This is a genomic window from Dictyobacter alpinus (genome assembly GCF_003967575.1).
In the GTDB taxonomy this organism is placed as follows: domain Bacteria; phylum Chloroflexota; class Ktedonobacteria; order Ktedonobacterales; family Ktedonobacteraceae; genus Dictyobacter; species Dictyobacter alpinus.
Genome location: NZ_BIFT01000002.1, coordinates 634385 through 691455, shown reverse-complemented (window position 1 = coordinate 691455; position 57071 = coordinate 634385). Strand labels below are relative to the sequence as shown.

The 57071-nt window shown below is 52.4% G+C and carries 55 protein-coding genes and 1 pseudogene (2 of these 56 running past the window's edge); 24 read left to right on the top strand and 32 right to left on the bottom strand.

Going from position 1 to position 57071, the window contains the following annotated elements; all coding sequences use genetic code 11:
* Both EL633_RS25145 and EL633_RS25140 read right to left on the bottom strand, forming a co-directional pair.
* Nucleotides 1-532: the 5' portion of a DUF2309 domain-containing protein gene (locus tag EL633_RS25145; protein WP_161982422.1), read on the bottom strand. It extends 2225 nt beyond the left edge of the window; only the first 532 of its 2757 coding nucleotides appear in the window; it begins with the start codon at nt 530-532; its stop codon lies beyond the left edge, outside the window.
* A 40-nt stretch (nt 533-572) separates the two neighbouring features.
* Nucleotides 573-2138 carry a proton-conducting transporter transmembrane domain-containing protein gene (locus EL633_RS25140; protein WP_161982421.1) on the bottom strand — a complete coding sequence of 522 codons (1566 nt, stop codon included), beginning with the start codon at nt 2136-2138 and terminating at the stop codon, nt 573-575.
* 220 nt (nt 2139-2358) lie between these two features.
* Here EL633_RS25140 and EL633_RS25135 point away from each other — a divergent pair, with 220 nt between their 5' ends.
* The 3 genes from EL633_RS25135 to EL633_RS25125 all read left to right on the top strand — a co-directional run bounded on the left by EL633_RS25135 (nt 2359) and on the right by EL633_RS25125 (nt 4750).
* Nucleotides 2359-2658 (top strand): helix-turn-helix transcriptional regulator, encoded by a 300-nt coding sequence (locus EL633_RS25135; protein WP_126630028.1) that lies wholly within the window; start codon nt 2359-2361, stop codon nt 2656-2658.
* 267 nt (nt 2659-2925) lie between these two features.
* A complete protein-coding gene (locus EL633_RS25130; RefSeq protein ID WP_126630027.1) occupies nt 2926-3834 on the top strand; it encodes a DUF6671 family protein in 909 nt (302 codons plus the stop codon).
* 133 nt (nt 3835-3967) lie between these two features.
* On the top strand, nt 3968-4750 hold the full coding sequence (locus EL633_RS25125) for a DUF899 family protein (protein WP_126630026.1): 783 nt from the start codon (nt 3968-3970) through the stop codon (nt 4748-4750).
* A 189-nt stretch (nt 4751-4939) separates the two neighbouring features.
* Here EL633_RS25125 and EL633_RS25120 read toward each other — a convergent pair whose 3' ends face one another.
* Nucleotides 4940-5467: a DinB family protein gene (locus tag EL633_RS25120; RefSeq protein ID WP_161982420.1), complete on the bottom strand. Its 528-nt coding sequence runs from the start codon at nt 5465-5467 to the stop codon at nt 4940-4942.
* Nucleotides 5468-6028: 561 nt separating this feature from the next.
* On the opposite strand from EL633_RS25120, the gene EL633_RS25115 reads away from it, so the two are divergent.
* Complete coding sequence (locus tag EL633_RS25115) at nt 6029-7288, top strand: MFS transporter (protein ID WP_126630024.1); 1260 nt, start codon at nt 6029-6031, stop codon at nt 7286-7288.
* 2 nt (nt 7289-7290) lie between these two features.
* On the opposite strand, the gene EL633_RS25110 is transcribed toward EL633_RS25115, so the two are convergent.
* A complete protein-coding gene (locus EL633_RS25110; RefSeq protein ID WP_246039335.1) occupies nt 7291-8088 on the bottom strand; it encodes a class I SAM-dependent methyltransferase in 798 nt (265 codons plus the stop codon).
* 793 nt (nt 8089-8881) lie between these two features.
* Between EL633_RS25110 and EL633_RS25105 the strand changes: the two genes are divergently transcribed.
* Nucleotides 8882-9388 carry a DinB family protein gene (locus EL633_RS25105; protein WP_126630022.1) on the top strand — a complete coding sequence of 169 codons (507 nt, stop codon included), beginning with the start codon at nt 8882-8884 and terminating at the stop codon, nt 9386-9388.
* Nucleotides 9389-9438: 50 nt separating this feature from the next.
* On the opposite strand, the gene EL633_RS25100 is transcribed toward EL633_RS25105, so the two are convergent.
* The 3 genes from EL633_RS25100 to EL633_RS25090 form a co-directional block, all read right to left on the bottom strand.
* Nucleotides 9439-10560 carry a trans-sulfuration enzyme family protein gene (locus EL633_RS25100; RefSeq protein WP_126630021.1) on the bottom strand — a complete coding sequence of 374 codons (1122 nt, stop codon included), beginning with the start codon at nt 10558-10560 and terminating at the stop codon, nt 9439-9441.
* Nucleotides 10561-10605: 45 nt separating this feature from the next.
* On the bottom strand, nt 10606-11067 hold the full coding sequence (locus EL633_RS25095) for a DUF1579 family protein (protein WP_126630020.1): 462 nt from the start codon (nt 11065-11067) through the stop codon (nt 10606-10608).
* A gap of 729 nt (nt 11068-11796) precedes the next feature.
* Nucleotides 11797-12444: a malectin domain-containing carbohydrate-binding protein gene (locus EL633_RS25090; RefSeq protein ID WP_126630019.1), complete on the bottom strand. Its 648-nt coding sequence runs from the start codon at nt 12442-12444 to the stop codon at nt 11797-11799.
* Nucleotides 12445-12971: 527 nt separating this feature from the next.
* Between EL633_RS25090 and EL633_RS25085 the strand changes: the two genes are divergently transcribed.
* From EL633_RS25085 to EL633_RS25070, 5 genes are all read left to right on the top strand, one after another.
* Nucleotides 12972-13559: a class I SAM-dependent methyltransferase gene (locus EL633_RS25085; protein ID WP_126630018.1), complete on the top strand. Its 588-nt coding sequence runs from the start codon at nt 12972-12974 to the stop codon at nt 13557-13559.
* Between the two features lie 183 nt (nt 13560-13742).
* A complete protein-coding gene (locus EL633_RS37900) occupies nt 13743-13871 on the top strand; it encodes a hypothetical protein (protein WP_281275931.1) in 129 nt (42 codons plus the stop codon).
* A 171-nt stretch (nt 13872-14042) separates the two neighbouring features.
* Complete coding sequence (locus EL633_RS25080) at nt 14043-14633, top strand: GNAT family N-acetyltransferase (protein ID WP_126630017.1); 591 nt, start codon at nt 14043-14045, stop codon at nt 14631-14633.
* Nucleotides 14634-14961: 328 nt separating this feature from the next.
* Nucleotides 14962-15273, top strand: a complete 312-nt coding sequence (locus tag EL633_RS25075) for a hypothetical protein (RefSeq protein WP_126630016.1) — start codon at nt 14962-14964, stop codon at nt 15271-15273.
* 517 nt (nt 15274-15790) lie between these two features.
* Nucleotides 15791-16006, top strand: a complete 216-nt coding sequence (locus EL633_RS25070; RefSeq protein WP_126630015.1) for a hypothetical protein — start codon at nt 15791-15793, stop codon at nt 16004-16006.
* 169 nt (nt 16007-16175) lie between these two features.
* Here EL633_RS25070 and EL633_RS25065 read toward each other — a convergent pair whose 3' ends face one another.
* The 12 genes from EL633_RS25065 to EL633_RS25010 all read right to left on the bottom strand — a co-directional run bounded on the left by EL633_RS25065 (nt 16176) and on the right by EL633_RS25010 (nt 28020).
* Nucleotides 16176-17018 (bottom strand): class II fructose-bisphosphate aldolase, encoded by an 843-nt coding sequence (locus EL633_RS25065; protein ID WP_126630014.1) that lies wholly within the window; start codon nt 17016-17018, stop codon nt 16176-16178.
* Entirely contained in the window at nt 17018-18994 is a 1977-nt protein-coding gene (locus EL633_RS25060) for a D-apionate lactonase family protein (RefSeq protein WP_126630013.1), read from the bottom strand. Before EL633_RS25060 ends, EL633_RS25065 begins: the two co-directional genes overlap by 1 nt.
* On the bottom strand, nt 18982-19821 hold the full coding sequence (locus tag EL633_RS25055; RefSeq protein WP_126630012.1) for a fumarylacetoacetate hydrolase family protein: 840 nt from the start codon (nt 19819-19821) through the stop codon (nt 18982-18984). The genes EL633_RS25060 and EL633_RS25055 overlap by 13 nt, the downstream gene beginning before the upstream one ends.
* A 6-nt stretch (nt 19822-19827) precedes the next feature.
* Nucleotides 19828-20622, bottom strand: coding sequence for an MBL fold metallo-hydrolase (locus EL633_RS25050; RefSeq protein ID WP_126630011.1), 795 nt, complete (start codon nt 20620-20622; stop codon nt 19828-19830).
* On the bottom strand, nt 20619-21542 hold the full coding sequence (locus EL633_RS25045) for a ketopantoate reductase family protein (protein WP_126630010.1): 924 nt from the start codon (nt 21540-21542) through the stop codon (nt 20619-20621). Before EL633_RS25045 ends, EL633_RS25050 begins: the two co-directional genes overlap by 4 nt.
* 40 nt (nt 21543-21582) lie before the next feature.
* Nucleotides 21583-22593, bottom strand: a complete 1011-nt coding sequence (locus EL633_RS25040; protein ID WP_126630009.1) for a zinc-binding alcohol dehydrogenase family protein — start codon at nt 22591-22593, stop codon at nt 21583-21585.
* Between the two features lie 80 nt (nt 22594-22673).
* A complete protein-coding gene (locus EL633_RS25035) occupies nt 22674-24713 on the bottom strand; it encodes a four-carbon acid sugar kinase family protein (protein WP_126630008.1) in 2040 nt (679 codons plus the stop codon).
* Between the two features lie 298 nt (nt 24714-25011).
* Nucleotides 25012-25428 carry a VOC family protein gene (locus EL633_RS25030; RefSeq protein WP_126630007.1) on the bottom strand — a complete coding sequence of 139 codons (417 nt, stop codon included), beginning with the start codon at nt 25426-25428 and terminating at the stop codon, nt 25012-25014.
* A gap of 226 nt (nt 25429-25654) precedes the next feature.
* Nucleotides 25655-26392: an SDR family NAD(P)-dependent oxidoreductase gene (locus tag EL633_RS25025; protein WP_126630006.1), complete on the bottom strand. Its 738-nt coding sequence runs from the start codon at nt 26390-26392 to the stop codon at nt 25655-25657.
* Nucleotides 26393-26644: 252 nt separating this feature from the next.
* Nucleotides 26645-27127, bottom strand: a complete 483-nt coding sequence (locus EL633_RS25020; protein WP_126630005.1) for a GNAT family N-acetyltransferase — start codon at nt 27125-27127, stop codon at nt 26645-26647.
* A 166-nt stretch (nt 27128-27293) separates the two neighbouring features.
* Nucleotides 27294-27800: a hypothetical protein gene (locus EL633_RS25015; protein ID WP_126630004.1), complete on the bottom strand. Its 507-nt coding sequence runs from the start codon at nt 27798-27800 to the stop codon at nt 27294-27296.
* Nucleotides 27801-27834: 34 nt separating this feature from the next.
* Entirely contained in the window at nt 27835-28020 is a 186-nt protein-coding gene (locus EL633_RS25010; protein WP_126630003.1) for a hypothetical protein, read from the bottom strand.
* 696 nt (nt 28021-28716) lie between these two features.
* Between EL633_RS25010 and EL633_RS25005 the strand changes: the two genes are divergently transcribed.
* Nucleotides 28717-29277: a cupin domain-containing protein gene (locus EL633_RS25005; protein WP_126630002.1), complete on the top strand. Its 561-nt coding sequence runs from the start codon at nt 28717-28719 to the stop codon at nt 29275-29277.
* A 117-nt stretch (nt 29278-29394) separates the two neighbouring features.
* Here EL633_RS25005 and EL633_RS25000 read toward each other — a convergent pair whose 3' ends face one another.
* Nucleotides 29395-31404: a helix-turn-helix domain-containing protein gene (locus tag EL633_RS25000; protein ID WP_126630001.1), complete on the bottom strand. Its 2010-nt coding sequence runs from the start codon at nt 31402-31404 to the stop codon at nt 29395-29397.
* Between the two features lie 171 nt (nt 31405-31575).
* On the opposite strand from EL633_RS25000, the gene EL633_RS36755 reads away from it, so the two are divergent.
* Entirely contained in the window at nt 31576-31713 is a 138-nt protein-coding gene (locus tag EL633_RS36755) for a hypothetical protein (RefSeq protein WP_161982419.1), read from the top strand.
* A gap of 235 nt (nt 31714-31948) precedes the next feature.
* On the opposite strand, the gene EL633_RS24995 is transcribed toward EL633_RS36755, so the two are convergent.
* The gene (locus EL633_RS24995; RefSeq protein ID WP_126630000.1) at nt 31949-32128 is read right to left on the bottom strand and encodes a hypothetical protein; all 180 of its coding nucleotides are present in this window, start codon (nt 32126-32128) and stop codon (nt 31949-31951) included.
* Between EL633_RS24995 and EL633_RS24990 the strand changes: the two genes are divergently transcribed.
* From EL633_RS24990 to EL633_RS24980, 3 genes are all read left to right on the top strand, one after another.
* A complete protein-coding gene (locus EL633_RS24990) occupies nt 32127-32363 on the top strand; it encodes a CGNR zinc finger domain-containing protein (RefSeq protein WP_126629999.1) in 237 nt (78 codons plus the stop codon). The two genes, EL633_RS24995 and EL633_RS24990, sit on opposite strands and share 2 nt — an antisense overlap.
* A 240-nt stretch (nt 32364-32603) precedes the next feature.
* Nucleotides 32604-32939 carry a VOC family protein gene (locus EL633_RS24985; RefSeq protein ID WP_126629998.1) on the top strand — a complete coding sequence of 112 codons (336 nt, stop codon included), beginning with the start codon at nt 32604-32606 and terminating at the stop codon, nt 32937-32939.
* 41 nt (nt 32940-32980) lie between these two features.
* Nucleotides 32981-33745 (top strand): GNAT family N-acetyltransferase, encoded by a 765-nt coding sequence (locus tag EL633_RS24980; RefSeq protein WP_126631882.1) that lies wholly within the window; start codon nt 32981-32983, stop codon nt 33743-33745.
* A 415-nt stretch (nt 33746-34160) separates the two neighbouring features.
* Here the strand turns inward: EL633_RS24980 and EL633_RS36750 are convergent, their stop codons facing one another.
* The 4 genes from EL633_RS36750 to EL633_RS24965 form a co-directional block, all read right to left on the bottom strand.
* Complete coding sequence (locus tag EL633_RS36750) at nt 34161-34334, bottom strand: hypothetical protein (protein WP_161982418.1); 174 nt, start codon at nt 34332-34334, stop codon at nt 34161-34163.
* Between the two features lie 359 nt (nt 34335-34693).
* The gene (locus tag EL633_RS24975; protein ID WP_126629997.1) at nt 34694-36790 is read right to left on the bottom strand and encodes a xanthine dehydrogenase family protein molybdopterin-binding subunit; all 2097 of its coding nucleotides are present in this window, start codon (nt 36788-36790) and stop codon (nt 34694-34696) included.
* Nucleotides 36791-36798: 8 nt separating this feature from the next.
* A complete protein-coding gene (locus EL633_RS24970) occupies nt 36799-37785 on the bottom strand; it encodes an FAD binding domain-containing protein (RefSeq protein WP_126629996.1) in 987 nt (328 codons plus the stop codon).
* Nucleotides 37782-38288, bottom strand: coding sequence for a 2Fe-2S iron-sulfur cluster-binding protein (locus EL633_RS24965; RefSeq protein ID WP_126629995.1), 507 nt, complete (start codon nt 38286-38288; stop codon nt 37782-37784). Before EL633_RS24965 ends, EL633_RS24970 begins: the two co-directional genes overlap by 4 nt.
* Before the next feature lie 501 nt (nt 38289-38789).
* Here EL633_RS24965 and EL633_RS24960 point away from each other — a divergent pair.
* Nucleotides 38790-39344: pseudogene (locus tag EL633_RS24960) on the top strand (FTR1 family iron permease); the annotation flags it as partial.
* Nucleotides 39345-39552: 208 nt separating this feature from the next.
* Here EL633_RS24960 and EL633_RS24955 read toward each other — a convergent pair.
* Entirely contained in the window at nt 39553-39762 is a 210-nt protein-coding gene (locus EL633_RS24955; protein WP_126629993.1) for a hypothetical protein, read from the bottom strand.
* Between EL633_RS24955 and EL633_RS36745 the strand changes: the two genes are divergently transcribed.
* From EL633_RS36745 to EL633_RS24935, 5 genes are all read left to right on the top strand, one after another.
* Entirely contained in the window at nt 39763-39939 is a 177-nt protein-coding gene (locus tag EL633_RS36745) for a hypothetical protein (RefSeq protein WP_161982417.1), read from the top strand.
* 70 nt (nt 39940-40009) lie between these two features.
* Nucleotides 40010-40927 (top strand): LLM class flavin-dependent oxidoreductase, encoded by a 918-nt coding sequence (locus EL633_RS24950; protein WP_161982416.1) that lies wholly within the window; start codon nt 40010-40012, stop codon nt 40925-40927.
* Nucleotides 40928-41044: 117 nt separating this feature from the next.
* Nucleotides 41045-43759, top strand: coding sequence for a winged helix-turn-helix domain-containing protein (locus EL633_RS24945; protein WP_218027574.1), 2715 nt, complete (start codon nt 41045-41047; stop codon nt 43757-43759).
* A 204-nt stretch (nt 43760-43963) separates the two neighbouring features.
* Entirely contained in the window at nt 43964-44221 is a 258-nt protein-coding gene (locus tag EL633_RS24940) for a DUF8691 family protein (protein WP_126629991.1), read from the top strand.
* Between the two features lie 152 nt (nt 44222-44373).
* Nucleotides 44374-45162, top strand: coding sequence for a DUF4386 domain-containing protein (locus EL633_RS24935; protein WP_246039251.1), 789 nt, complete (start codon nt 44374-44376; stop codon nt 45160-45162).
* On the opposite strand, the gene EL633_RS36740 is transcribed toward EL633_RS24935, so the two are convergent.
* Nucleotides 45131-45274, bottom strand: coding sequence for a hypothetical protein (locus EL633_RS36740; RefSeq protein ID WP_161982415.1), 144 nt, complete (start codon nt 45272-45274; stop codon nt 45131-45133). The genes EL633_RS24935 and EL633_RS36740 overlap by 32 nt on opposite strands.
* A 433-nt stretch (nt 45275-45707) precedes the next feature.
* Here EL633_RS36740 and EL633_RS24930 point away from each other — a divergent pair, with 433 nt between their 5' ends.
* The 3 genes from EL633_RS24930 (at nt 45708) to EL633_RS24920 (ending at nt 48364) form a co-directional block, all read left to right on the top strand.
* Entirely contained in the window at nt 45708-47078 is a 1371-nt protein-coding gene (locus tag EL633_RS24930; protein ID WP_126629990.1) for a TrpB-like pyridoxal phosphate-dependent enzyme, read from the top strand.
* A gap of 31 nt (nt 47079-47109) precedes the next feature.
* A complete protein-coding gene (locus tag EL633_RS24925) occupies nt 47110-47319 on the top strand; it encodes a hypothetical protein (protein WP_126629989.1) in 210 nt (69 codons plus the stop codon).
* A gap of 64 nt (nt 47320-47383) precedes the next feature.
* The gene (locus EL633_RS24920) at nt 47384-48364 is read left to right on the top strand and encodes an MBL fold metallo-hydrolase (RefSeq protein ID WP_126629988.1); all 981 of its coding nucleotides are present in this window, start codon (nt 47384-47386) and stop codon (nt 48362-48364) included.
* A gap of 126 nt (nt 48365-48490) precedes the next feature.
* Here EL633_RS24920 and EL633_RS24915 read toward each other — a convergent pair whose 3' ends face one another.
* From EL633_RS24915 to EL633_RS24895, 5 genes are all read right to left on the bottom strand, one after another.
* Complete coding sequence (locus tag EL633_RS24915) at nt 48491-51442, bottom strand: helix-turn-helix transcriptional regulator (protein ID WP_126629987.1); 2952 nt, start codon at nt 51440-51442, stop codon at nt 48491-48493.
* 363 nt (nt 51443-51805) lie between these two features.
* On the bottom strand, nt 51806-53404 hold the full coding sequence (locus EL633_RS24910) for a CocE/NonD family hydrolase (protein WP_218027573.1): 1599 nt from the start codon (nt 53402-53404) through the stop codon (nt 51806-51808).
* Nucleotides 53405-53427: 23 nt separating this feature from the next.
* A complete protein-coding gene (locus EL633_RS24905) occupies nt 53428-53934 on the bottom strand; it encodes a hypothetical protein (RefSeq protein ID WP_126629986.1) in 507 nt (168 codons plus the stop codon).
* A 157-nt stretch (nt 53935-54091) separates the two neighbouring features.
* Nucleotides 54092-54598 carry a VOC family protein gene (locus EL633_RS24900; RefSeq protein WP_126629985.1) on the bottom strand — a complete coding sequence of 169 codons (507 nt, stop codon included), beginning with the start codon at nt 54596-54598 and terminating at the stop codon, nt 54092-54094.
* Between the two features lie 225 nt (nt 54599-54823).
* Nucleotides 54824-57071, bottom strand: partial view of a LuxR C-terminal-related transcriptional regulator gene (locus tag EL633_RS24895; protein ID WP_126629984.1) — the 3' portion only. The gene runs 572 nt beyond the window's last position; 2248 of the gene's 2820 nt are visible here — the last part of the coding sequence; its start codon lies beyond the right edge, outside the window; its stop codon occupies nt 54824-54826.

Genomic DNA, 57071 nt, shown 5'->3' with positions numbered 1-57071 from the left:
CCATGGTCGTGACCTCGGCTGAGACAGGGATGCTCTCCTTGCCTTCTCCACTCCGTCCTGCTTCCGCGAACGCTGCAGGCGCTGCTTGCAGATGACGCCTGATCACCTCCCACCGTTCAGGCTGTCTTGCCTTTACCTGCTCATGTGTCTCTTCCTGACACAGCCAGGCCGTGTAGACCGGTTGGAGAAGCCAGGTCCGGGTCCCCAGCTCAATGCTTGCGGGCAGCGCAAGCATTTTTTGCAAATCGCCAATGGCGGTGCTTACATCCTGCTCACTGATACGCTGCTGGGTGAAAAAGGTACGATACATTTTCAGGGGCAGAAAACCATTGCCTCTGCCCAGGGCGCGCGCGTCCCGCATGGCCTGATGAAAGGGGAGATGTTCCAGGTTGGCCAGGGCGTTATTGGCGATAAATGCATCCAGTGGCCAGTAAGGCGCGATGATCTGGCTCGCTTCGCGGATAGAACGTCGCACATCTCCCTGCATATCCATCTGGATGGGACGCATACTCTCTGTATAGGTTGTTTCCATAAAGCTCCTCCTGTGAGCTACGCTTGCTTCTCGCAGACACTTATGCCATCTTGCGCATGCCACGGTACAGGGCAAACACATAGAGTCTCTTAAGGAAGGTGTTCATCCATCGTGATTGGTGTAGCGCTGGCAGGATGATTGAGATCAAACCGGCGAATAAGAGGATGATGCTCCCACTTGTGAAGAGCAAGCTGTTGTGTGTCCATGGATAGGCGGCAACGGCTGGCGCGAAAAATCCTTCGATGCGGTGGATCGCGAGAGTGTAGATGAAGATGATGCCGAGTACGCCGATGGTCGCAGGCAGGATGTGCCGTGGGACAGGGAAGGAGATACGTAACGCTCTGGCGAGGGCATGGGCGATCGTTATCCAGGCAAACAGCAGGATACCGTTGCCAGGCTTGAGTGGTGGATCAATGACGATCTGGATCAGGATAAAGGCTAACGCGACAAGCAGACCGCTTATGAGCAGGACACGCGCCGAGGTGAGCGGTGTGGCGGATGCGGGAGGAGAGAAGAGACGGTTCCTGTTTTTCTGCTGAATTACTGACCCCGAATTGAGAAAGGCGTATGCTTTGAAAAAGCCATGGACGATAATGTGCAGCAGGGCCAGGGCGAACAGGCCCAGACCACATTCCAGGATCATGAACCCCATCTGTCCCATGGTTGAATAGACGAGCATACCTTTGACATCGTTGCGGGTGAGCATGACCATGGTTCCATACAAGGCGGTCAGGCTGCCGATGATGATGGCGCATCCCATCGTGAATGGGGTAGCAACGATGAGCGCGCTCAAACGGATCAAGAGGAAACCGCCGGCGTTGATTAGACCGGCATGCATTAACGCTGAGACGGGTGTGGGCGCTTCCACGGAGGATGGTAGCCAGCTATGAAATGGCAGTTGCGCTGATTTGGCCATGACCGCTACCAGAAGGAAGGCGGTGAGAAAGGTTCCCTGAACCCCCCGAACGTGCTCCATGCTGGTGGAAAGGATGGCTTGAATGCTCAACGTCCCAAATACGTGCCATGTCAGGATAAGCGCACCCAGCAGTGCGATGTCTCCAATCAGGTCAATGCGCAATTTCATCCATGCCGCACGCCAGGAAAACGGGCGATGCTGGTAGTGGGCGAGCAAAAAGGTGAGCGTTAAGCCTTTGAGCATCCAGAAGAGTCCAAGCATCAATAGATTGTTGGCGAGAATGACCATAATCACTTCGAGGGTTACCAGACTCAGCAGGAAAAAGTAGCGGGGAAAGTAACGCTCCTCTTGCATCGCCCTCAACGAATAGAGATGGACAATTCCACTGACCGTGATGACCAGGAGAAGCATGCTCACACTGATACGATCCAGGAGAAAGCCCACGGAAACAATCTGCGTGGCTGCCAGTGGCACCCGTAGCAGGGAGAAATCGCATGGACCGTGCACGACCACCAGGATAAAAAGGCTGAGCGCACATATCCATACCACCCCAAAATGTATCTGCACATAGCGTACCATACACATGGTAGATGAGCGGTGGAGGAATACAGGAATCCCCAGCAACAGAACCATCATGAGTGTAATAAACACCACTGACAGGCGGATCCCGTTCTCTAAAGCAGTGACCATACCGTTCCTTTCGTTCCAAAAAGATGCTATGATTACCATGTAAAGTTAGTTACGAAAAACAAAACACGAATTATAATTCATGTATTATGATGCGGTAAAGAGGGCACGTTTGTCAAGGGTTTTGTCTCGTCGCTAAAAAACTGGTAGGTTGGCATGACCCATTGTGGAGGGAGCGTGCTCGCACCACACATAATTGCTTATCAAAAGGAGAAATGCTGTTATGCGTCCCAAATGGACATTTTTAACCAATCACGCCCAGGTCTTTTTGTGCGTGACCCAGAATGCTCGCCTGACCGCCAGAGAGATTGCTGCGACGGTCGGTATTACCGAGCGTGCGGTGCAACGCATCTTAAGTGATCTTGAACAGGATGGCTATGTACAGGCTTTTCGTGAAGGCAGAAGTAATCGTTACGCAACCGACCTGGACAAGCCACTACGCCACCCGGCCCAACATGGTCAGCGCGTTGGCGATTTGTTAGAACAGATCATGCACGAAACCTCTCACAATACTCATTCTTAGGGCGCAGAGCTGGTTCCAATCCAGATGACGAATATAATGCAAGTAAGTTCGATCGGCGTTGATGGAGCAGGTCCAATCTCTATCCGTATCCGAGCTTTCCTTTTCTACAGCAGCGTGGTTGCATCGGATGGCTATATATGCTATTATTTTCACGATATATTATTCGTGTCTTGAGGCCATGGCATGTTGTTTACTCGGGTGAACTACGCTCATCGTGAGTGAGCGACGTTGACGATGGCTTTTCAATCAAGAGAGGAAAAAATGTAGATGCAACAAGCGGGATCAGCTCGTTCTGAGAAAAGGAATGCCGCCGGATCGCGTACGACTCATCCCTATGTGGGCAGGAGTGTCTCGCTGGCGACCAAACATGGGAAAGAAGAGCAGATCGCGCCTGCCTTCTCGCAGAGGCTACAGATGCGAGTGGAGGTGCCGGTGGGCATCGACACGGATGTGCTGGGTACCTTTACTGGCGAGATTTCACGCACCGGCTCGCCTACGGAGACGGCCTATGCCAAGGCTCGTCTGGGCATGCAGCTTAGTGGATCTCCATTGGGTCTGGCCAATGAAGGAAGCTTTGGCCCACATCCTGCTCTCCCGCTGCTGCTGGCCGATACGGAACTCATGGTCTTCATCGATGATGAACGTGGCATTCAGGTGCAGGAAATGCTGGTTAGTGAGGACGTGGTGGCCGCGCAATGTACGGCACGAACGTTCGCTGCCGTCGAAACATTTCTGGCGCGTGCTCGTTTCCCATCCCATGCACTCATTGTGCGTCCCGAGGGCGTGCTCCAACCCGATCTGCTCTTCAAAGCGGTCATTGATCCACAACGCTTGCAGGAACTCATTACGCTGTGCGCGGCCGCATCGCCTGTGGGGCTGGCTCATATCGAGAGCGATTTGCGCGCTCATATGAATCCAACCCGTCGCCGCGTGCTGAGCCAGCTAGCCGAGCAATTGGCGCAGCGCCTGGCGTGCCTCTGTCCACACTGCGCGACACCGGGCTGGGGCGTCGTTGATCACGAGTTGGGATTGCCCTGTGGCTGGTGTGGTCAACCAACCGAACTGCTACGCGCCGTGATTTTCGGTTGCCCCGCCTGCTCTTACCGGGAACACCATGGCCGTCCAGACGGATTGCAGCACGCCGATGCAGGCCAGTGCCCTTTCTGTAATCCCTAACCTTCAGAGGATATGAGCAAGATCGAAGAAGTTTTTTCCTTTCTCGGCTTGTAGAATAGAGAGACGTGCACATGGCAAGAAAATCTATCTATTCCATCAGTCATCTTGAACACAAAAGGGAAAGGAAACACGTATGAGCACACCTGATCAACCCAATTTCGCCAGAGGCTTTGATGCCTCTGCAAGCCCTGCTGTAGTCGATCGGACCACCTGGCAGGCGGAGCTGGACAAGCTCCTGGTGCGGGAAAAGGCGCACACCCGCGAAGGAGATGCCATCGCGGCGGCCCGAAGACTGCTGCCGATGGTGGAGGTTGACTCCTCTATCCGGCTTCTTGGCCCACATGGACCCGTCACGCTCCTGGAGGTTTTCGAGGGACGCCAGCAACTGATCGTCTACTATCATATGTGGCATTCTGGTCAGCCAGCCAGTGGTCAATGTGAGGGTTGCACCTTCTTCAACGGTCAGGTTCGTGAGCAATCCTACCTGCATTCTCGCGATGTTACCTATGCCACCTTCTGTGAGGGCCCGTACGAGGAAAGTATTCGCTACCGCGACTTCATGGGATGGGACGTCCCATGGTACTCTGTGCATGATTCTGCCGACACCCTGCTTGCCGGTCGTGGATTTGGCATGCTGATTTGCTACCTGCGGCACGGCGACCGCGTGTTCGAGACCTATTGGACCACCGATCGCGGCGTCGAGGTGATGGCTCCCAGCTATGGGCTGTTAGACATGACTGTGTACGGTCGGCAGGAAGCCTGGGAAAAATCGCCTGCTGGTTGGTCACAACGATGGAAAAATAATGGCGACCAGTTCCGTACGGATGGGCGCCCCACCGCCCAGTGGTCCCGGCTGGCGGCTGGACGCTCTGACGACCTGGGCACCAGTGGTCCACACGGTGACCCAAATCAGTAGTGACCTTTTAATGGCGGCGATCTTGTAGTGCGGCGTCCGATTCACGGTGGCCATCTTGTAGTGCGGCGTCCGATTCACGGTGGCCATGCCTGAGTGGTCGCCCGTCGGATGCCGACACTGCAGGTGTGCTGGTGAGGGAAAAACAGCTCTCTTGCGTCGCACGGGGCCAGGGATGAGGACCAACGAACTTTACCAGGTATAGAAACTGTCCACTCCATAGGCTCCCAATGCTAGAGAAAGCTCGCCTCCATGATGGATCTCCTGTTCCATGACATGCCAGACAATCCACTGGCGGGTATGCGATGGCTCTTCTTCTTGCCCATGGTTTCGTCGCCATGCCTGCTGAGAGGCAGGAGGAGCAATAAGCTGCTCCAGGTCCGCAGGAGTCCAGCGGTCCAGGGCGCGAGAGATCACGTGCCAGGTCTCCTCAAACATCGTGACCAGTTCAGCGACCGCAGGCATAGCTGACTCATCGCTAGACGCCCAGCGGTCTATAGCGGCCATCGCAGCATTTTCTTCCCCCATCCACGCAAAGAACCAGTTGACGCGGGTACCGATCATACGAGCGAGAAGCTCCCCGATGGACACGCCATGCGGTGCCACTGAGCGGGCAAGTTGTTCGGAGGAAAGGGATGCGATCGTTTTGACCATGGCATGTTGATAGTTCTCCCAACCTGGCTTGTAAAACGTGGCGAGGGGATATACCTGTTCTGTCATAGCTGTCTGCTCCTTGCTTCTGATTACGTGCTCCCATGAGGTGGAGCGTGAGTAGCATAGCATAGCGATATGAGTAAAACATCTTCTATCTTGCTCTTCTGGTCACGCAGGATCGATGCCGCGCATTTTGAAACACGGTCTCGTATAGTATTTCTTTTAGACACTCTGCGTATCATTAAATGTTGACTTTTCACCCATTGTCTGATACAGTGTAAAACATGCGTACATAGAAATGAACCTATAAATTGAGATTTTGTCCAGCCAACGAACAAAAATACCTGTTTGGCTGTGGACAATTTATGTAGAATTGAAGCTTGCAATACTCAATGCCTGTGGAGCGTCCATAAGACCTGGTGTGGTGAAGACCCAATTGGGCAAGACTCAGCGAAGCAGGAAACCCAAGAAGTGATTCTTGGCGTCCCCCGGTTTGAGCCGTGGGGAGGATGTTAATCTTATCGCCTCTTGCAGCGAAAATCCTATCAAGGATCTTCATGCCGAGGCAAAGTAGCACCCCTGGATCTGTCCCGTGTGCTTTAGATACCTTTCCAGGAGGTGTATATCATGATCACACGGCGACTAGGTTTCCCAAAGATACGAGGGCACGAGGCTCTCGTGGTGGCTTTCCTTCTCGACGCACTCGGCACTGGACTCTATCTTCCCTTCTCACTGCTGTACTTTCAGAAGATCGCTGGCCTTGCCCTTCCGGCAATTGGCGTCACCCTTACTCTCGCAACCGTTTTGACATTGCCTATGAATCCGATCACTGGTACCCTTGTTGATCGCTTTGGTGGGAAACCGCTTGTTGTGGCAAGTCAGATTCTTCAGGCAATCGGCTTCCTGGGCTACCTCATTGTGCATAGCATTCCTTTGTTTTTCGGTACTACGTTACTTGTGGCGGCCGGTAACCGTGTCTTCTACGCCTCCTGCACTGCCTTGATCGCTGAGGTTGCGGATATCACCGAACGCGATCGCTGGTATGGCTTTGTTGGGGCAACCCAGAGTGTGGGTACGATGGCTGGTGGCCTGTTGGCTGGCTTCATCGTGACGTTAGGGGGAGATAGCGGCTATCGAGTGCTCATCCTGGCAAACGTGTTTAGCTTTGGACTGTCGGCGATCTCGTTGTGTTGGCATAAAACGTCACGCAAGCCTCGTCCAGATACTGAGACAACCAGGCTCGGTGGCTACCGTGCTGTCCTTGCTGATCGTCCATTTCTCGTGCTGATTGCCTGCAATGTCGTCTTCGCTCTCTGTCCTTTTCTGCTGTCCATTGGTCTCCCTCTCTACCTGACCGAGACATTACACACGTCAAATGTGGTGATTGGAGTCTTGTTCGCCTTCGGCAGTCTACTGACGATCTGTATACAAACTCTGGTGGTACGCTTCTTTGAAGCTTATCGTCGGACACGTGCCCTGGCTGTAGCCAGTCTGCTTTGGGTCATAGGATGTATTCTATTCGCGATCGCTCCACTCCTTACCCATGCTCTGCTCATTCCTTATATCTTTGGCACGTTCGCTCTCTATACCCTTGCAGGGCTGATTGCTGGTCCCATTACGATAGCGCTGGCGGTAGCACGCAGCCCTCTACATTTGCAAGGGCGTTATGTCGCAGTGCATCAGTTCTCATGGGCAATCGCCGCCGCCATTGCTCCAATCATGTTCACTTTCTTCTTCGCTTACGGCCCTGCCTGGCCGTGGGTCGTACTTTCCGGATTTGCCCTCGTCACCGGGGTGTTGGTGGACCGTCTTGAGTCACAATTGACGGTACAAGCGATGTGTAGGCATGACATGGTGTCTTCAAAGACTAATGGGAACGATGCGTAACACTAGCCTGCGTTCTCATATTGGTAAACGATGATGCGTTCCATCCTACGCAGTGTGAGATGGACCTCCTGGATGCGGAAGAGTGCGCGTACCCAGAGCGGGAAGCGCGAAAACGCGACCAGTTCATGTGATCTGAATTCCTTGAGCAGTTCAAGTTTTGGCTCTAGTTGCTTGATGTCCTGGGGATCATCAAGCCCCCACTTGTAGGTTGCACCTGTGCCCCCGACGTTTGAGCCTGCTCTTTTCACAATCCAAGGATTGCAGATATCGAAGAGCATCTGGCCTGTGGGGAAATGAGCGACTACCGCACCCAGGAGCGCTTTCACGTCTGTTTCACTCAGGTAGTGCAATACCCCTTCGGCGATAAGGAGCCCGGGTCGATCTCGTGGCACCTCGTCCAACCAGCGCAAATCCGAGAGAGGTGCTCCGATGACGTGATAGGCGTCCCGCTTGGGGAACAGTTGGCGGCGCAGGTCGATCACATCGGGGTAATCCACGTCGAACCACTGGACGCTGGCAGGTGGATCAACTCGGAACACACGGCTGTCCATACCGCAACCCACATGGAGCACGATCGCATCCGGATGATCGGCCAGATAACGGTTGGTAAGCAGATCAAAGGTCGCGGCGCGCGTGGCGATGATGGTACATCCGATTTTGTTCCACATGCTCCACGATCCCACTCCCCTGTACTGCTTGCTGATGTCGTAATCGATATGCCGCATGGCTTCTTCTGCCCACGGATCGCGCAAGATGGGATGCTTCCATTGGCTCTGGAGAGCTCGACCGTTCAAGGTCATGAGCATGGTTTCTTTTTCTTTCGTAAAGTGGATCTTCTCAGGCGTCATTGGTGTTTCCCTTTCGTATCATCTGCTTCAATAAACTATGCCTGCGCCTCTTCAAGCAGAAGAAGAGGTTCTACGTGAGAGAGCAAAAATAAGTAGTGAATGGCTGTGCATCTTGAAATTTATCTATTATAATACTGCTATAATAATAGATAACATCAAGGAGAAAAAGATGCAAATAATTGCGTTTTCGAGCAAATTTCGGATCACTCTGCGCATCATCTCACTTTTAGTTTTTTTCGTCTATCCTGCTTTCTCCTACCCCTTCTGGGTTCATGAGCTTGCATACCCAGGAAGTTTTTTTGCGTATGTTTTCATGAGACAATTTTTGCCTTTAATCGCTTTAAGCATTGTAATTTTTTCCCTCAGTACAAAAAGTGCACTTGCAACGTATATGAGCTTGCACTTGTTTTTTCTTCTCATTAGTTTAAGCCTTTGGTATAACCAGTTTAGTTTTATTACGACGAGTTTCTTGAAAGGTATTAGTACACCAGATGAGCTATCGTTCTGGCTACTTCTCCCAGTCTTTACAAGTACATTCCTTCTCATTTTTCGCAAACCTATTATTGGCTATCTTCAAGCAACTCCTCGGACGGTTTCTTGAAGTATCAGGCAGATGGTATGTGTTTTGGGTTCGGGAAAGGTTTCCGTCCATAGATTGCAAATAGTAGAACCTATGAAAAGCGGGCATAAACTGCCCGCTTTTCATGATACTCTATGAGAAAAGAAGCAAAAAGGAGCACATGCTATGGCTGAAGACAACTTTACCCTCACGACGTACTACACTATCTGGAAAGAGTATGATGAGCACGTCAAAGGGGCGATCACGCCGCTTACCGCTGAACAGCTGGCGTTGCGTGCCGCGCCTCACCTGCGTTCTGTGGGTGAGAACGCCATACATATCATCGGGACCCGTATTGGCTGGTTCATTCAAACCCTGGGAGAAGAGTTTGACGAGGAGATGAGTGCGTACCTGAAGCGAAACGAGGGTGCGCTGCGACAGGGAACACCCGTGACAACCGCAACCGAACTGGCTCAAGGTCTCGACCTCACCTGGCAACTCATCGCGGATTGTCTGGCTCGCTGGAGTCCCCCCGACATGCAACAAACCTTTCCTGATGAGTTGGACGGCAAACAGGTCCACCTGTCGCGCGCCTGGGTGGTAGGGCACGTGATGGAGCATGACATGCATCACGGCGGCGAACTCTCGTTCACCCTTGGCATGCATGGGGTTCCAACTGATTTCCCTGGCTAGAGCCTCTGTATAGATAGGTACGTGGGGAAAATAAGCCCCATGTCTTCTCTTTACTGAGCGGCAGAGCGTATCGCTGAGTCGAGATCAGCCCAGAGATCGTCGGCGTCCTCGATACCAACGCTGAGCCGGAGGAGCGAAGGGGGAAGATGTCCCTGTCCTGGGACCGCGGCTCTTCGTTCCATTGTTGATTCCACGGCTCCAAGACTGGTGGCATGGCGGATGAGCCTGATGTTCTGGCAGACCGCATCAGCAAACTCCGCCCCTCCAAGCAGATCGAACGAAATAATGGTTCCGAAGCCTTTGAGCATGCGTCTGGCGGTCGCATGCGTTGGATGTGAGGACAAGCCTGGATACCGGACACGCGTGACCTGCGGGTGCATTTCAAGTCGTTCCGCAAGCACCATGGCTGTTTGCTGGGCTCGTTGGAGTCGAAGCGCGAGGGTTCTCGCACCACGGACGGCAAGGAACGCCTCAAACGTTCCTGGTGTCGCGCCAGTGAGTTCACGGGACTTTCTCAGAGCGTGCCAGAGAGCATCGTCCTTTGTGGTGGCAACCCCTGCTAATAAGTCAGAATGGCCGCCAATGAACTTGGTGGCTGATTGTAGAGATACCGTGGCACCAAAGTCAAGTGGCTGCTGATTCAAAGGCGTGGCGAAGGTGTTGTCCACTGCGACGATTGCTCCCGGTTTGCGTGGTGCTGAGCAGACAGCCTCCAGATCGGCTACCGTGAGTAGCGGGTTTGAGGGGGATTCAAGCCAGATGAGGTCGGCGATGCTACAGGCGTGAATCCAACCAGCGGTATCATCCACCGCCACGCGTTGCACCGACCAACGCTGTTTTTCAGCGCCTGCTGCTGCAAGGCCTGCAACTCCTTGATAGCAATCATCTGGTAGCACCACAACGGCACCCACCACAAGCTGATCAAATACTGCGGCAATGGCAGCCATGCCAGAGGCAAACGCCACGGCCTTCCCAGACTCAAGCCCTCCGACGACTTCTTCAAGTGCTTCCCAGGTCGCAGTACCATCATCGCGTGAGTATTCACGTCCCTTCCCGATGATAAAGTTTGATGCGGGGATCAGCGGGACGTTCAGTGGAGCGCCAGGCTCGGAACTGCGGCCTGCCGAAACAAGCCATGATTCCGGTTTGATTTCAGATGAATGCTTCTCCATGATCTTTTCTACCTACCTCCAGACAAGACGACTTTTCCTCATGAGTTACTGTACTCGCACATATGTCAGTGCAAGGTCCTTCTCCCAGGCTGCTCCCTCTCGTGACATTTCACCCGTACTGACCATCTTGTGGTTGTCTTCGATGATCATAGTGAAGCGCTGAGAAAAACTGGGTTCGTCGCGCCACCACTTGAGTTGATTTCCTGTCATGGTTACGTCGTATTTTCTTGAGATGCCACGCTCATCAAAGAAAAGCATAAAATAGGTCTTCGCCATATCGTCGCTGCCAAAAAGAGCGATCCCATCAGGAAAGTGGGGGTCGTCAATCTCTGAATGCATGATCAAAAAAGCGCCGCCCTCAAGCCAATTAAACGTGGTACGGCCATGTAATGTGACATCGGGAAGGTAGGGATGAGACCCGATGGTTTGCCATTCGCCCACTAAAACCTGAAAAGGATCAAGCGCCGGGTTTGGGATGCATGCTTTGCTTCCGATTTTTTTCTTCATATTCTCGAGTATAGCTATGGCGATCCAAAAGTCAAGACAGTTTTTGGGCACCCATAAGATACAACTCAACCATATGAGGAAAACCGATAACTCTCCAAAAACGGAGGCACTTCTCGCCAGCCTTTTTTCTCCCTTCCTATCTGATATACTTCTCTTTGAGAATTGTATATTGGTCGCTTGCTAATGAGTCCTTCATATACAGTAAAATCAATGGAAAAGAAGAAGACATCATCACCTGGCACTCGCCAAAAGGCGTCGCAACCGTTCGGAGCTCTTTTTGTTCAAGATGTTTCACCGTCGATGAACCGCCTTATTGTGATCCAATCAGAGTTACAGGGCAGAATTGTTTGTCATCTAGCTTGAATGGACTGACGGAGCACTAGCTTGCAATTTCGCAAGAGCTGGGTAGCTCGGGCAATTGCGAAATCCCCCTCAAATGCGTCCAACAACCCCACCGGGGTTGGGAAGGTCAGATTGAGCTATTGCTGTGGGTCATCCTGTATTGTTAGCGCGGCCACTAATGCCGTTGTATCGTTTATGCATTTGGGGTGATCGGCCCTTCTTTGAGACGACCGATCACCCCGTTCCTGGCTTTTCTCAACTCACTTAAAGCTCATCGAGCACGAGTATCTCTTCGCAGCTAGAAACGCTCTCCAAAAACTTGAAGGTGCCCATACGCAATTGAGGATGGTTGCGCGAGTCTTGATTACATACCCGGAAAACGGATGGTTATGGCTCGCGTTGGACGGGGAGAATCTCGATACCGTTGATCTGTGGCAGTCCAACCGATCCCTTCGCATAGCGTATCTTGATCGCTCCGACACCATGAATGCTGCTGGAGAGTACGGTGAAATCCTTGACGATCGCTGTGTTCGGAGCACCGGCCTCAGCCACGATGTCAAAATCGGTCAGGTACTGGTTGTCGCCAATCCATAGATTGAATTTGCGCTGGTCCGGCTGGGTCTGCTCGAAATCAGCAAAGTGCAGGCGAACAGTGTAGTTGGCACCTGCCTGGATCGTATTCGTACCATCAGGATTGAGGCCTGAAATGGTAAACTGGCAGCCAAAGGTAGTATCGACATCACATACGCGAGCCGTTTGATAGACAGCTTCGGGCGCGGCATTGGGCGCGCTGGTGTCGATGGAATTGGTGGTTGAGGTGGTCGTTCCTGCGTTATTGCCTTCAATATCGCCGGCATATCTATCTGGCCCAAATGAATCGATGGCATCACCACCCGCGTTGATGGAGACAACGGCGGATGTCCCAGCGCTGGGTGCCGCGGATGCTTTATGCGCCTGCCAGTTTGCTACCAGCATAATTGCTATAATGGCAAGAAAGCTGGTTGTCAATGCAACTGTTCGTATTCCACGCTTCATGATTGTTTCCTCCTTGAAAACACATCAAAAGGAATGAATTGCTAGAGGGGCTGCGTTCACGTTCGAAGGATGTATCCTCATAATATGTCCTCGATCGTTCTCCGGCACTTCATCCGTGTGATAACAACGTCATACGGAATCTGGTATGACTGTATGATGGAGAAAGAGCATGACACGTTACCACCCCCTATGACAAATATACATACTGCTGCTCATAGAACCCTTGTCACGTAGATCAGGTCTTCGTATGAGCGTGTCTTACGAGAATGATACGCGTATGTCTCTCTCTACTAGAGTACATTTATATCGTTGTATTATGCAATAAATATGGACAATTGTGCTATATCTTTTACGTCATGAAAAACCTTGCTACTTGCAGTGCAGGAGAGGATACGCGAAGGGATGGACTCCCCTTCAATTGACCTGGAAGTGCGATCTTACCGAAAAAGAACGATACACCATCGCACCGGTAAATTTCCCCTCATCTCGCTGTACTGTAGCAACAGGAACAAGGAGGATATGAAGCCATGATGGATCGGTCAAATGGATATGAACGTGTGGCAGCAGAGTTTTTGGCCCGCCGTGGCAGTGGCCGTTTGACGGGTGTTGGTGCGAATGTCGTGCGAAAGTGGGCACAAACGCTTCCATGCCGGGCTGCTGTTCTTGATCTGGGTTGCGGGCCTGGTTTCCCCATCACCGAGATTCTGGTCGCCGAAGGGCTGACCGTCTTTGGCGTGGATGCAGCCCCCTCTTTCGTTCAGGCGTTCCGACGCAATCTTCCAAACATCCCTGTGGTGTGCGAAGCTGTCCAAGATTCTCACTTTTTTCATCGAACGTTCGATGGTGTCCTGGCATGGGGGCTCATGTTCCTGCTTTCTCCTAAAGATCAACGGCACCTGATACGAAGAATCTCCGACATACTCGTGCCAGGTGGACACCTGCTGTTTACATCGCCTTCGGAACCACTCATATGGAACGATGTGATGACGGGCCTGGAATCACGTTCCCTTGGAGCCGAAGAGTACCGAAAGCTGCTCTCAACCGTTGGCCTCTCTGTGACGAGCGAGTACGAGGATGAGGGACAAAATCACTATTTTGATGTTCTCAAGGCATAACGGCAATCATGACATGAGGGAAGTTCTGCCTCATGAATACTTTCAGATCCGACAGTCTTTGAGCGGGAACTCACGGGAGCTGGCTTTTCCGAGGTCATCACCCATGCTCTTCCATTTCAGTCTCATTATGCTTCGCTCGATACTTTCCTGCAATCGACAGCAAGTAGGTTGACCGCTGGTGTAATGGGGCAGCTCAGAAAAACTGAGCAGCAGCACCTGTTAGGGGAGGTGAGACAGGCATTGAGCCAGTTTGAGGGATCTCATGGCCTGGTGGCTTCGGCAGAATTATTGCTTGGTGTGGGAAGCAAATAGAGGAAGCTCGCTTCCTCTTCTCGCGCCGTGCCCAGCCTCAAATTGTGCCTTCTCTAGACTCGGGCGAGGGGAAGATGGAGATAACCAGGATTGTGACGACAATCGGTTATTCCGTTAGGACATATGTTACACTGGACCGAGATGAAGATTTTCATGACAGGAGGCAGATTCATGATAAAGGTCGAGCCAGTAACACTAAAAGGGCACCTCGTGCGTCTGGAACCGTTGCAGATGGAACATGCCAGTGAGTTGTACGAAGCCAGTCGAGACCCAGGTTTGTGGACCTACAAGCCTGTTTCGCAACCTGGTTCTCTTGCAGAAATGAGGCAGCTTATCGCGTCTGTTCTCCAAAGTCAGCATGTTGGGGCGTGCCAGCCTTTTACTATTTTCAGTCTCGAACGAGGGTGTGCTGTAGGGGAAACACGCTACCACAGTTTTATGCTTCAGGACCATGGATTAGAAATTGGCTGGACCTGGCTTACTCCCTCAGTCCAACGCACGGGAGTCAATACCGAATGCAAGTATCTGCTCCTGTCCCACGCTTTTGAGGTCTGGAGGGCCATTCGTGTCCAATTTAGAACGCACCATCTCAATACCAGGTCACAACAGGCTCTTGAGCGCTTAGGCGCGGTCAGAGAGGGCGTCTTGCGTAACCATCTCATTATGCCTGACGGCTCCTACCGCCATTCGGTCTATTACAGCATTATTCAAAGCGAATGGCCTTCTACCAAAGCACGACTCGAAACAATGATGCAACGCTAGAGAAGCACATTATCTCTTTGGAACGTGGGGCAAGAGCCTTTACAGCAGCTCCTTTCCCCACCCCCATCCACGAAAGAAAAACATCACATGTCTTCACGCGTTGGAGATCGCGACTTGGCGCACGATCTGGTAGGGGGAGAAGCGTGAGAGGCACATGAGCTGAAATGTTCCCGAGCAGACTCGGTCCTCGATTTTGAAGTTGGTCGCTTCACGCAATCTACCGTTACTGCTGTTGAGTGTGTGATATGTGGGTGTGTACGAAAAGTCACCCCTAAAAAGGCCCGTCTGACCTATCACATTTACTCACTGTCAAAGAGAGGTACAACCATTGAACAAATCCGTAGATACTCTCCCGCTGACTGCAACACCAGCAAGCCATGTTCGCTATCGTGTGGCAAAGCAACTTGCGGTTCTGATCCTTGCAGAAATTATCACCCATGCACTGATCCTTCGTAGCGAAGGACATCTCTCTCGATGGCAGCGCCAACTTCTGCAGTATCCTCCCGCTCTCGCACATCGTCTGGTGGCTGACGCGACAGAACTATGGAAATTCCCCCATTTGCTTACCGGCTGGGGGGCACTGCTTGACCGCCATGAACCGTGGAGATTGGCAGAGATCCTCGTCAGAGAGCTTCACTAACTCTTGCGGGTGCTTTTCGCCATCAATCATCAATGGGAACCGGAGTGGAAGTGGATCAAGCAGACGACAGCCACATTGGAGTTCAAACCAGAACACTTCATGGAACGAGTCGAAACAATGTGGACTTCATAGAATGCCACTCATCGTCTTGCGACCTGCTTCCAGTTGATTTACGAGACGTTGACCCTTCTTCCACCAGAATATGATGTCGTGCAGGCCCGCCGCACGATTCGCGAGTATCTGAATCTTCATAGTGCCTAATGGGCAAAACATATTGGGTTTCATATGGAACTGCCACATTTCTTGGCACGACCCCGTATATCAAGCAATCCTTTCCAAGGATGGGCACACATCCCATGCGTGAGGTGTGTAATATGATTTTTCATGCTAATATAACTTGACATTATTATCGCAATATGTTATATATTTAATAGCTAATCGCTATGATAGCTGAGGTATGTTTTTGTTATAGATGAAATATGTCTGGCATAGGTAAATAGAACATAAGGTAAAAATAATGGATAATATGATGGACCTTCTCAGACAACGGGCGGAGTTTATGGTGATAGCAAAAATTTTAGAGCGTACAAGACAACCGCAAGCTCATAGTCCCTTGAGCAAAGATTCCCCTTCTGATAAATGGCAGCTTTCCAGGCAAGCATCTATCCTGGTTTCGCTTGCAATCATGATCATCATCGGCAGTGTTTTTGCATATCACTACTTCTTTCATTAAGAAATTTTCTTTTGACAATGGCAACTTTCTCCGCATTCGTCTTGCACATGGGGAAATACAGGGCTGGTATTCGCGCGATTTTTCCATCAAGGCTAAATCAAAAGCGACTAGATAAACGGAACGCCATCCTTGAATGCGATGGCGTTTCTCTTTGGAACGAGGAAGCTCCTTATGCCTGTTGTTCGTATACTTGCATTTTGCTCTGACTAACGTGATATTGGGCTTCAATGAGCAAGTGCTGAAGCTCAAGCAGGCGCAGACCAGAACTCATCGCCGCAAGTTGCTGATGCAGCAAGTCAAAATAGGAAGCGCGTAGTTCAGTGTTGACATTGATTTTCGCGATACCTAACCTGATGGCCTGTCGAAGATCTTCATCCGGTAGGCCAGATGCTCCATGCAGGGAAAGAGGCAGCGTCGTGGACTGACGCAGTTGGCGCAAACGCAGCCAATCTAATTGAGGCGGATGGCGGTAGATACCATGAACGTTTCCGATCGAGACAGCCAGACACGCTGGTTGCGCGCGCTCAGCAAAAAGCGCGGCCTGTTTAGGATCGGTAAACGCGCCCGCCGCCGCCGCGCTGGCGATATCTTCGTTCCCTTCAACGCGCCCCAACTCGGCCTCTATCTCGACCCCGTAGCTCTTGCCAAGTGCGACTGCCTGGCTCACAAAGGTCATATTTTCCTCGAATGTCAATCGCGAGCCATCGGCCATGACGCTACCCACTCCCATCTGGCAGGCTCGTTCAATCTGCGCGAGATCACTGACGTGATCCAGTTGCAAGCAGACAGGAATTGGGGCCTGTTCCGCGATCGCTCGCAGACCTGCGACGAGATAGATACCCTGAGGAGCGGCAAAGGATTTTTCACTGATAAGCAAAATCACCCCGCGCTGCCGTTGCTGAGCGGCCTGTACCACAGCGACGGCGGTCTCGAATGTATAGCAGGTGAAGGATCCCAGGGCGGTGCCGCGCTCTTGATTTGCGCGTAAAAGTTCTGTGAAAGATGTCAGCATTATTCTTTATCCTCTACCATTCCTTCCACACGCAGAATCGCGTAAGGGAGAAGATCGATGGTGAATTGTCCTGGCTGGTCTGACTCGAGTGGCCACTTGCTCTGTCTGAAATGCGCGGGTGCATACATTGCCTCCTGGGCTGTGGTTTCGTCCAGTACGCGTCCGAATACCTGTGTGATATTCGGGAGAGTGAGAAGAATAGATTGCCGGGCCTGGGTGAGATTGGCGACCAGGCACAGCACGCGCCGCTCCTGACGGAGAGCCAGCGCCTCCACTGCAACGGCATTACTGAGCTCTACGGCCAGCAAATCACCATGGTGAAATTCTGCAACATCGGCGAACACATGATAGAGCGGGAAAAGTGCTCCGGGCACAGAGGGAAAATAGTCCCGTGGCTGAGTATCTTGCTCTTGCTCCAGCAAACCGCGCCAACCGATCGTTTCATAATACGTTAGCCAGTGCGCGCCCGTGCCGGTTAGATGATGCAAACTGCCCACGGTCCAGCCAGCGCCAAAGAGCGACCTCTGACGTGGATCAACAGAGGCCAGGATGCTATTTTGCTTCTGCGGGTTCTCGGGAGCGATGGCTGCCGCGTTGAAACGCGGTTTAAGTGTCACCGGGCCGACGCTGAGGGGCAAACCTGGCGCAATACGTTGTGCGTTGCTGACAGTGACAGCCTGAGCCTGGAGTGTTTCAACAAGCGAGAGGTTGTCAAAAGCATGGACCTGAGGATTGATGGGATAATTCGCCAGTTTGGCAAGATCGAGAGGCAGGTCCGCGCGATTAAACTCGGCAAAGTTCGCGCGACTGCCCGCTCCAAGCTGCATATCCAGGCCCATAATCGACCGCAATACCCTGGCCTGTTCCAGCATAGCTCTGGTGGTAACGTGTGTAGAACGCTCAAAGCAGCAGAGGCGCACGATAGCAATCCGCTGATCGCCAAGCTTGCTAAATAGCAAATTCAGTTCTTGACCCTCGGCATCGCACACTACTGAAAGTTCCAGCTCCGTTTGCAGCAGAGACGTGTCATTCCACGCCCGGCTCAGCGTCTCTTCCCAATCAGGCCGCGCCAGGTTCAGCTCCAGCCAGAGATACGCCGGGCGCAAAGCGCGCAGGTAGTCTATCTCAGCAGGGCTGAGCGCAACCGCGTGTTGAGCCAGCCCAAATCCGAGCGCGGGCAGTGCTCCAGCGCTCTCCGTGCTGACCTTGACGTTTAACTGTTCTGTGGGATGGAAGGTCTGGCCTGCCTGCAATGTAGGATAGCTCAACGGACGCAGGGTAATACTCTGCGTAACATGTTCTCCCGCCGCAAGCTCAACGGGATAAGGCAAATGCAATGGGGTGCAATAGGTTTTGTAGGAAGCGTCGGTCCAGTTCCGCTGATCTTCCATTTCAAAAAGCTCGCCGTCGAAGCGTAGTTCCATCTTGATCGCTGGCCCATCCGCCTGAGCAGGCGAGCAAACGTAGCGCATCGCAACGATATCTTTAAATGGCTGGTGAGGCGCGATATGTTCAGGAAAAACGCTGTGAAGCGTCTGGGTCGGCGTCTCAACTTCTAGCGCGGTTCCAGCCAGCTCCATGGGATGCAGGATACAAAAGCCGATACGATTCTTACGAAAAGTGCGCCGCGCCCAGCCATCGAAGGTAAACGTAATCTCGCCCGCACGACTGCCGTTGATCGTCCCATGGCCCACAAAATCGACCTCGGCACCGGTATATTCGGCGCTAAAACGCACCTGAAACGCATCCTCATCCTCGTCTACCTCATACGAGAGAAAGCGGGGAGTGATCGTGCTCCAGTTATGATCGCGTACCGCCACGTAGAGACCGCGCAAGACCTCCTGTGAGTGTAGACGAAGCGAACGCAGCGCGCCCTCCTCCAGCGTGACTATCAGTGGTCCAGCGTGCAGTTGTCGGCACACCGGAGGTGGTTGAGATGATCCCGTACGGATCACCCAGCTCTCTACTGCTCCCATGAGACCTCCACTGGATTAATCAGGCGTCCAATTTCCTCGACCGCAACCTCAACAACATCACCTTTCTTGAGGTAGAGCGGTGGCTGGCGGAAGCAACCGACGCCAGCTGGAGTACCTGTTGAAATAATATCACCGGGGTAGAGGGTGATATGCGCCGAAAGAAACGTAATAAGCTCTTCAACCGTAAAGAGCATATCCTTAGTGGACGAATACTGTTTACGCTCACCATTGACGTAGCTGGCAACATGTAGCTGGGAGGGATCAAGAATTTCATCGGTCAGCACAATTTCTGGTCCCAGTGGGCAAAACGTATCAAAGCCCTTGCCGGTTGTGATCTGATTGTCGATAAACTGCACATCCCGCCCGCTCACATCATTTACAATCGTATAGCCGAAGACAGACTCAAGTGCATTTTCTCGCGTGATATGGCTCGTTTTTTTGCCGATCACCACCGCCAGCTCTACCTCGTAGTCCACCTGGCTCTCTGGCGTGGGCAAGCGAATAGCCTCACCCGGCCCGATCACCGATGAGGGAAGCTTGGCGAAAAACTGCGGATAGGTCGGCAGGATGGCTGCGGGATTTTCTTCAAGATGGCTGCGATAGTTGATGCCGCTGAAGAGAATTTTCCCAGGATTGGGAACCGGTGCCAGTTCACGGTAATCAGGCAATACTTTGTTCCTATTGACGGCGGAGCGGGCCTCTGCTAAAGCTGTTTCACCAGCCTGGATAAAAGTCAACATATCGCTATAACCTGTAGGCGCAATGCCAGCAGGTAGTTTGACCCCAATACCAATCTGACCCGCATGGGTGTAACGTACCAGTCTCACAGTCAATTACTCCAATCTATAAGTAGTACCATCAAGCACCAGCGTCTCCCCAACCTTTGGTGCAACCACCTGGCGGCTGCCAGTTGTGTCGTACTCTTTCACCGCATCCAAAAATTCCGCCACATCGCTGGCTTCTGAGGGTTGCTGCTCCACATCGAGATAATGGCAAGCCACAGCCAGTTTGAGTCCCAGGAATTCTGCGGCCAGCGCGGCTTCCCGTGGCGACATTTCACCGGTGAGAATTTCGCCTGGCCCGGGTACTTGCTGCAAGAGGATCTGGGGTTGAGAGCAGCCGAGCAGGCCAACGGTTGGCTGGTAGAGCTGAGCCAACAGGCGTAAATCGCTAAAAATAGCGGTATCGCCGTAATGGTAGATGCTGACATCAGGCTCAGTACGCACGATAAAGCCCATGGGCACCCCGGCGATCCACTGACCATTGGGCAGTTGCGCCTGCGACCAGTGATGACATTCAACGGGCTGAATAACAACCCCATTAACCCTGGTAACAAGTCCCCAGACCGTTGCGCGCACTTGCTCGGATGGCAGGCCCATTGCCAGTAACAGATTACGAACATCGCCGCCGCACACAACCGGCGCGCCAGTACGTTGCGCTATGGCGAAGGTATCGCCGAAGTGATCAAAGGCGGCATGCGAGACCAGAATAACGTCGGGCGTGGCCAGGTCTTCATGGTGAATAGGCGAATCAGGGTTGCCACTCAAGTAGGGATCGATAAGGATACGATGCTCGCCCCAGGCAATTTCGTAGCCCGCTACTCCCAGAAATTTGATACGTGTGCTCATCGCTGCCAGCTTCTTTCCAGGCCATGAACCAAAGCCACGCAGGCTTGATTCAGCGGCACATCTACGCCAAGTTCCTGCGCGGCCTTAACGACCGCGCCATTGACGACCTCGATTTCAGTTTTACGTCTGCCCTCGACGTCTTGCAGCATTGAGGGTTTGCCTGTCCCTGCACCAGCCAGTACGGCGTGAATGCGCTCGACGCGTTCCTGCAACTCAATCCTGTAACCGAGCGCCCGGGCCACCGTCACCGACTCCGTGGTCACGGCATCGACCAGATCCAGCATCTCACCTGCCTGGCCAAGCTCACCAGCGCGCAATGTCGTCAGGGCGGCTGTTGGTAGGGTGGCGGCATTCAGGATAAGCTTCTTCCAGATCTCTGTTTTTACGTCCGCGGTGGGGGTGTTCTCAATACTGGCACCGGCTAACAGAGCACTCACGACATGTGTGCGCTCCAGGCCCGCGCTCGCGCTATAGGGACCCAGGTAGGTCGCGCCCTTGCCGGTATGCCCTACGCGTCCAGGAGCCAGCACCGTCCCACTATGATAGGTCACGCCTACGACAATTTGATGTTCGGGATAGAACTGTGCCAGCACATCGGCATTGCCCCAGCCATTTTGCAGGCTAACCACCGTGGTCTCCTGATTGACCAGGGGCCGGGCCATCTGCGCGGCTGAAGCGGTATGGTGAGCCTTGACAAAAAAGAAGACCACATCCACCGCCCCCACCTCCTGTGGAGCATCCGTTGCCTTTGGCCAGACGGTCACGCTCTCGCCTGCGTACTCAACCGTAAGACCTTGCGTGCGTATCGTTTCAAGTAGATTTTGCGCGACATCTACCACACTGACATCGTGCTGGCTCTGGGCCAGGCGGGCCGCCCAGATGCCTCCCATGGCTCCCCCACCAACAATAGCGATTTTCATCTCTATCTCCTTCTATAAAAGCACTACCATAGTTCTCTGCTTACGCAAGAAAAACACTTTTATGGACAGCCGCTGGATCTTTCGCCAGGGTGGCAAAAACGTTGGGTGCATCCCAGAGACTAAATTCGGTAGCCAGGTTGGGATAGGTAATCCTATTACTGGCCAGCAATTCCAGCGCTTCCGGAAAGCAGTTCACAGAGGCCCGCGAACCCACCACCGTCATTTCCTTGCGGGTATAGTCCAGGCCAGGGAAGGTCACGCCTATACCGGCAGGGACCAGGCCAACAATAACAATGCGGCCGCCCGCCGCCACCAGTTCAACTGTTTGTTCCATGACCCTGGCATTGCCGGTCGCTTCAATAACTACGGGCATACCCTCACCATTGGTCTTATCCAGAATCATTTGCAGGAGATGCTCGCCGGCTGGCAGCGGTTCCGCGCCCAGGCTGGCAGCGGTTTCCAGGCGAGTCGGGAGGGTATCCACTGCCAGGACAGAGGCTCCGCGTGCGAGCGCGACCTCGATGATTGCCAGACCGATAGGACCACAGCCAAGTACCAATACCTGCTCTCCAGTGGTCACCTCGCCGCGTCGGCAGGATTGCACACCGATGGCCAGCGGCTCTACGAACGATGCTCTGGTCATTGACATATTCGCAGGGACACGGTGAATATGTGTCGCTGGTGCGGTCACATACTCGGCATAGCCGCCAGGACGATGAACCCCGATGATCTGGAGGTTGGCACAGCAGTTGCTTTTGCCCACGCGGCAGGGATAGCATGTGCCACAGCCGACAAAAGGTTCAACCACAACTGCTGTACCAACCTCCAGATCAGTGACCGCTGGACCAACTTCGGCCACGATCCCGGCTATTTCATGGCCACAAATCTGGGGATACTGCGCGTAGGGATTTTTCCCCAGATAGAAATACATATCTCCAGCGCAGAGGCCCGCTGCTTTGACCTGGACAAGGACATCCTCTGAACCAATTTGAGGTACTTCCCAGGTACCTACCCGCATAGAATGCGGGGCATCCATAATTGAGGCTCTCATCGTGTTAGCTCCTTTGTACTTGTCCCGTCAGCTCTGACAACACATTTCGCCAGCCACCATCCTTGCTCTGCGAACCTCCCTTATCCTTTATTAATGGTCTTAATCAGGCGTCCACGCGCGGAATCCATGTGGGCCTGCATAGCAGCCGCTGCGGCACTAGCATCTCCACGCTCTACCGCTTCAAAAATCGCGAGGTGTTCCTGATACGAGAAATCGGTATTGCCTGCCGATTCGATCACACGAATAATCCAGGCCCGTAGCAGAGCTTGAATGCTGGAAAGAATATCACGCAACACGGTATTGCGCGCGATCTCAGCAAGCTTCAAGTGGAAGGCAACGTCGGCATCCACGAACTCTTGATAATCTGAACCGGCCTGCTGTAAACGTTTCATGATTTTGCGCAACTCTTCAATCGCACGATAATCGCGGCGCTGAGCAGCCAGTTCCGCGATGATCACCTCGATCTTCTGGCGAGCCTCAATCAGGTCCATCGTCCTCTGCTCACCCAGCAACAGTCCCCACTCGATAATGCGTGGCAAGAGCGCGGAATCGGCCTTCTTGAGATAGGTTCCGTCGCCCTGGCGCACTTCCAACAAGCCCAGCAAGGTCAGCGCTTTTAGCGATTCACGCAGAGTAGAACGCCCCATCCCCAGCGCCTCCGAAAGTTGGCGTTCAGAAGGCAGACGGTTGCCAGGCTTGATCTCACCAGAAAGTAGATAATCCAGCAACCTCTGGGTAATCTCCGCGACCAGCGATTTTTGTTCAATTGGCTGGAGCGCCGGAACGGTCTTGCGCGTGACGCTTTTGAAAGGCGCGGCCTGGAACTGCGTCGCGACATCTATCAGGGTCTGCTCGTGACCAACATTCCCAGGGATAACCGCGTACGGAATAGTACGACCATCTGGCAGCGTCAGTTCCCAAAGCGAGACGCCAGGCTCAAGCTGCCCTTTGACATAGGCACGTGTGGCTGACAGACCATCGGTCGCGACCTGTGCGGAAGTGATTCCTCCTTTGGCGATCACCGCATCGCAGTATTCGGCCACCCGCGCCACAATAGCTGTAAGTGCAGCCATAACTTGTGCACCAGCGGCCAGATCACTGTGCCTGGCCTGACGCACACGCTCGGTCGCGAGGATCGCAAAATGTTGCTCATCCAATGCCAGGCTTACCTGGACCGCCAGATGTGGCACCACGCTTTCGAGACCTTCATTGAGCAACCAATCGCTGGGAATAGTTATTACTGGAGCAGAGCGCTCCTCAAGCCGTGCCAGTTGTCGTGAACTGGCCTCGGTATGTGACCCGCAGACAACAAGCACGCGGCTCTCCTGATCAGGCAACGATGGCTGTCGAACGACCGAGCGTAGTCCAGCGCGCAGAGCAGCAAAGGATGAAGCTGAACGTACCACAACCGGGCGACCGCGTTCTTCGGCATCCAGCAGTCCCCAGGCCAGACTCTCTAGATCGTCCTGCGTTTCGGCATCAGGGACAATCACTGTGCCAGCAGGCGCTTCAAGCAGCATCTGTGTCAGCGCAGCGGGACCCTGAGCGCGTATTTGCATGAGAGGGAGCGACAGTGCTTTTCTTCCCTGGCCTACCTCCGCGACCCAATCGACCATTTGCTCGCTGTGATAGCCAAAGGTCGTATCCCTGGCAAACTCTGTCTGCGCCACAGGTACTTTGCCCGCCTCATTCACCAGATAATGCACGCCATCCAATGTAATGCGCCCACCGGCGGGAAAGGCTGGTACAAAGAGCAATACCGCATCTTCATTTACCTCGGCCAGCACATCCATCTCAGCAAAAATATGTCCCCGCAAGGTGGAATCGCCGCGTAGTAGGATACTCACCTCTTCCCCCACCTCCCGAGCCGCCTGCTGAATGTCATCCCTTATACGCCTGATTAGCGTCACCGCCTCTGCCTGTTTGAGCGCACGTGTATTTGTCAGAACATAGATAGCGCGTTCGCTTCCGCTGAAAAAGCGTCGATAGGCCAGCAACGCCGGGCGTAAAATCACCTCAACATTTGCGACGCTCTGCGTCCCCGTTGGATCATCGTCCAGAACAATGACCCGTCGACGATCTTGCTGGAGACGTTGTTCCCATGTGGCCGTTTTACTCATTAATATCCTTCCTTTGACACGAGACCTATCATCCAGGTACCGTGCCACTGTTTGCACGCAGACTATGCTTTCTATGCCTCTGACGCGACGAAAAAATGCTGATCTCTCGGGTCAAAAAGCTGAAATGCCTGGACGCATACGCGAAAGCGTCAACGTATCGCTCCCTCTCGTACGTACCAGTTGAGAGAAAAGGCATTGTTTAAGATAGTGGTACATCAGCAGACTGTCACTTTTTTCAACGATCATATCCATTTTCAGATAAGGCATCAATAACCAGTCAATCAGACAAGATAGCAGGCTACGCTTTCTCTAGAGAAGAAAACTCGGCATATGGAGCATTCTCAGTCAACTCGATCTGGATATTGTTAGGCGGTTGGGTAATAAACGTACATAGGCGTTGACGTCCTCCCAGAAAAATACCGGCCTGGCTCTCCATACCCAGGTAGTTCAGCACCTTTGGAATAGTCTGTACGCCAAAGCAGATGTGATGCAAGCCTTCACCTCGCTCTTGCAGAAACTGCGTAATAGAGGGCGAAGTTGTTGGCTGCACCAGCTGGATAAACGTATTGCCGGCGTCCAGATAAACCAGACGTACCCCTACTTCAGGCAAAAGTTCATCCCCGGCGATAGAAAGTTTCAACGTATCGACATAGTAGGGAAGGGCATGCTCAATATCCCAGACCGCTATGGCAATATGATCAACTCGTTCAAGCATGCAGCTTTAACCTGTTTCTTGTTCTGGCCTGGCGCGTGAGAGGTCATCTTTCTGAAGAAAGCCCACCTCTCACGTGCCAGGTACTGACTATAGCTATGATGCGGATCATAGATGGCTGAGAAAAGGTTGTTCAGGCAAACGAATCATGCCAGATCTTAAAATTGGTCAACCGGTTGACCACCGAAAACTAAAAAATCTCTTTTGAAGAGAACGTAAAAGAAAAGGTCTACAAAAGTTGATAGTCCACGCCACCATAGACCTGTAAGGACTGGCCATGAATGGCGCGTGATTGGGGTGTCGCCAGGAAAAGCGCCACATCAGCGATCTCATCTGGCTCCATAAAGTAGCGCGTATCGAGCGGACTGCCATCCGTTTTGGGGGTTGCAGAACTCATAGCTGTTTTAACGCCTGCCGGGCAAATAGCATTTACGCGCACTTTATACGCGCGTGCCTCATCTGCCAGGGCCTCCATAAAACCAAGCACGCCAAATTTGCTGGCGCAATAGGCTGCGTTGTGGGCATAGCCATGTTTCCCGGAATCAGAAGCAACAATGATGATTGTCCCGCTTCGCCTGGCATACAATGTAGGGAGCACGGCCTTGCAGCTATGAAAGACACCGAGAAGATTGACAGAAAGCATTTCCGAAAATGCAGGAGAAGGAAGTTCATGAACAAAATAGCGCCGCTGGATACCAGCGTTTGCCACCAGGAGATCGACGGTGCCAAAGTGTTCAAGCGTCTGGGCAAGCATTTCAGCTACAGATGACTCTTGCGTGACATCCGTAGACACGGCCAGCGCCTGGCCACCCAGTGCGCGAATTTCAGCGGCTACAGCATGAGCCTGTTCAGCCACATACTCGGCAACGACAATATGAGCACCAGCCTGCGCAAGCTTTAAAGCGATGGCTCGCCCAATACCTCGGCCAGCGCCCGTCACAATGGCAACTTTATCAGTGAGTTGCATAACAACCTCTTCTCTGAATCAAGACATCGGTGTCCTGGACAAGATAGAAATGCATATCTGCACACTCTTATGCATTGTTTTTATTGCCTAATTGGTCTACTGGTCGACCAATATTCAAAGTATACCCAATAGATGTATTGTTGTCAATATTATTGGCTCGTGTGCTCCAGCAGCACACGAGCACTTTGTGTACTGCTGTACCCTCGTTCTTGTTCGTGCCCTGACGGATGGTCATGCAGCGAGTGCATCACGTTATTGGAGCTCGCAGATGTAGGATATGGCTGGCTTGCCGTTGAGCGTGAGCGAACCTCCGGCGATGAAGCCGTTGTGTTCAAGCACCGTACGTGAGGCTGGATTGTCCAGCGTAACCCTCGCACGTAGCCTGATGAGTCCGTAGGTTGTGGTGGCGAGCTCGCGCATCTTACGCACCGCCGCTGTGGCCAGCCCTTGCCCCGCCGCCTTTTGCGCGATTCGGTACCCGAGTTCCGCCTCCCCGTCCGCTACTTGGACCAGGTTCACCCGCCCCACTACCTCGCCACTCGTGGTCACTAGCAAGTGGAAGTAGTCCGTCCCGGCGGCCTGCCACGCGAGCAGTTGCGCATGCCGTGTGTCGAAATCAGCGAAGAACTCATCTCCACGATCCGGTATCGACGCCGCAAAGTAGGCCCGATTCTCCTGCTCGAATGCAAGCAGGGCTGGTGCGTGATCGAGGCGGACCAACTGAAGGTCTGGCATGGGTCTTTGGGGGCGTGGTGTCGATGCTGACCCGGTTCCCTTCGATGCCGTGTGTGTGGGTTTTTCTTCTATAGCTTGCCTATCGATAAAGGAACATTCACCAACCCCTGGCGCGTCTCGTTCATCCATGTGTTTCTCCCTTTGCTCAATAAGTGACTGCTGATGATTATTCGTCCGCTACAACTGTCGCAATTCCGGACAGCCATTGCCTCGCTTGTTGTTCTGATAATTTTTCCAGCACCTCAAGTTCTCCTTTGAGCTGAGGAAAATAGCGTCCTGCATTCCAGGATTGTGCGTAATGAAGGGGGCCCAATAAGATGATGCGTGTTCCTTCAAATGGTTCGATCTCTGCTGGCTGACCTTCGTTCCCGATCCACTGCTCCCTCTTTTCAAAACCTGACGGTAAGCGACCATCGGGCTGTAGTCCCCGCCAGTTCCATAAATTAAATGAGCCTTCGGCATGGGGAAAATTTTGATAATCATGGTCGTCACGTAAAGGGAATGGACCATCCTTCGCCGCTGCCACTACGCGTGGATCTGGTCTTGTGCCTGCTAGCCACCCCCGCTTCGGATCACCAATGAGTGCGTCTGCCAGCAATGTATGGAGTTCAAAGTTTAATCCTATGTTGCTGATGCGGATATGATACCAATGTAGCGATTCTGGATGCAGCATGATAAGCTCTTCATTCATCAATAAGTTGAGGACATTATACTGGCTGTTTTATCGATTCTGGTCGATGGATCTCATTCGTTCCCACTTCCCACCCTTTCCCACTGCCCTCAAGCGGCATGCTGGTATGCAAGCGTCGGGCCGCCGTCACCACCAGCACTGGCTCCGCAATTCGGCGTAATGTTGACAGCCAATACGCACGATCTTCGCGTCCAATCTCCATTAAGAATCCCTCCATCATTCTTACTTATAGCTGTGCAGAACTATAAAGTACTTGCTATTGCGATGCTAATGATATAAGCAACGTTAAGTACAGATTCTACAATGTACGTTTGAGCACGAAAGAAGTTTGTTTTTCGGCTCATTTCAGACAAACGACACTGGGGTACACGCTTCCATTTTGGGCACCTGGAGATTCCATCCACCCTTTTGATTGAACCAGTTAATCAAAATATGCCCTCCTGGTTCATACATTGTCAAGGATTTACCGGGAAAAATTGAGTATAGCAGAAAGAAACGTGAGGCTGCATCAAAGAATTGATTGTAAATTTATGATTCGGGAACTGCAAGAAAAAAGCCTATCATAGGTGAGTAGATGGGTCAAGCTGCCTTCTATCCCTGGGTCAATAATTTAATATCAGGAGAACTGAAGGTGGTACTGATCAAATATGTATGCTCAATGACAGACTTTTATAGCGCTTTCTGTTTAGAGGAGCCTGCGAAGCGGGCGTGTTTGTTCCATGAGCTAATGACTCAGAAACGAGGATCAGATGATCTATACACCCTATCAATCAATTACTATACTTAAGCCTGAACATGGTGTCGAGACAAGCTTATCACAGCACGTTCTTGATGGTAATGTAACTCCTATTGAGAATAGGAGTAAGGGAATCAACAAATTATAAAAGGGAAAATACATATGGCGCAAATTAATGATGTCATCGATAATCCAGTCACAGGGGAACGTCTCACCGTCCTTCAAACTGCTCAGTCCTCTAATGGCAAGGAGTTTGCCTTTGAGTTGTATGCAAGGCCTCATGGAGCTGTAGCCGCTGAGCATATTCATCCCATGCAAGAAGAGATCTTTGAAGTTGTCAAGGGAACAATGCGCTTTAGCATTAATGGAAAACAATCAGATGCCTTAGCGGGAGAAAAAGTCTCCGTTCCTCCGGGAACCCGCCATAGCTGGTGGAATGAGAGTAATGAGGAATTGATTGCTCATGTCGCACTTCGGCCAGCCTTGGATTCGGAGACGTTCTTTGAGACTCTTTTCGGGCTTGCACGCGACGGAAAATCAAATAAGCAAGGCTTGCCTAATATTTTGCAAGTCGCGGTCCTGTCATCAGCCTATCGAAATTCGATGCAATTGCCATTACCGGCCCCTGCCCTGAAGATATTGTATGGACTCGCTGTTTTTGCACGCTTATTGGGATATCGAGCAAGTTACCCAAAGTATAGCCGTTCAAATACGGGCCAGTAAGCAGCCGCTCATCAGAAGTAGTGATGAAGCGAAGAACCTCACCTCCTGCGATGACGTTCCAGGCTTTTTGGTTCTCAGCCCGGTGGAGGTGAGGTCCTGGGAGATGTCTCTCCCGCTCTAGGCCTCTATCCGGACATATTTGCGCACAGTGTTCCGAGCTATCCCAACCTGTTGCGCTATGTTACGGATAGAGGTCCCCTGGGCATACAGTTCACGTATCATGGATATCTGTACGTGTTTGCTGGGTATACTTTTTGGCATCTGCAACTTCCGTAAGCACGGATGAGCGAGTAGGTGCCTCAACCTTTTTTCTCGCTCCTGGGTCAATGGGACCGATGCCAGGAGTGCATGAATGCAGGTATGGATATCTATCTCCTCTGGATGTGCTATGCTCGATGTTTCACACCACTGATTCCATAGCCATGTATATAGTTTATGAGCCTCCTCGTATCTCTCTTGTTGTACATAAAGGAAGGCAAGATCGTTTAAGCACTGTACGGTGGTTGGATGCAGTAATCCTTGCTGCTGTTCTCGCAGCAACAACGCTCTCTGTAGTAATGGTTCAGCGATATGATATAACTCATATTCGATCAGGTGCGAACCTGACCATTCAAGGAGCTCCGTCGCTTCGAGGGATGCCAGCTCTTGCTGCTCAATGATAGCCTGATACTCGTTTGTCTGCCCTAACACATGGAGGCATTTTGGTCTGGTTGTTAACTCAGCGGGATCGTGAGGAAACATCATATGCAGCACCTGCACAATTTGTGTGGTCCACTTGTGGCGTTCTTCTGCATCCATCTGATCTCTTTGGACAATCTGTACGAGTTGATGGATATTGAGGATTCTCTCCGCAGGCAAGCGTTTCACCAGAGAAAACGCCAGGAGATCCTGAAACATCTGGTCGTATAAAAGTGGATGAGTCACTGCTTGTCGTAGGACTGGAGGCCAGTAGGCTGCACCTTCTGTAATGATCTCTTCAGGAATGTAATAGGGAGAGAGATATGCTAAGAGACGCAACAACTGCGCCGCCGCTGGATTTCTCTGTTCGATCACTTGGAACGAGCAGGCCCAGGTTGTCGCAACAGGATCAGGATGATCGTTGGGGGAGTTTCCGCGCCGAGCTAGCAAGGTTTGATGGTAAGTCTGATAGAGTTGTAAGTAGGTAGCAATGCTGCATCCAGTCTCTTCAATGTAAGCGCCTGCCTGATCCAGAGCCAGTGGAAACAGTGCCAGCTTTTCCACAATTTGACGTGCCGTAGCAGCGTCATCAGGGGTTACCTGATCTAGACGCCCTGCGCGTTGAAGCAAAAAGTTTGTGCTGACGTCTATGTCGAGAGAGCCTACTTCGATAGTGGTTCCTAGCGAGGATACAGCACTCGCTTGTGTTGTAAACAACAAGCGGCCCAGACCTCGATGAGGCAGATACGTCTGTATTTGTTTCAGGTTATTTACGTTATCGACGATGAGCAACCAGGGAGCCTCACATTCTTCTAACCAATGCAGAATATTTTCTATACGTTCAGGTGAGTTCTTTGTCCACTGGACACAAGAGCTTGGAAGTTGATTGGCAATCGTCATCCAACTGTTCAGAATAGTTTCTTCACTGGCGGCAGTAATCCAGAAAACATGAGTCTCCGGTTCTTGTTCCTGAACACGATAGGCATACTCAACCGCAATTTGCGTTTTTCCCATGCCACTCAATCCTGTTAGCATCTGTATTTGAACCGGACTCCTCGGGGTTTTGATGCTGGTTGGAGCTGTAAATCCCTGTTCGATTTTATGAAGCAGCTCATCTCGCCCAACAAAGTGAGGATTGCGCATGTATGGAACATGCCAGTATACTTTGCCTGTTTCGCCTTCAGAAGAAACGATAGGCGCTGATGAAACGGGTCCAGCGGATAGAAGTACATGTGATGCCGCGCTATCCTTATCCTCATTGAATCCTAATTCCTCGGCGCTGAGACCAAAAAGAGTGCACAATTGGGCACGATAATAGAGACGAGGCTGCTGAATTCCTCTCTCCCAGCGTTGTACGGTGGTAACTGTAGCATTGATCCCGTCCGCAACATCGATTAAGCGCCAGTTGCGTTTTAGGCGTTCCTGGCGCAGAAGTTCATTTTTGGTCATACACTTTCCTGTATTATTTCATTTGAGATACCTTGACGCGTGGACGAGATTATTCTACAAACTAACGACTTTCCTTTCATATTCCGCAAAACATGTAATGCTTGTTACTTGGGCTGGAGTCGCGAAATTTTTCCATGGATAGAGGAAAAATTTTCGCATAAGCTACGTAGTATGTCAACATCGTGGAGTTTAATGCTGCGCGCAAATCTCAAAACAGAAGATCCAGCGTCTTCCCCTATGTGTGAAGCGCAGGGATATCAGCAAGCTGAGGTTGAGGATCCTGTCTTTTCGCAGATCCACTATGAATAAAGGGGGACCTTGATCATCGAGATCGCGTGCGCTGCTCCGTAGGAGTTGACCCAGGAAGGAAACTGTCCCCATCTGGCATCACTACTGCTCCTGCAGCTCATTGCCTATTTCCCTCATGCATCAGTATCATAGCATCTTGTCCCCTATTCTGCTTCTGCAGGGTCCAAAAACCTGCCGTCTTTTGACGCATCACGGAAGTGGATCCAATCGGAAAACAATGGTAGCGTAGGGCTTCTTACGCCTCGATTAGTACTATCTCCGTCTGGGTAGTTGGGAGCGCCTCCTCTGATCCCTCCTTGCTTGCGAGCGTGGGCAGGGTATGGAGTGTACGTATACGTGGACCTTCTACCCAGGCCACAGAGAAAAGCAAACCAACCGCCTCGTATCTCCTCCTCACGCGTGAAGAAGATTTCATGCTACAACGTGTTCCCTGCGCCTCTGACTGGACGTGGCTTTTAGGTCGGATCGCGGCCTTCTTTGTCACACTACTGGCAAACTATGATCTTACACGTGTCAAGCAATGTAGTAACCCCAATTGTCGCTGGATCTATTATGATGAAAGTAACAGTAAGCGTCGCAGTTGGTGTGACGATGACTGCACCAATATGATGCGTGTGCGGCGCTTTCGTGAACGCCATCGTCTTGCCTAGAGCACAGTACTTCCCTCTCCATTTCCAGCATCAATACTCTATACCATTTCCACAAACAGTGAAGAAACGACCAGGAAACGACCAGAAAACGATCGTAGGACGCTCTATAAAGGCTATCGTATTTGCTCTATACTCTTTTTTGAGGAAGCACACCTGTTTCCCAAGCCGAAATACCCACATACACGCTTTCAGGCTGGACCTAAAAAGGATACGAGGAGATGGACGAGAGGCGAGGAGCGCATGCCGCATGCCAACAAACCTGCAACATCTTTGACCTACGCCATTATCGTGGACCTGGCTTTGAAACGTGTGCTGTTCTCGGCTAAGTTTGTACATAGGGGAATTATATCAGTGTTAAAGAAAATCGATCATATTGGGATTGTTGTAGCTCATTTAGTCAACAATATTGAAAGCACGGTTGACACATTGAAAATGAAAGGCATTACTTTTTTTAGCGACATAAAAGTCTACAATGGAAGCAAAAAGTTGTGCTATTTCTGGGGAATAGAAGGTATCATCTTAGAATTAGCTGAATATTTTAAAGACAGGGGAATTCTGATATGTCTCACATTTTAACGAACCTTTCCCATCCTTCTTTAGAAAGAGCGGCTGAGGTGATGTACCAAACGGCTATAAACGAGCTCGGCCATATCATGGCAGCCAGATTTTATCAGACGCCCGAGGCCATGTGGTTCGTCAAAAATCCGGTAGGGCTCAGCAGGGTTATCACCACTTCATTTACAGCGGATACCCCAAAGAGTACCATAGACGCCACGCTCAAAACAATAGCAGCATCCTCTGAAGATGCTATTACCTGGTCCATCGGCCCATCTCTCCGTTCGAGTAGATTAGAAGATCGTTTGCACGCTAACGGTTGGCCGAGGACGGAAGACGTACGATCCATGGTGCTGGACTTACAGACCCTAAAAATGTCTGCGGAAAGCCCGGTAGAATTAACTATTGAACTTGTCAACGATAAGGAAGCCTTCAAACAGCATATTAATGTTATGGCCGCTGGATTTGAATTTCCTGAACCACTGGCTCGTCACTTATCAGCGATCGACTACGGAGAGACGTTTCGGTTTCCAACGAGCCGTTTCTATGTAGGCCGTGTTGGTGGACAAGCTGTTGCGATTTCTCTCCTTCAGCTCTCTGCGGGACTTGCAGGAATCTACAATGTGGCGACCATTCCTTCGATGCGACAACGAGGCTTGGGTACTGCCATGACGCTTGCTGCGTTACTTGATGCGCGTGATCTGGGCTATCGCATTGCTGTACTGCAAGCTTCGGAGATGGGGGTAAACATCTATCGTCAGCTTGGTTTCCAGGATCATTTTTTGTTTGACACTTATAGCAGTTCGCATCCATCTCAGGTTGGCTGACAGCCAGTTCGCATTTATATATCTGGATGCGTGTTTTTTTTCTTGCCAGTGACTTTTTCTTTCGTTGCATGCCCTGATGTGTACACTTGCCACTGTAAAAGCTGATCTACTCTGTATCAGAACTACATCAAGAATCTTTTAGAGGAGCTTCTTATGATCAACTTTAATAAAGAGCTTGTTATTATTGTGCTGCTTATTATATGTATCCCCGTAGAGATTTACGCAGCTTTCACGACCCCTACCTTTTGGTCTCTTCTTGTTGCCGTCCTGATACCTATTGTTACAATTCAGTCTATCATGAAATACATCCAACAGAATCGCTTATACTGAAGCCCCCCGCCACTTTAGCGCGGAAGCTTCAGTTTGTGCTGCTTAAGAAAGTTTTGAATTACGTGAAAGAAGATCTCAGGACACTCTAGCCAGCCAAAGTGCCCACAATCGGGATCATCTGAAAATCGATCGTCGCGCTGGAAAAAGCTGCTCGTGTCTTGTCTGCCCATGCTCTTCCAAATGGATCATTCTCTCCATAGAAGATGTGCAGTGGGAACTTCAAGCTTGCCACTTGCGCGCTCAAATCAAAGTCGCCCAAGGCTTTCCAGGTTTCCTCTCTTACTGTTGGGGTACTCTCAACGGTTTCTGTAAACCTGGGAAGATCGAAGGGAGGGTTGGCTCTGGATAAATACACGGGGATGATCTGTGACACCGTGGATCATAATGAGCACATCGTCTGCATCCAACACGCCTGTGGTTCGTATAAAGATCCTTGGGAACCGTTGCGACACAGTAGAGACTTCTGCTGGCGAGACAAGATCATCGCGGCCGCAAAATGGCACAATTTGAACGAGGCTTGTATTGTTATTCTTGTTCAAATTGTGTCATTTTAGCTAATAAATTTTATTTTGTAAGGCAGCCAGTCTGTCAGCCTGGTGAGAAGGTACGCTATTGCGCTTAGGATAAGAATTTATCCAGTGTGATAGGCAGGTCGCGTACACGGATACCTGTCGCGTGATAGGCTGCGTTAGCGATTGCTGCGGCTGTGCCAACAATCCCGATTTCGCCTACCCCCTTTGTGCCCAGGGGGTTCACGTGGGGGTCATCCTCTTCGATCCATGCCACATCAATCGTGTGGACATCTGGATTGGTTGAGATATGGTATCCTGCGAAATCGCTGTTCACATAATTTCCGAAGCGCGGATCCAGTATGCTCGCTTCGTGTAGCGCCATTGACAAACCCCACGTCATTCCTCCCATAAGTTGGGAATGGGCTGTCTTCGGGTTGATAATGTTTCCGGCCGCAAAGACTCCCAGGAGCCGTGGCACGCGGATTTCGCCAGTATCCATATTGACATGCACCTCGGCGAATTGAGCGCCAAAGGAATGTATGGCGAACCGTTGCAGCGCGGGATTCGCATCAAATTTGCCATTTGCCGAGAGCCCTTCCGCTGGTATGACTCCTCCACATTCTTCTCGCAGCTTTGTGCGGAGCGCGCTCGCCGCGTTAAAGATGGCCCACCCCCATGAGCCTGTGCCCGATGAACCTCCAGCGAAGCCCGCCGCTGGCTGATCGCTATTGCCTATCACGAGCTGAACCTGCTCTAACGATGCTTCAAGCACATCCGCCGCGATCTGGGTGAGTGCCGTGCGTGCTCCGGTTCCGATGTCTGTCGCATCAATATGGACCTGATACATTCCCTTGTGGTCAACCTGCACGGTGGCAGCCGCCGGGAAATAGTAAGCCGGATATGTTGAGGAAGCAACGCCAGTCCCGATGAGCCAGCGTCCTTTTTGCTGTGCCCGTGGAGATGGATCGCGTTGTTGCCAGCCGAAGCGCCGCGCCCCTTCCCGCAGGCAGGCGATGAGTCCGCGACTGCTAAAAGGATGTCCTGTTTCGGGATCAATCTTGGGTTCATTGCGAATGCGTAGCTCAATCGGATCGATGCCACAAGCGATAGCCATTTCATCCATTGCAGACTCAAGTGCAAACATACCCGGGCACTCCCCTGGACCACGCATATATGTTGGCACAGGCATGTCCAGACGCGCTACCCGGTGTGTGGTGCGGCGGTTGGGAGCCGCATACATGCGTCGCGTCACCACACCAACCTGTTCGGCGAATTCATAAGAGGTCGAGGTTTGTTCGATCACATCGTGAGCAATCGCTGTCAAATAGCCATTGGTATCAGCACCCAGGCGGATGCGCTGTATTGTTGGTGTACGATAGCCAGTTTGCGAAAACATCTGTTGCCGTGTCAGAGCAAACTTCACTGGCCGTTTCGTCATTTGCGCCGCCATGGCGGTGAGGATGATGGGAGGATGGGCAAATAATTTGGAACCGAAGCCACCACCAACGTACTGTGTGACGATATGAACCCTTTCGGGAGGTAGGCTGAACGCCGTTGCAATGGTGCCTTGGATACCATGGGGACCCTGGTTTGAGTCGTAGAGGGTGAGGCCATCGTTTTCCCAGATCGCGATACTCGCATGCGCTTCAAGTGGATTGTTATGTTCGGTAGGAGTGGTATAGGTCTGGTCGAGCGAGACCGCCGCCGAGGCCAGAGCACCCTCAACATCACCTTCGAATGTGTCGGACACATCATGCCCTTCATTGACTGATGGTGGCTTGTAGAGCGCCTTGTCGTCAGCGCGCAGTTCGACATGATGAGGCAACTCTTCGTAACGCACGACCACGAGTTCCGCTGCCTGCTGTGCGATCTCAAGTGTCTCAGCAACAACAGCTGCGACAAATTGACCATAATACGCTACACCATCCGTCTGGAACACCTCCAGTTCGGTATTAGGAAGGTGCGCAATCCGTGGCGCGTTCTCATGTGAGAGTACAGTGATGACACCAGGGAGCGCTTGTGCTGCGCTCGCATCGATCGCTGAAATCTTCCCTTTGGCGATGGTACTCTGGACTGGGAGGACATAAGCCACACCCTCAACCGGGTACTCGTAGGCGTATTTCGCCGAACCTGTGGCCTTTTGAATGCCGTCAACTCGATTGATTGGCACACCAATAAAGCGCGTCATAAGTTGCATTTTCATGGCTGGTTTCACTCCTTTACAAGGTCAAGCAGCATACGTGTCAGAGTATTGCGGGTAAGAGGAATTTTGAAGGCGTTTCCAGGCAATGGTTGTGCGTCAGCCAGTTCAGCATCAGCAGCCTGGCGTAAGAGCTCTTCGCTTGCAGCTTTACCGCGTAGCGCCGCTTCGGCCTTCTTCGCCCGCCAGGGTATGGGGGCAATACCGCCAAAGGCGATACGCACGTCGCGGATAACGCCATCGGCGAGATCGAGTGCTGCGGCGACCGAGACGAGAGCGAAGGCGTAGGAAGCCCGATCGCGGACCTTGCGATAGCGCGAACGTTTTGCCGCATATGGCAACGGCGGCAGATCAATAGCTGTAATCAACTCTCCATGCGTAAGTACCGTATCGTGTTGTGGTTCGTTGCCAGGTAAACGATAAAAGTCCATCAACGGAATGGCGCGCTCGCCGTGCGGTCCTTGCACACGAACAAGCGCGTCGAGGGCAACCATAGAGACGGCCATATCCGAGGGGTGTGTAGCGATACAGTCCTGTGAGGTTCCCAGGATGGCGAGATCGCGGTGATACCCATCGCGTGCGGCACAGCCACTACCAGGCTCTCGCTTGTTACATGGCTTCGAGATATCCTGAAAGTAGGCGCAGCGTGTGCGCTGGAGCAAGTTACCGCCCGTCGTGGCAAGATTGCGCAGTTGCCAGGAAGCTCCTGAGAGAAGCGCCTGAGAGAGCAGTGGATAGCGCGCGCGAATTGTATGGTCAGCCGCAAGGTCACTATTGCGCACCATGGCGCCAATGCGCAGGCTCCCATCATCCAGCACTTGTATATAATCGTAAGGCAGATGAGTGATATCGACGAGTAGATCAGGGTTCCGCATCCCCAGTTTCATATGATCGATAAGGTTTGTTCCTCCGCCTAGATAGACCCCGTTTGGATCCTGGGCAAGCAACGTAATGGCACTGGAAGCATCGCTGACGCGCTCGTAGCGGAAAGGTTTCATTGGAGCACCTCTTTAATCGCCGGGACGATGTTGGCATAGGCGGCGCACCGGCAGAGATTGCCATTCATGCGTTCGCGAATCTCGTCGTCATCGATCGTGAAAGCTTCAGCGTTCACGTCAGGGCTAACCACACTGGGCCAGCCAGCCTCAACCTCATGTAGCATGCCAACCGCCGAGCAGATTTGTCCGGGTGTGCAATAGCCACACTGAAGAGCATCATGCTCAACGAACGCGCGCTGGAGCGGATGGAGATTGTCGCCATCGGCTAGCCCTTCGACGGTGACAATCTGAGCGTCTTGAAAGGCGACAGCGAGGCTGAGACAGCTTGTGATTCGTCGATCATCTACCAGGATTGTACACGCACCACACTGACCACGGTCGCAGCCTTTCTTAGGGCCGGTAATCCCAAGGCGCTCGCGCAGTGCATCCAGGAGTGTTGTACGGGTATCAACCGAGAGCCAATGTGTGGTTCCATTTACCTGTAAGGTAATCTCAATGTTCATTATTTCTCTCCTTTGACGCTTTCAGAACCTGTTTATGCTGAACACTTTCTCAATTTGAGCTTCTCTCTTGTTTTCTGGTTGTTGCTACTTGTCTATGTATGATTGTTGTGCTCAAGCCGTAGCTGATTGAGCAGGTTCGGCAAAGCCACTTTTCGCGGTTGCTGATCCTCTATCTTTGCTTGCGGCAGTTTGGAGTGTTTGTGCTTCATGCAGACCATTTGATTTCATAAAAGTGTACACGTTTGTTTTCTCTGGTTTGTTACTCTGCGCCATATTGCCTTCTTGCCGAGAGTTGGCCCTGATCGTTTGAATAATCCAGAGAAGACGACTGAACCTATGGTGGACGATGGGGATTGCGCTGTCATAAGATGTGTCTGGATAGGAGGGTAAGTGGTTGAAAAAAAGAAAGCATACGGTCATGGATCGAACCCAAGCAGCGAGGCAGACCACGCAAACGCCCATGCTTAGTTCCACGCAGACCACAATGGGCAGGGTTCGGCTGCGAAAATGAAGCAGGAAATACTGCATAAGGCGAGCAGAGCAACCTCAGGCTTTGCCTTTGGTTTGCTTGCCTTTACCTCGGTTGGGCGCGAAGGTTTGGAAACGGCTCTTTTCACAGTAGCGCTCTCGTTTCAGTCGAGCGAATTCCTCACTATTCTTGGCCTGGTTGTGGCAATTGCCCTGTGTTATCTGATATATCGGATTGGTTATCGTCTCAATTACCGTGTTTTCTTTCGTGTGATGGGGATACTGCTGATCTTCTTTGCGGCGGGCCTGCTCTCCAATAGCATTGGAGAGTTCCATGAGTTGGGGTGGCTTCCCTTTGGAGAGCAGATAGTCTGGAATGCTTCCCATCTTTTGAGCCAGGAGACAGAGGCAGGCCAACTGCTCCATGGTCTGATTGGCTATGCGGATGCGCCTGATATGCTTCAGTTGGGAGCATATCTTGCCTTTTTAGGTGTTGTGGGCGGGTTCTTCCTGTGGATGACACGGCCAACACCGCCATCACCTGCGAGGACTATCGAAGCTTCCTCCAAGGCACAGCCAGCTCGTTAACCAGAATGGCGGAAGGTCCATGCAAAAAGTATGTGCGAGTGGGCATGAACGTTTTGAATGTGACCTTATTCCAAATGTAGGGATCTTCCGCATTTTGTATCCTCAGCAATTTAACTGGCAATCTCGAAATACAGCATGGTACCATGCTGTAGATCATGTTTGTAGCGAGACCTTAGAGAACGCCCCTTTACCAATAGCGACCAAGCGTTCAGTACGTAACTGGATTGACGTGGTCAATAAAGCGCCGGTAGAGAAATACGGGGATGACCCAGAGCAGCAATCGCGTTGCAATGTTGGCGAGCGCGTAGGTTAGCGTCACAGTCCCGAGCGTCTGCATCAGCGGATAGATCCAGGAGACCCACGCAATCCACAGAGCGTAGAAAAGGATGAGATAGACGATGAATGGAGAAAATTGCATGTGTGTCTTTACCTTCTCCTGAATGTTGCAAATGTTTCTATTTCAGAACGTGTCATAGCTGGTGGTGTGGCGCCCGGCATCTGGGAATGTGCTGTCAATGATGCAGCAAATGCTCGTCGTGGGGTAATGTGGTATGATAAACCCGGTCGGGCACTGACGAGGCCAGACAGTGATTAAAGATAACGGTACAAACAGCTTTATGGTTTTCTGCATGGAGCTGCCCTTGCTCATCATAGGGAGAAAAAATATGCGTGTAGGAATGCAAGTAGGGACCATCACGACGCCCCGCCATCGGCTAACCGGAGAGGCGCTGGCTCGTGTGGCAGAGCAGGCAGAGCAGGCGGGCTTCTCAACCCTGGCGATGGCGGACCACTTTTCGCTGCGGCCAGAGAGTACACCATTTATTCCCCGTGAGGAGAATGCTCCTGTCGTCACGGAGTTCTTTGAGGCCTGGAGCACGCTGGCCTTTCTGGCGGCGCGTACCAGTCGCATTAAACTTACGACACTGGTGTCCGGTATCACCATGCGTTACCCGGCGGTGCTGATAAAGACGGCAGATACGCTGGACGCGCTCTCCAATGGGCGTGCTTACCTGAGCCTGGGGGCAAGTCCAGACTTTGGTCTCGACGAGCACCAACGCATGGGACTGTCCTTGCCGCCAGCGGGTGAGCGTGTAGCGCGCCTGGAGGAGGTGCTGCTGATGGCGATGCAAATGTGGTCGGGGCAGGATGCGCCATTTACGGGCACCTATTACCACCTGAGCAGTACCGTGGGCACGCCTTTCTTTGTGCAGCAGCCTCATCCCCCCATTTTGATTGCCGGGCATGGCAACAAGATGCTGCGCCTGATGGCGTGCTACGCCGACGTGGTCAGTATCGGTTTTGGCCGCGACTTCGACGCGATGCGTGAGCGGCTGACCTACCTGCGAGAACAATGCGAGCAACTGCAGCGTCCCTACGAGGCGATTCAGAAGACGACGTTCTTCACGCTCCCCATCGTGCGCGACGGTCGCCTGGATCCCGTGGCGTTAGATATGATCAGGGAACTGGCTGAGATGGGCTTCGATGAAATTATGATCCGTCAGGTGTCTGATGAGGCAACATTTGATCTGCTGGCGAGCGAATTTGTGCCGCTGATCAACGGCGTGTCTGTAGGAGGTCGCTAAAAAAACGCTCCATCAAACCGCCGTTTTCACAGAACTGCCATCCCATTTTGCACGAAGGAGCTTGCCAGCAGTACATCGACGTGAAGCGAACTGGGAAGTCGTCGGAGGAGAGAACCTATGATGCCAATTCTCGCCACAAAACTGTATTTCCCTCGGTTTCGACCGAGCCTGGTCAGTCGCCCTCGCCTCATTGCTCGGCTCAACGCGGGGCTGCACCGCAAACTGACCCTCATCGCTGCCCCTGCTGGCTTTGGGAAAACCACGCTGGTCAGTGCATGGGTTGAGGGCATCGCGCGACCGACCGCCTGGTTGTCGCTGGACGAAGGGGATAACGACCCCACACGGTTTCTGACCTATCTGGTCACGGCTTTACAAAGGATTGCGCCCAATCTTGGGGTAGCGGTGTTGGGTGTGCTTCAATCCGGTCAGCCCCCGCCACCCGAAGCGATCCTGACGGCCTTGCTCAATGAGATCACCACCTTTCCGGACCCGTTCGTTTTTGTCCTTGACGACTACCACGTGATTGATGCCAAACCAGTTGACATGGCCCTCACCTATCTCGTCGAGCACCTGCCACCGCAGATGCACCTGATCATCGCCACCCGTGAGGATCCCCCGCTCCCCCTGGCCCGTTTACGCGCTCGGGGTGAATTGACCGAACTGCGCGCGACCGACTTGCGCTTTACTCCTTCTGAAGCCGCCGAATTTCTCAACGCGGTAATGGGCCTCACCCTCTCGCCCGAGGACATCTCCGCTTTGGAAGACCGCACCGAAGGCTGGATTGCGGGACTCCAACTGGCCGCCCTCTCGATGCAGGGGCGAGAAGACATTCCTGAGTTCATCCGGGCCTTCACTGGCGATCATCGGTATATTCTGGACTATCTGGTCGAAGAAGTCCTTACGTGTCAGCCCGAAGCAATCCGCAACTTCTTACTCCAGACCGCCATTCTCGACCGGTTGAGTGGCTCGCTCTGTGATGCCGTTACGGGTCAGGTGGAAGGCAACGCACGGTTGGAGGCCTTGGAGCGTGGCAACTTCTTTGTGGTGGCGCTCGATGATACGCGCCACTGGTATCGCTATCACCATCTCTTTGCCGAAGTGCTCTCTGCACATTTGCTGGCGGAGCAACCCGAACAGATAGTGACGCTACATCGGCGAGCGAGCGAGTGGTACGAGCAGCATGGATCGGCGTCCGAAGCGATCCGCCATGCGCTGGCCGCCGCTGATTTCGCGCGAGCGGCGGATCTGGTCGAGCCAGGCGTGCGAGCAATGCTCAGGAGTCGACAGGAGGCCACCTTGCTTGACTGGCTCAAGGTCCTCCCCGACGAGGTGCTCCACTGTAGGCCTGTGCTCAGCGTGGCGTATGCCCATGTGTTACTGTCGAATGGCGAGCGTGAGGGTGTTGAGGAGCGACTAAAGGACGCTGAAAGGTGGTTGGACACGACGCCAGAAATGCGTGGGCTTGCATCTCCTCCAGCGATGGTCATGGTCGTGGTAGACGAAAAGGAGTTTCGTCTTCTTCCGGCGACGATCGCGATTGCCCGTGCTGGACTGGCCCTGACGCGCGGAGATGTGTCAGGAACCGTGACATATGCCCGGTGTGCGCTCGACCTCGCACCAAAGGACGCCTATCTGACGCGCGGATCGGCAGCAGGACTCCTGGGGCTTGCCTCGTGGACAAGCGGAGATCTTGAGGCTGCGCAGCGGTCGTATACCGATGGGATCGCGAGTTTGCACAAGGCCGGGAACATCTCTGACGCACTCGGACTCACCATCGCCGTGGCCGATATCCAGATGGCACAAGGTCATCTCCACGAGGCAATGCATACCTACGAGCAGGGATTACAGAGGGCTTTAGAACAGGGCACGCCTGTTTTGCGGGGAACGGCGGACATGTATGTGGGCATGAGCGGGCTCTACTGTGAGTGGAACGATCTGCAGACGGCCACCCAACTCCTGCTGAAAAGCAAAGAGCTTGGGGAGCACACCGGATTACCGCAAAATCGGTATCGCTGGTGTGTTGCCATGGCTCGCATACGGGAGGCCCAGAAAGATCTGGATAGCGCGCTCGACTTGCTCCATGAGGCAGAGCGCCTGTATATGGGTGACTTCTTCCCATATGTGCGTCCTATTGGGGCAAGCGTTTCACGGATATGGGCCGTGCAAGGGCAGTCAGGTGCAGCACGCGACTGGATACGTAAGTGTGGCCTCTCCATTGCGGACGAACTTTCCTACCTGCGCGAGTTCGAACACATCACGCTAGCCAGGGTGCTTCTGGCCCAGTCTACGAGCAGCTCTGCAGACCACTCCATACGTGAGGTCATGGGATTCTTGGAGCGCCTCCTGCGAGCCGCAGCAGAAGGGAAGCGGACAGGAAGTGTTATCGACATCCTGGTGTTACAGGCGTGCGCCCACCAGATGCAAGGTGATATTCCTACTGCTCTTATCTCGCTGCACCAGGCTTTGACGCTGGCTGAACCAGAGGGCTACGTGCGGATGTTCGTGGACGCAGGCCCACCCATGGCCCTCCTGCTGGAAGCGGCCGCGAAACACGACATTGCCCCGAACTATGTGCGTCATCTTCTGACAGCCTTTGGCTCATCTGAGGACAGAACGCCCGTTACGCAGGGGTTGATCGAGCCACTCTCGGAACGGGAACTGGAAGTGCTGCGGCTACTCGCAAGCGGATTGAACGGCCCAGAAATTGCCCGCAAACTCGTCGTATCCCTGAACACTATGCGTACCCACACCAAAAACATTTACAGCAAGCTTGGGGTGAACGACCGCCAGGCGGCAGTCCGCCGTGCAAAGGAACTTGCTTTGTTCTCATGAATCCACCACACTAACCCTGGCCACGTACTTCGTGGCCAGGGTTTTTTCTCTCGCTCGTCAGCTCGATAAACAAATCACCACATCAATCACCACATGTGGTGATCCCTTCTCACCACATCCTCGTGTATCTTCTGATTAGAAGAGAAGAACGCCAGCAACGACGTCGAGTTTCATCAAGAGAGAGGAAAAGGCACGAGGCGCAGCATGAGAGCAGCACACGCATCAATCGAGGATCATCATGAGCCTGAACGGTACGAGATTCGCATCCAGGGACACCTTGATGACAAGTGGGCCGATTGGTTTGATGGATTGACCATCAGGCGAGAAGATAATGGCGAGACGCTGTTAACCGGCCCGGTAGTCGATCAGGCTGCATTGCATGGAGTGCTCAGAAAAGTGCGCGATTTAGGACTACCCTTACTCTCGGTCAGCCGTGTCAGGCCCGGCCAGACCGATGCGTAAGGTGGCAAGCGGTGAAGAACAGGAGATCTACCATTGAGACCGTTCCTGTGAAACGAGTGCTTTTCGTGAGCTTGCTCACAACAGATTCACGCCGTATTGGCAATGGTGCTGTCCAGAAAAAAATTTCTGGTAGCCGTAGAAAAAGGAGTATTATGATGACACAGACTAATGTAGAGACCACACGAGAAAGTTCCCTTCAAGGAGACCGTGAAGCGTTTCAGATGAGCCCAAGGAGAAAGACCGCGCTTGTCGCGGGCGTGCTCTATCTCCTTACCTTTGTCTCGATCCCGACCCTCTTTATCTACGGATCGGTAAAGGGGACGAACTACATCCTCGGTGCTGGTCCGGACACTTCCGCCATCATTGGTGGTATCCTGGAGATCATCGTGGCTCTCGCCGGCATCGGCACCGCCGTTGTGCTGTTTCCAGTGCTCAAGAAGCAGAACGAAGCGGCCGCGCTGGGTCTCGTTGCCTCCCGCATTCTAGAGTCTGGCACCATCTTCGTCGGCGTCGCATTCCTGTTGTCGGTCGTGACCTTGCGGCAGACGGGGGCTGGAGTAGAGGCATTGGTCACCAGCCATGTGCTTGTCGCCCTGTATGATCGCATCTTCCTCCTGGGACAAAGTTTCATGCCAGCCATATGCGACCTGTTGCTGGGATTCCTGCTCTACCGGTCGCGTCTTGTGCCTCGAGGCCTTTCCCTGATCGGGATAATCGGAGGCCCCATCCTCCTTGCAAGCTATATCGCTGTGATGTTCGGTCTTATCGGGCAACATACGCCCTTAGCAGCGCTGTCCGCACTACCGGTCGCCCTCTTTGAATTTTCGCTGGGCGTCTGGCTGATCGTCAAAGGCTTTCAGCCCTCACCAATTCTCGCCAGCAATACGCAAGATGCCAGAGCGGCTGTCATCACCGCTCCTTCCACTTCTCGTCGGTCATAGCTCGCCCCGACTTGCCAGCTTGATGAGCTGGCAAGCCGGGGATCGGATTCTCCGTATCAAAGTCCGCCAGACAGGATGAAGGTGTTGAGTGGTTTGGTGGTACTTCATTCATGCATATCTCACTCGATAGATTTACGGCCGGGCCAAATGGAGAGTTGGACAAGGTTAGTAGTCAGATATGACCAGTTTATTTGCTGCAGATTCTTCTTCGTAATTTTTTCTGGATAGGTACTTTCTACGGTGTTACCAGGGTGGAATAATTGCTATGCTTCAGCGGGGGTCAACACAGGTGGAAAAATTACCTTTAAACTATACATAACAGATAGTTGACATGCATTTGGAAGAATAGGGATTGGTGCGGCAAAGATTCTGGAACCGAAACACCTTTTGAAAGAGGTTTGACAGGATCATCATAAAGTCGCTGCTCCTATAAACAGGCTTCCAGATGTCAGTGATGAAGTGCAAGAGATAGCGCATGAAAAAAACGTTTTATCTACCTCGAAAATGCTACAGTTCGTCCTGTTTTGTTTAGAGAGGAGCATACTATGCCCGACAATACGCATATCAAGTACACCCTTAATGAAGATGAGATGCCTCGCACCTGGTACAATATTGTGGCTGACCTGCCTCGTCCACCTGATCCAGTGCTGCATCCTGGTACACATCAGCCAATAGGCCCGGCTGATCTGGCACCGCTATTTCCAATGGCGATTATTCAGCAGGAAGTCAGTACCGAGCCGTATATTGAGATCCCTGAGCCGGTGCGACAGGTGTATCGCCAGTGGCGCCCCAGTCCCCTCTTTCGGGCACGCCGCCTGGAACAGGCACTGGATACACCGGCACGTATCTACTACAAATATGAAGGCGTCAGTCCTGCGGGCAGCCACAAGCCAAATACGGCGGTTGCTCAGGCATTCTACAATAAGCAGGAAGGCATTCAGAAAATATCGACTGAGACGGGCGCGGGCCAGTGGGGTTCCTCGCTAGCCATGGCTGGAGCCTTTTTTGGAATCGAAGTTGAGATCTTCATGGTCAAGGTTAGCTATAATCAAAAGCCCTACCGCAGGTATCTGATGGAAGCCTTTGGTGGCATGGTTCATGCTAGCCCAACCAACCTGACCGAGGCGGGGCGCAGCATTCTGGCACAAGATCCAGACTCCTCCGGTAGCCTGGGCATAGCCATCAGTGAAGCAGTGGAGGTCGCGGCGAAAAGCGGCGGCAAGGTCAAATATGCGCTGGGAAGTGTGCTCAATCATGTGTTGTTACACCAGACCATCATTGGGCAGGAGGCGTTACTCCAATTCGCGCAGGCCGACGATTATCCAGACGTAGTCATCGGCTGCACCGGTGGTGGCAGCAACTTCGCTGGCCTGGCCTTCCCCTTCATTGGCGAAGCACGCCGCAAAGGGCTGAGCACACGCTTTCTTGCCGCAGAGCCCATGGCTTGTCCCAGCCTGACACGAGGCATCTACGCCTACGACTTTGGGGATACCGTAGGCATGACCCCGCTAACCAGGATGCATACGCTCGGCCATGACTTCATGCCGGCCGGCATCCATGCTGGTGGTCTGCGTTATCATGGCATGGCACCACTGATCTCCTTACTCTATGATGAAAAAGTTATCGAGGCCAATGCTTATCACCAGACCAGTGTCTTTGAGGCTGCAGTTCAGTTTACACGTACCGAGGGCATCATTCCTGCACCCGAAAGCAGCCATGCTATCCGAGCCGCGATCAACGAGGCGCTAGAGGCCAAAGCAGCGGGGCAGGAACGTGTCATTCTCTTCAACCTCAGCGGTCACGGCCACTTCGACATGGCAGCGTATAATTCCTATTTTTCAGGCAATTTGGAGGATTATGAGTATCCTGCCAAAGCCGTCGCTGAAGCTCAGAAGCATATGCCCCAGATCGTTTGATGTTTTTATGCGAGGGAAAAGGCGAGCAGAGATGAATTTTTCATCTCTGCTCGCCTTGCCAGTTATAGGCAAAAATGACTACCGTTTCTGTTCCTTCTTTCTCCCTCGTAATGCGCACTGGAATAGTTTTTTCTCTCCATGTTTGCGTGCGCAAAACATGTTACCCTTCAAAAAGATGCAGCAAGGACTGGCAACCCTTATCTCATCTGATGAGGAAGGTTCTCTTCATGGTATCAGGTGAAAAAAGGGAGAATAGGTTCCTTGTGAGACACATGAAATAGTATGAGAAAGAGAGAATAATACGAATGCAGCATATTTCTCTAAAAATGGTGGATGCGGTAACCATTTCTGTTCTGGCGGATAATCTCTTTGATGGATTACTTCCTGACCAGGGACCTGCGAAGCGGCCAAAGCTCGGGCCAGAATTACTGCGTGTGCCGGCCCCCCTTATGGAGGGAGGAAAAGCCTTCGACTCCATTCTGGCGCAGCACGGCTTCTCCGCCCTGGTTTCCCTCACGCTGAACGGGCATGAACACCATGTCCTTTTTGATGCAGGGGCCACTCCCAATGGTCTGGTTGACAATTTGCAGGTGTTTGATCGATCCCCCAAAGATATCGAAACAGTGGTGCTGAGTCATGGTCACTCCGATCACACAACGGGCCTGGATGGACTCGTCCGTGTGCTTGGTCGTGCCAATCTGCCGGTGCTGATTCATCCCGAGTTCTGGAATCGTCGTCGTATTGTTATTCCTGGGATTGAGCCATATGAGCTGCCAACCACGAGCAAATCCGCGTTGCAAGGGGTCGGATTTGAAATCGTTGAGGATCGCCAGCCCTCATTTTTACTTGGCGGGGCACTTCTGGTAACCGGAGAGGTCGATCGGACGACGGCGTTTGAGAAAGGGATGCCAGGGCAGCAGGCGTTGCGGAGCGGTGAGTGGGAATGGGATCCCCTCATTCTTGATGACCAGGCCCTTCTGCTGCATGTGCGCGATAAAGGGCTTGTCATCCTGACGGGATGTGGACACTCAGGAATTGTCAACATTGTACGGTATGCCCAAAAAATCACCGGTATTGAGAAGATTTATGCTATTCTAGGAGGGTTCCATCTGGCTGGCATGACGCCTGAACCGATTATTCAGCAAACGTGCGATGCTCTGGCTGCCTTTGCCCCCGAAGTCATCGTTCCGACGCACTGTACAGGCTACCGAGCCATTCATCGTTTAGCAAACAGACTGCCCCATGCCTTTATCCAGAGTAGTGTTGGTACATGTTTCGAATTATAATCTTGCTCAGAAGAGCTATTCTTCCCTGCTGAAGAGGGATATCGCTTGACATTGCTGATTGTTTACCCCATCAGCGATGTCAAGCGATATGGATACAAAAGGTATCATAAACGTATATCTTAACGATCACTCAAGCAGAGCGTGACGGACCGCAAATGCCGCGGCGGCAGCGCGGTTTTCGACACCCGTTTTATTAAAGATATTGGCCAGGTGATTGGCCACTGTGCGCTCACTGATCACCAGCGCCTCGGCAATTTCGCGATTGCTTTTCCCATGGGCGACTAAGCGCAACACATCTGCCTCGCGCAAGCTCAGGCCAGCAGGTAAGTGTGGCCGTGTGCCTTTTCCTGCCAACTGACGAAGCCGCTCCCGGAGGTGTCGCTCCAGTGTGAAGAAAGAGATGCGTGCGGATAGATTTGCGGCCTCTTCCAGCAGGGTTCGTGCGGCGGCAACCCCTGTTCGTCCGTGTTCGGCCAGCTCAAGATCAGCCTGCGCTGCCAGGGTTGACGCGAGCTCTACCTGGAACGAGGTTTGCCGGGTCGTCTCTTCTGCCACCCGTAGATAAGCTCGTGCTTCCGAAAAGGTACCTCTGAGGGTAGAAAGCTCACCGAGCAAACGATCTATCGAAAACGCGTGCATCTGACCTGCAAAGGGAACCAGCCGTGGATAAAGGCGAAGGGCCCAATCGCGTTGTTTCAGCCATACTGCGATAGCGGCCATAAAGCATAATACATGGGCTGTTGACATTGCCCTTTCTGGCAAGGAGGCGATCATTGTTTCCAACTCGTCAAGAATTGTCAGCGCTTCCTCCTGCTTTCCTGCAAGTGCCTGAATGAACCCGAGTTGCCCCAGCCACCAGACCAGAGAGTGGGGTTCTAAGGCACGAAAGCGATCAATCGAAAGACGTAGCAATTCTTCACCTCTTTCTAGATCTCCCCAGATCGCGATGAGGCTACCGCGGGTAAATTGAAGCATTGCCAGCGGTTCAGGACTGTCAAGGTGCTCAACGATCTGTTGTGCGTGTTGCAGCGCATTTTCAGCTTCTGCTTTCAGACCACGTAACGCATAGCCAGTAGCAAGGTAGGAGTAGAGGTGACGCAGCTGGTAAGGATCATGGCAGCGTCGGGCATAGATTAGCCAATGCTGTAGCAGCTCCTGCTGGCGATCAAAATTACCGGCCCAGCGATATGCCAGAGACAGACTCGCGCAGATTTCGGTTGCCTCCCAGACGTCGTCAACCTTAGCAGCCTGCACAAGCGCCAGTTCTAGCAGTTGCCGAGCGCCCTTCACATCCCCTGCTCGCAAGGAGAGACTTCCCAATGCTCGATGGGTGGCTGCCATTAAATGCTGATCTCCACATTGCTGAGCAAGGTCCAGCGCTTGCTGTAGAACCCCCTGAGCTTCTGTCAACTGATGCAGACTGAGAGCTAGAAGGGAACCTAACTCGATCAGAGCCCTCACCTGATTGATCCCAGGCTTTTCCGCAAAAAGGTCTACTGCTTCCTGGAGAGCGCTACGTGCAAGAATGATTTCTTCTCGCCGCCAGTAAGCTTTTCCCAGACCCCAGGCAGCCCTTCCTGCTTCTTCGCTGTTTCTGCGCGCTTTCCACCATGCCAGTGCTGGTTCAAAGGCGTGAATTGCATCCTGAAAATTACCAAGTGCCATGAAGGCTTCGCCTGTACCGAGGAGACAGAATCCATAGGGTAAAGCTTCTTGATCCAGTAAGCTCAAAGCAGTGCGATAGTGAGTGAGAGCGTCTTCCGCAGCAAATGATTTGAATGCAGATTCCGCCGCTTGTTGAGAATACATGGCTCCCAGGGCATGTTCCCCACTCCGAGCGAAATGAAAGGCCAGGTTCGCCAGAAAACGAGCATCCGGCGCCGCCATCGTCTGTTTGAGTTGTTGCTGGAGCATGTGTCCGATCGAGGTATGTAAACGTGTGCGCTTCACCAGGCCAACTTCATCGTACAAACATGCACGGATCGTGTCATGGCTAAATGTAAAGAAACCAGGCTGATCGGGACGAATAAGATGTGCCCGTACAGCCTCTTGTAGTCGTTCCTCAACCTCTTCTGCTTCTTGTGATGTAACTCTGGCTAAGAGCATCCCTTCGAAGGTTCTCCCAATGATTGCCGCTGTCCGTAATAGGTCAATGCTGTCCTTAGAGAGTCGAACAAGCCTTTGTCGTACCGCGTTTACAATGCTAGAAGGAAGAGCAACATCCATCGAGGAATGCAGACGATAGCCGCTTTCTGTGCGGACCAGTGCTGCGATGTCCAGCCAATTCTGCAGAAGCTCCTCAGCTAGAAAGGGATTTCCTTCACTTTGCCTGGCAAGAAAGGTATTGGCCGTTGAATCGAGAGAAGCACCCAGGAGAGAGGTAGATAACGTTGCCAATTCATCGTTGCTTAGAGGTTTTAGGGAGAGGGTGAGGAATAATCGTAGCCGTATCAGTTCGGCAAGCGTTCGCTCAAACGCCGGGGACTGGGCGACTTCTCCTTTGCGATAAGCTCCTAGAATGAAGATGCGAGCCTCCTGTTGATGACGAGCTATGTGCGAGAGGAGGTCAAGCGTAGCAGAATCCGCCCATTGTAAATCGTCCAGGAGTAGCAAAAGTGGCTGCGAGGCAGCAATGGCCACGAGAAATGTCCCAATGGCTTCGTAAAGCCGCAAACGTGCTTGTTCGGGAAGTAAAGGATAGCTTTCAGAAAAAGGACCCAGGCGCAGAGGAAGTTCTGGAAGAAGCGTTGCTAATACAGAACCAAACGGGCCTATTTGTTCACGCAATATGTTTGGAGAAGCAGAGCGCACATACTTCCCTAGAGCTTCCAGGAACGGCAAATAAGGGGGCATACCCTCAGACTGGGAAGCGCCTCCACGCAATACGAGAGCGCCAGATTGGGCTACCTTCCGGCCAATGCTCTCCAGCAAGCTTGTCTTTCCAATTCCTGGTTCGCCAGTTACCAGGGTGACCCGTAAATGTCCGGTCGTAGATATCTCAAACTGGCTCCACAAGAGCGCCTGTTCTTGCTGCCGCCCCGAAAGGCGCAGCTCTTGCTGCATTGTTTCCTGTTTCATTGATCCTCACCCGAAATCCTAGCGTCTCTACATAGTAGGCAAAGCACATTACTTGTTTGGAGGCAAGCAGGCGCAAATACGGGAGTGTGGAATATCTCTTCGTCTGGTTGTAAAAGATTTCGATGGGATCAAAGGGAGCCCTTCTGGTCTGTGTTTGTGTTGACCATCCGGGCATGTACCTTTGAAACTATGAAAAAAGCTTTACACCGTCGTATCATGGTAGCAATCAGCTGTCCGACGTATAGTATACCCTAAGCCTTCTCTACTCCACAATTCCGAGGGGAGATCACCGAGCGCACTCCTGCGACCTCCCACAGACTAAGACGCATGCTGTTCTGCTTTATTGCCTGTTCCCCTTGAGCGTTACCGTTCAGGGATAACTGGTACAAGCAAGAAAGAATGGTAGTCTCCACCAGTAGAGATGGTATTTGTTCCCGTCAGATTCCCTGGGGAACGGTCATGCAGGTCATTGTGGAGAAACATGCCGGAGCCATCTCCATCATGCGCCTCAATATCGAGTGCGAGGCGATGACCAACTTCAAACACCATACTGGTGGGCCAGATCTCGATATCGACAGGGACCACCTGATCGGGGACCACCTTTTGAATCTCGTCATGGCTATGATAGGGTCGATACTGCGTTGATCGTTGTGGATCAAGTTTCCGTTGTGAGACACGCAGCCAGCCCTTCGTGACCGAAACGCGATCGCCAATCGAACCGATGCCATATATTTCATTTCCGCTAGCATCAAGATTGCGTATGGTCACAAACAGGTCGAGATCATCTGTGGAGGACGAGACCCAGAGCCGCAGGACAAGGGGCCCCAAAACCTCGGTATCTACAGTGAATGGCTCTGCGAGAAAGGTAACACCACCCTGGGGAGCGGCATAACTGACATTTGCCTCGATATTTGGTACCTGCTCACTCAGGTGATAGGATACGGCATCAAGGTAGAAGCGCGTCCACCGTGTTCGTGCCAGCGGCCATTCATTCTCGTTGCGCCAGAAAACGTTGGTTCCTCTTCGAAGAGCAAGTTGGAGACGGGGTTCGGCAAGCAGGCCATTGTCGTGGCCTTTGAGCCAGTAGCCGAAAAAGCGCTCTTGTATGGCTCGTCCTTCTTCACTATAGAAGGGGACATAGTGATTGCCCACAATGGTACGCAGCCATTTGTACTCAGATGACGCCCCAAGATAGCCTTCAATATTGCCACGCAGATGCAAGCCTGCTCCTCCCCAGTTGGCAACAGAGAGCAGCGGCGTCACAATCTGACTCAGGTCAGGTGTATACGCCTGGTAATACTCATCATCTAGCACATGAGTTTTATACGCTTCAGCAATATTTGTGCGATTGGCGGCTAGCGTTTCCTGCGAGAAATTCTGGGTGACACCATGCTGAACGGGTAAGATCTGGCGTGCATACCATGCAGCAATGAAGGTATTACTATAGATGCCGCCATGCCTGATCGCGTCGCGATAGAGATCAACAAATCCTTCCCAGGCAATCATCGCCACCAGATGAGGAGGCTGCATGGCGGCAACCTGCCATTGGATCGCTGCATAATACGAGATACCAAGCAGTCCAATCTTGCCATTACTCCACGATTGATTGGCCGCCCACTCGATCGCATCATAGAAGTCTTCTCCCTGTTGCCGAGAAAGCAGATCTAGTGTTCCGGGAGAAGAGCCAATGCCACACTGATCAACTCGTACCACAACATAGCCACGTGGAACCCACCAGTCCGGGTTGGGCGTCTCCCAGTTGAGATAGCGCCCATGCTCAGCAATCTGAGTGTAGGCCATAGGATTAAAGTCACGAAAATGCAGATCCTTGCCATAGGGCCCACAGGTCATTATTACTGGATACCCACCAGCAATATTTGGACGATAGACATTGGCAGAGAGAAGAGCACCATCGCGCACCGGGATCGCGACATCTTGTTCAAAAATCACATCATCAATCATCGATTTCTATCTTTCACTCGGGATTATATTCCAAAACCCATCAAAATCATTGTTGTAAAGATAAGGAAGAAGCCGACCAGTTCGAGCAGAACAAAGAGTTTGACCCGCTGCAGTTGTGTTGCAAAAGCCACAGATGTCGTTCCCTGCGCCAGCATTCCCTCAGTGAGCGGCATCTCATTCAATTGTTTGGCGGCACGACCTGAGACGAATGTGCCCCAGAGGGCCAGCGCAATCGTCATCAGCATGGCAACCAGAAATGTGATCCCATAGCTCGTTCCCAGTAAGAAGGACAGATCGTGAATCGGGCCCAGAACGGTGCCACGGACAATGCCCAGGAGAATGACCAGAATAGAGACTGGAGTCAAAATGCGCTCCGTAAAAGCGCCCAGGGGAACCGTTATTATGCGCTGCTGCTCAACAGGAAAACGTAAGATGGTCGGAATCACGATCACATTCAGATACAGAACGCTGCCAAACCAGAAAATGCCCAGTAAAACGTGAAACCATTGGATAATCAGCGTAAGCCACATGGAAATCTTCCCTTCCTCTCAGGTAACTATTGGGAGCTACTCTTTGCCTTCCGGAAAGAACAGCCCCCCAGGATTATGTTCCTAAAGAACCATCCTCTTTGTGGTGTGTGAACATACGGAAAGAACGCCGCGTTATTTGGAGCAAGCCGGGCCAGAGCTATTTCTCTTCCAGAGAGGAAAGAGCCTGCTCAAGAGACTTCTCGGGAGAAGCATGCTGAGAAGGCATCTCTGCCACAAGTTTGCGCAGGCTCTCTTGCGTCTGATCTTCCAGATCGAGTGGGCCGAAGTACGGCGGCTGATAATCTTCCCTGCCGGTGTTCCAATAGATCTCCACGACATTTCCTTCGGGATCGGGAATATACATGCCAAGCGTGGCACCGTGATTCCAAACCGCGATAATCTGTAGACCACGAGCTTTGATCTCCTGGTAATAGGCCAGCAAATCCTCCGGCGAGTCGACTTTGAGACCGATATGAGCCGCTTTCGGATTGTGAATAAATGCTAACTCGTGATTTTCATTCACAGAACCTCCTCCAATGAAGACACTGGAATTATTAGAGCTCTTTCCGACCATCTCCATCCCAAAAAGATTCTGGTAGAACTCAGCCAGATGAACTGGATCGTTGGCAAACAAAGCCATATGACCAAGGTGTGCTTTAAGCATCGTTTTTTCTTCACTCCTTCTCTTCAGGTACGCCAGAAGTCATAGAGGCCTCCGGCTTGCGGTGCAGGAATACATCCCCTGCAGAAAAGAATGTACCAGAAGTGAGAAGGAGCATACATCCGTTGAATAACGTATTGGTCAGTACGTAGATGGGAGAGGAGAATTGTTACCTGACAGAGAGGACAAGCAGGCAACTCGGAGCAGAAAGCGCTGCACCACTGCTTTTTACTCGTGTGTGGAGAAATTATGCTCGAGAGCATAGCGGGTCGCGGCGCTTCGTGATGTCACATCCATTTTGCGGTAGAGCGACGTCACATGGGTATTGACCGTGCGGGGACTGATCACCAACTGCTCGGCAATCTGGCGATCTGTCTTCCCCCGCACCAGTAGCTGTAAGACATCGATCTCGCGGGCGGTGAATGTCTCGAAGAGGGAGGAAGATACCTCTGGAGACTGGGGGGCGATGTGTGCAACCTCTGCTTCTACTTCCCACATGCCATGCTCCTGAGCCGAGAGCAGCGAGTCCGCTGGCACTTGCGTTCCCTGGTCCCAGCTTCGTGCAAATGTGGCTTTCCCAAGAAGGGTACGGACAGCCTTTAGCTCCACTTCATAAGGATGCCGCTCAAATGGAAACATATTTCTGTTCAGCCGATCGGCGGCTCCCCACAGCCTGACGGCTTCTGTAGGACGTCCCTGGCGTGCCGCGACGATTCCCAGCCCCCTCAATGTTAATGCCAGAGCCAGGGGCGCATCTCCGGTCGTTTCGCGCGAGAAACACCGCCGGGCAAGTTCCAGATACTTTTTCCTTGCAGTCTCTATCGCCCCCCGCTGCACATCGACAAACGCGAGCACCCCCTCGATTTCGAGGATAATGCGCATGAAGCCGACCGCCTGATAGGTATTTCTTGCGGCCTGCAAAAGGGATTGAGCCGCGTACAGATCCTTCCGAACCAGCGCGATCGCCCCGAGCGCAAAATGGACGGTCGCCATGCCCGTCAGATCTCCCTGACGCAAACTCATAGAGCGAACGTTCTCCACCAGTAAGGCAGCGCGTTCATACGCTCCCGCAAAAATAAGCGCTCGGATCAATGTGCAATGGAGTGCACGTGTGTAGATTCCCATTTGCTGCTCAAGGGCGTACGCTTCTTCTCCCAGGAGGACCGCATGATCATAGAACCCGCGATCGATCTCCGTATAGGCAAGATGGCCCAACGCCACAAGAATGCCCTGATTGTCACCCAATTGACGGAAAAGAGCCAGTCCCTCACTCCCCCAACTGATGGCTTGCTCGTATATACCTTGCGTCTGCGCTAATTTTCCCGCGACCGTCAATGCACGCGCACGTTCTGTGCTTATCTCCGCCTGGCTCTGAGCCAGAAGCTGTTCAAGCCACCATCGTCCCTCCCCCCAGGCATTTCCTCCAGCCCAAAACCATTCCAATGCGCTCCCCAGACGTAGTGCCGCATTGATATTTCCATGCGTCTGGAACCATTGCAAAGCTGCCAGTAAGTTGGCGTGCTCGGGTTCCAGGCAAGGCAACAGGAGATGAAGGACATCACCAAAGTGAACTGAAGCTTCTTCAGCAAGTTCCAGATAGAAAGAGGCATGCGCTTCGTGAGCGACGATCTGTTCGCTCTCGCTTTGAGCGGCGAGAAGAGTGGAGGCATACTCACGCACCGTCTCAAGCAAACGAAAACGCGGCTCAGTTGCCTGCAGATCACTGCGTTGGATTAAATTTTTATCCAGCAAAGAGGTCAGCGTCTGTAGCACATCTCGATGTTCTCCATCAAAGGCCTGGGCCACGGCCTCCAATGCGCGTAGCGTCCATCCACCCACAAAGACGGATAAGAGATGAAACACGCGCTGCTCGGAAGGATCGAGCAGTTGATAGCTCCAATCGAGGGTATTACGTAACGTTTGCTGGCGCGTCGGTAAATTCTGCTGACTTCCTGCTAGGAGAGGAAGTCGTGGTAGCAGATGGGCCAGCAGAGCCTCCGGCGAAAAGAGTGGGAGGCGAGCCGCCGCCAGCTCAAGTGCCAGGGGCAGCCCATCCAGCTGATGACAGATGGCTCTCACCGAAGATGCATTTGCTGGGGTCAGTTGAAACGAGGGTAGATGTGTCTGAGCATGTTGGATGAAGAGGGCAACGGCCGGTGAGTGTAACAGGATTTCCGGATCGGCAGGCGTGGTGAGATCGGGCAAGGCCAGGGGAGCAAGCTGGAAAATCTGCTCGCCACGCAGGTGCAGTGCCATACGGCTTGTTGTCAGCACTGCCAGCCGGGGACAGGCCATGAGAAGCTTCTCAATTTGAGGTGCGGCAGCGACAACCTGCTCAAAGTTGTCAAGTACCAGCAGCATATGTTTCTGCTGCAGAAGTGTTTGTATCGATGCCGCAATGGCCAACTTCTCGCGCGCAGACACTCCTAAAGCACGAGCAAGCGCCACAAGGACATGATCAGCTTCACTTATTGAC

What these genes read in the sequence shown, in the direction of transcription:
- EL633_RS25140 (WP_161982421.1), bottom strand. Translation starts at nt 2,138, where the DNA reads ATGGTCACTGCTTTAGAGAACGGGATCCGCCTGTCAGTGGTGTTTATT.
- EL633_RS25135 (WP_126630028.1), top strand. Translation starts at nt 2,359, where the DNA reads ATGCGTCCCAAATGGACATTTTTAACCAATCACGCCCAGGTCTTTTTG.
- EL633_RS25130 (WP_126630027.1), top strand. Translation starts at nt 2,926, where the DNA reads ATGCAACAAGCGGGATCAGCTCGTTCTGAGAAAAGGAATGCCGCCGGA.
- EL633_RS25125 (WP_126630026.1), top strand. Translation starts at nt 3,968, where the DNA reads ATGAGCACACCTGATCAACCCAATTTCGCCAGAGGCTTTGATGCCTCT.
- EL633_RS25120 (WP_161982420.1), bottom strand. Translation starts at nt 5,467, where the DNA reads ATGACAGAACAGGTATATCCCCTCGCCACGTTTTACAAGCCAGGTTGG.
- EL633_RS25115 (WP_126630024.1), top strand. Translation starts at nt 6,029, where the DNA reads ATGATCACACGGCGACTAGGTTTCCCAAAGATACGAGGGCACGAGGCT.
- EL633_RS25110 (WP_246039335.1), bottom strand. Translation starts at nt 8,088, where the DNA reads ATGACCTTGAACGGTCGAGCTCTCCAGAGCCAATGGAAGCATCCCATC.
- EL633_RS25105 (WP_126630022.1), top strand. Translation starts at nt 8,882, where the DNA reads ATGGCTGAAGACAACTTTACCCTCACGACGTACTACACTATCTGGAAA.
- EL633_RS25100 (WP_126630021.1), bottom strand. Translation starts at nt 10,560, where the DNA reads ATGGAGAAGCATTCATCTGAAATCAAACCGGAATCATGGCTTGTTTCG.
- EL633_RS25095 (WP_126630020.1), bottom strand. Translation starts at nt 11,067, where the DNA reads ATGAAGAAAAAAATCGGAAGCAAAGCATGCATCCCAAACCCGGCGCTT.
- EL633_RS25090 (WP_126630019.1), bottom strand. Translation starts at nt 12,444, where the DNA reads ATGAAGCGTGGAATACGAACAGTTGCATTGACAACCAGCTTTCTTGCC.
- EL633_RS25085 (WP_126630018.1), top strand. Translation starts at nt 12,972, where the DNA reads ATGATGGATCGGTCAAATGGATATGAACGTGTGGCAGCAGAGTTTTTG.
- EL633_RS37900 (WP_281275931.1), top strand. Translation starts at nt 13,743, where the DNA reads ATGGGGCAGCTCAGAAAAACTGAGCAGCAGCACCTGTTAGGGGAGGTG.
- EL633_RS25080 (WP_126630017.1), top strand. Translation starts at nt 14,043, where the DNA reads ATGATAAAGGTCGAGCCAGTAACACTAAAAGGGCACCTCGTGCGTCTG.
- EL633_RS25070 (WP_126630015.1), top strand. Translation starts at nt 15,791, where the DNA reads ATGGATAATATGATGGACCTTCTCAGACAACGGGCGGAGTTTATGGTG.
- EL633_RS25065 (WP_126630014.1), bottom strand. Translation starts at nt 17,018, where the DNA reads ATGCTGACATCTTTCACAGAACTTTTACGCGCAAATCAAGAGCGCGGC.
- EL633_RS25060 (WP_126630013.1), bottom strand. Translation starts at nt 18,994, where the DNA reads ATGGGAGCAGTAGAGAGCTGGGTGATCCGTACGGGATCATCTCAACCA.
- EL633_RS25050 (WP_126630011.1), bottom strand. Translation starts at nt 20,622, where the DNA reads ATGAGCACACGTATCAAATTTCTGGGAGTAGCGGGCTACGAAATTGCC.
- EL633_RS25045 (WP_126630010.1), bottom strand. Translation starts at nt 21,542, where the DNA reads ATGAAAATCGCTATTGTTGGTGGGGGAGCCATGGGAGGCATCTGGGCG.
- EL633_RS25040 (WP_126630009.1), bottom strand. Translation starts at nt 22,593, where the DNA reads ATGAGAGCCTCAATTATGGATGCCCCGCATTCTATGCGGGTAGGTACC.
- EL633_RS25035 (WP_126630008.1), bottom strand. Translation starts at nt 24,713, where the DNA reads ATGAGTAAAACGGCCACATGGGAACAACGTCTCCAGCAAGATCGTCGA.
- EL633_RS25030 (WP_126630007.1), bottom strand. Translation starts at nt 25,428, where the DNA reads ATGCTTGAACGAGTTGATCATATTGCCATAGCGGTCTGGGATATTGAG.
- EL633_RS25025 (WP_126630006.1), bottom strand. Translation starts at nt 26,392, where the DNA reads ATGCAACTCACTGATAAAGTTGCCATTGTGACGGGCGCTGGCCGAGGT.
- EL633_RS25020 (WP_126630005.1), bottom strand. Translation starts at nt 27,127, where the DNA reads ATGCCAGACCTTCAGTTGGTCCGCCTCGATCACGCACCAGCCCTGCTT.
- EL633_RS25015 (WP_126630004.1), bottom strand. Translation starts at nt 27,800, where the DNA reads ATGCTGCATCCAGAATCGCTACATTGGTATCATATCCGCATCAGCAAC.
- EL633_RS25010 (WP_126630003.1), bottom strand. Translation starts at nt 28,020, where the DNA reads ATGGAGATTGGACGCGAAGATCGTGCGTATTGGCTGTCAACATTACGC.
- EL633_RS25005 (WP_126630002.1), top strand. Translation starts at nt 28,717, where the DNA reads ATGGCGCAAATTAATGATGTCATCGATAATCCAGTCACAGGGGAACGT.
- EL633_RS25000 (WP_126630001.1), bottom strand. Translation starts at nt 31,404, where the DNA reads ATGACCAAAAATGAACTTCTGCGCCAGGAACGCCTAAAACGCAACTGG.
- EL633_RS36755 (WP_161982419.1), top strand. Translation starts at nt 31,576, where the DNA reads ATGTCAACATCGTGGAGTTTAATGCTGCGCGCAAATCTCAAAACAGAA.
- EL633_RS24990 (WP_126629999.1), top strand. Translation starts at nt 32,127, where the DNA reads ATGCTACAACGTGTTCCCTGCGCCTCTGACTGGACGTGGCTTTTAGGT.
- EL633_RS24995 (WP_126630000.1), bottom strand. Translation starts at nt 32,128, where the DNA reads ATGAAATCTTCTTCACGCGTGAGGAGGAGATACGAGGCGGTTGGTTTG.
- EL633_RS24985 (WP_126629998.1), top strand. Translation starts at nt 32,604, where the DNA reads ATGCCGCATGCCAACAAACCTGCAACATCTTTGACCTACGCCATTATC.
- EL633_RS24980 (WP_126631882.1), top strand. Translation starts at nt 32,981, where the DNA reads ATGTACCAAACGGCTATAAACGAGCTCGGCCATATCATGGCAGCCAGA.
- EL633_RS24975 (WP_126629997.1), bottom strand. Translation starts at nt 36,790, where the DNA reads ATGAAAATGCAACTTATGACGCGCTTTATTGGTGTGCCAATCAATCGA.
- EL633_RS24970 (WP_126629996.1), bottom strand. Translation starts at nt 37,785, where the DNA reads ATGAAACCTTTCCGCTACGAGCGCGTCAGCGATGCTTCCAGTGCCATT.
- EL633_RS24965 (WP_126629995.1), bottom strand. Translation starts at nt 38,288, where the DNA reads ATGAACATTGAGATTACCTTACAGGTAAATGGAACCACACATTGGCTC.
- EL633_RS24955 (WP_126629993.1), bottom strand. Translation starts at nt 39,762, where the DNA reads ATGCAATTTTCTCCATTCATCGTCTATCTCATCCTTTTCTACGCTCTG.
- EL633_RS24950 (WP_161982416.1), top strand. Translation starts at nt 40,010, where the DNA reads ATGCGTGTAGGAATGCAAGTAGGGACCATCACGACGCCCCGCCATCGG.
- EL633_RS24945 (WP_218027574.1), top strand. Translation starts at nt 41,045, where the DNA reads ATGATGCCAATTCTCGCCACAAAACTGTATTTCCCTCGGTTTCGACCG.
- EL633_RS24940 (WP_126629991.1), top strand. Translation starts at nt 43,964, where the DNA reads ATGAGAGCAGCACACGCATCAATCGAGGATCATCATGAGCCTGAACGG.
- EL633_RS24935 (WP_246039251.1), top strand. Translation starts at nt 44,374, where the DNA reads ATGATGACACAGACTAATGTAGAGACCACACGAGAAAGTTCCCTTCAA.
- EL633_RS36740 (WP_161982415.1), bottom strand. Translation starts at nt 45,274, where the DNA reads ATGAATGAAGTACCACCAAACCACTCAACACCTTCATCCTGTCTGGCG.
- EL633_RS24930 (WP_126629990.1), top strand. Translation starts at nt 45,708, where the DNA reads ATGCCCGACAATACGCATATCAAGTACACCCTTAATGAAGATGAGATG.
- EL633_RS24925 (WP_126629989.1), top strand. Translation starts at nt 47,110, where the DNA reads ATGAATTTTTCATCTCTGCTCGCCTTGCCAGTTATAGGCAAAAATGAC.
- EL633_RS24920 (WP_126629988.1), top strand. Translation starts at nt 47,384, where the DNA reads ATGCAGCATATTTCTCTAAAAATGGTGGATGCGGTAACCATTTCTGTT.
- EL633_RS24915 (WP_126629987.1), bottom strand. Translation starts at nt 51,442, where the DNA reads ATGAAACAGGAAACAATGCAGCAAGAGCTGCGCCTTTCGGGGCGGCAG.
- EL633_RS24910 (WP_218027573.1), bottom strand. Translation starts at nt 53,404, where the DNA reads ATGATTGATGATGTGATTTTTGAACAAGATGTCGCGATCCCGGTGCGC.
- EL633_RS24905 (WP_126629986.1), bottom strand. Translation starts at nt 53,934, where the DNA reads ATGTGGCTTACGCTGATTATCCAATGGTTTCACGTTTTACTGGGCATT.
- EL633_RS24900 (WP_126629985.1), bottom strand. Translation starts at nt 54,598, where the DNA reads ATGCTTAAAGCACACCTTGGTCATATGGCTTTGTTTGCCAACGATCCA.